This is a genomic window from Streptomyces uncialis (assembly GCF_001905345.1).
GTDB lineage: Bacteria > Actinomycetota > Actinomycetes > Streptomycetales > Streptomycetaceae > Streptomyces > Streptomyces uncialis.
In genome coordinates this window covers 114481-155014 of sequence record NZ_LFBV01000013.1, presented here as the reverse complement: position 1 = coordinate 155014, position 40534 = coordinate 114481, and the positions used below count along the sequence as shown (strand labels likewise).

Genomic DNA, 40534 nt, shown 5'->3' with positions numbered 1-40534 from the left:
TCGGGTGGTCGTGGTGTGGGGGGTGCGGAGGGCTTCGGGGTGGTGGAGGCTCTGGCGGATGCGTTGGGTGGTGCGGTGGGGGCGTCGCGGGCGGCGGTGGACGCGGGCTGGTATCCGCATGCGGGTCAGGTGGGTCAGACGGGGAAGAGTGTGTCGCCGCAGTTGTATGTGGCGAACGGGATCTCGGGGGCGATCCAGCACCGGGCGGGGATGCAGACGTCGAAGACGATCGTGGCGGTGAACAAGGACGCGGAGGCGCCGATCTTCGACCTGGTGGACTTCGGTGTGGTGGGTGACCTGTTCAAGGTCCTGCCCCAGCTGACCGACGAGATCAACCACCGCAAGAACTGACCCGCACGGCCTGATCCGACCGGCCTGGAAGGTCCGGCCGGCCCGGACAGCCCGGCCGGCCTGATCCGACCTGACCGGACAGTCCGGCCGGCCCTGGCCGATCCGGCTGCCGGTCACCCACGGCCCCCGCGACCCCCACCGGGCACGGGGGCCCGGCCATACCGCCACACGAACACGTACCCCACGGAGTACGCCCCCAGGGGTTGTTACCGGCCCGCGACCGCTGGGTAGCTTCACCGTCCCGGTACGGGACCGGCGTACGGCGGAACGCGGGAGGTCGTGGCATGCGGCAGCGCGAGCACGTGGCGAGAAGCCTCACGCGGGAGGTCACCGGGCCCGTCTGCGCGGCGCTCGCCCCGGTCGACGTACGACTGGCGCGCACGTACCCGGGGGACCCGGGCACCCGGCAGCCGGTGCACACCGTCTACGTGCCGGGTGATGTGTTCGACGCGGGTACGGTCCGGCGGTGGGGGGATCTGGCGCGGGAACTCCTCGACGAGCACGCGCCGGACGCGTCCGCCCTGGCGGCGGTTCTCGGTCTGCCCGAGGAGTTGGCGGAGCCGGTGCACACCCGGGTACTGGCCAAACTGGAGCGCGAGCCGGTCGAGGATCTGCGGATCGACTTCGAGGACGGCTACGGCACCCGCTCCGACACGGAGGAGGACGAGGCCGCGGCGCGGGCCGCCCGGCTGGTGGCGCGGGCGTACGCGGACGGTACGGCCGCCCCGTACATGGGTGTCCGGACGAAGTGCCTGGAGGCGCCGGTACGGGAGCGGGCCATCCGTACCCTGGACATCTTCCTGACCGGACTCATGGACGCCGGGGGGCTGCCCGCCGGACTCGTGCTGACGCTGCCCAAGGTGACGTATCCGGAGCAGGTGACGGCGATGGTCCGGCTCCTCGACGGGTTCGAGCGGGCCCGGGGGCCGCTGCCCGCGCGGATCGGGTTCGAGATCCAGGTCGAGACCAGCCAGGCCGTGCTCGCGGCCGACGGCACGGCGACCGTCGCCCGCATGATCCAGGCGGGGGAGGGACGCGTCACGGGGCTGCACTACGGCACGTTCGACTACAGCGCCTGTCTGGGGGTCGCCGCCGCGTACCAGTCGAGCGACCATCCCGCCGCGGACCACGCCAAGGCCGTCATGCAGGTCGCGGCGGCCGGGACGGGCGTACGGGTGTCCGACGGATCCACCAACGTCCTGCCGGTGGGCCCCACTCCACGCGTCCACGAGGCCTGGCGGCTGCACCACCGGCTGACCCGGCGGGCCCTGGCCCGCGCGTACCACCAGGGCTGGGACATGCACCCCGGTCATCTCCCGACGCGGTACGCGGCCGTCTTCGCCTTCTACCGGGAGGGGTTCGCGCGGGCGGCGGAACGGCTGCGCGCCTATGTGGAACGCACGGGCGGCGACGTACTGGACGAACCGGCTACGGCGCGTGCCCTCAGCGGCTTCCTGGTCCGGGGTACGGACTGCGGCGCACTGGACGAGGCCGAGGTCACGACGGCGACCGGACTCACCGCCCCGGCCCTGCGAGCGCTCGCGTTCCCGCGCCGGACCGCGCCGACCGGATGAGGGGACGCCGGAGGAGGGGGCGCGGGTCGGCGCGGAGTCAGTCGGCCGGGGGTATCTCGCCGGACCCCCGGGTGATCAGCCGGGTCGGCAGTTCGATGCGTTCCGGGGTCCGTGAGCCCCCGTCGAGCTGACGGAACAGCCGTTCGGCGGCCGTCCGTCCCAACTGCGCGGCGTCCTGGGCGATCACCGTGAGCCCCGGTACCAGCAGGTCCGCCAGTTCCAGGTCGTCGAAGCCGACCAGGGCGACCGGACGGCTCCGTTCGGCCAGCACACGCACCACCGTCACGGTCACCCGGTTGTTCCCCGCGAAGACCGCTGTCACCGCTCCGGGGCCCGACAGCATCGCCTCCGCCGCCACCCGTACCCGCTCGGGGACGGTCGTCCCGAGGGACATCCACGCGTCCTCGACCGGTATCCCGGCGTCGGCCATGGCCGACCGGTACCCCCGCAGCCGCTCGACCGCCGTGTGGATGCGTGGCTGGTCGCCGATGAACCCGATCCGCCGGTGCCCGTGGGCGATCAGATGCGCCACCCCGGCGCGGGCACCGCCGTAACTGTCCGACAGCACGGTGTCCGCCTCGATACGTCCGGCGGGCCGGTCCACGAACACCGTGGCGACCCCGGCCCTGATCTCCGGTTCCAGGTACCGGTGGTCGTCCCCGGCGGGGATCACCACCAGCCCGTCCACCCGCCGCGCGCAGAGCGCGAGCGCCAACTCCTGCTCCCGGCCCGGGTCCTCCGCGCTGGAGCCGTTGATGAGCAGCGCGCCGTGCGCGCGGGCCACCTCCTCGACGGCCCTGCTCAGCGGACCGTAGAAGGGATCGGCCAGATCCTCCAGGACGAGTCCCACACTGGCGGTACGCCCTTTGCGCAGTACCCGCGCGCTGTCGTTGCGCCGGAACCCGAGTGCGTCGATGGCCTCCTGGACGCGTCGCTCCGTGTCCGCCGTGACCCCCGGCTCCGCGTTGACCACGCGTGACACGGTCTTGAGACCGACTCCTGCGCGCGCGGCGACGTCCTTCATGGTCGGACGGTTGCCGTAGCGGTTCTCGGCTCTGCGGGCTATATCGGCCACTATGCGGCGTCCTGTCCTGTCGTACGGGTACGTTTTCCGGGTATGCATGACGATGTGGCGACGAGCATAGAGCCTGGACAACGTTGTCAGACGCGAGGGAGACTGTTCCACGCTTTCTCCGGACGGCCCTTCCACCAGGAGATCCCACACTGATGCTGACCGACCTCGTCGCCGCGCTCGACATCGGCGGGACAAAGATCGCCGCCGCACTCGTGGACGACCGGGGCCGTGTCCACACGCGGGCGCAGCGGCCGACGCCCGCGCACGAGGACGGCGACACGGTGATGCGGGCCGTCACGGAGGTCGTCGCACAGCTGACGGTGTCGCCGTTGTGGTCGTCGGTGCGGGCCGTCGGGATCGGCAGCGCGGGACCGGTGGACGCGGTGGCGGGCACGGTCAGTCCGGTGAACGTCCCCGGGTGGCGCCGGTATCCGCTGGTGGAGCGGGTCGCCTCGGCGACCGGGGGGCTGCCCGTGGAGCTGATCGGCGACGGTGTCGCGATCACGGCCGCGGAGCACTGGCAGGGTGCCGCACGGGGCCATGACAACGCGCTCTGCATGGTGGTGTCGACCGGTGTGGGCGGCGGGCTGGTCCTCGGCGGCCGACTGCATCCGGGGCCCACGGGGAACGCCGGGCACATCGGGCACATCAGCGTCGACCTCGACGGCGATCCGTGTCCGTGCGGTGCGCGCGGCTGTGTGGAGCGCATCGCCAGCGGCCCCAACATCGCCCGCCGCGCGCTGGAGGGCGGCTGGCGCCCCGGCGCGGACGGGGACGCCTCCGCCGAGGCCGTCGCCGTCGCCGCGCGCGCGGGTGACCCGGTCGCCCTCGCGTCGTACCGGCGGGCCGCGCAGGCGCTCGCCGCCGGGATCGCGGCGACCGCGACCCTGGTGGAGATCGACATCGCGGTGATCGGCGGCGGTGTGGCCAACGCGGGCGAGGTGCTGTTCGCCCCGCTGCGCAGGTCGTTGCGTGACTACGCGGCCCTGTCCTTCGTCCAGCGCCTCACGGTGACACCCGCTCAGATGGGGGCGGACGCGGGACTGGTGGGCGCCGCGGCGGCCGCGCTGAGCCGGGGTGCGGGGGCCGCGGCGGCGGGCGTCTGAGCCCTGGCCCGCTCGTGAGCCTGGCCCCCCTCGTGAGTCTTGAGGTCCTTGTGCGTCCTGAGCGCTCGTGAGTCCTGAGGCCCTGAGGCGGCGGGTCCCCGAGGTGGCGGGTCCGGAGGCCCTGGGTGCTGCCGGGTCCTCGTCCTCGACCTCGTGCGCGGGAGGGCGGTGTGCGCCGCCTCCTTTAAATAGTCAACTTGACCAAAAAGAGGGAACCCTTTAATGTCATGGAGACGAAAAGGGGTCCCTCATGGCCGACATCACCAGGCGTCTCGGCTGGCGCCATCTGCGCTCCGCCCCCACCTCCCATATCCGGCACCACCGGGACGGCGGACTCGTCCACGACGGTCCGGGCATCGGATTCTGGTACCGCGCCCTCACCGCGGCCCTCTCGGAGATACCGGTCGACGACCGTGAGGAGTCGATGGCGTTCCACGCCCGTACCGCCGACTTCCAGGACGTGACCGTGCAGGCGACCGTCACGTACCGGATCGGTGATCCGGCCGTCGCCGCCGAACGGCTGGACTTCTCCATCGACCCGGACACCGGCGCCTGGCGCGGTTCGCCGCTGGAGCAGCTCTCCACGCTGCTCTCGGAGACGGCCCAGCAGCACGCGCTCGACGTCCTCGCCCGGACCCCGCTCGCCGGGGCCCTGGTCGACGGTGTGGCCGCGGTACGGGAGCGGGTGACGGACGGGCTCGGCGCGGAGCCCCGGCTCGCCGCGACCGGGCTCACCGTGGTCGGGGTGCGCGTGGTGGCGATCCGTCCCGAGCCCGAGGTCGAACGCGCCTTGCGCACCCCCGCGCGTGAACGTATCCAGCAGGAGGCCGACCGGGCCACCTACGAGCGCCGGGCCGTGGCGGTGGAGCGGGAGCGCACGATCGCCGAGAACGAACTGGGCAGCAAGATCGAGCTGGCCCGCCAGGAGGAACGGCTGGTGGAGCAGCGGGGCGCCAACGCCCGCCGGGAGGCCGAGGAGCAGGCCGCCGCCGACGCGATCCGGGCGGAGGCCGAGGCGGCCCGTACGGTCCGGCTCGCCAGGGCGCAGGCCGAGGCGGCCCGGGAGGCCGGGGAGGCGCGGGCGGGGGCCGAGGCGTCCTGGCTGCGGGTGCACGGCGACGCCTCCCCCGAGACCCTGCACGCGCTGACGGCCGCCCGGCTCGCCGAGAACCTGCCGCGCATCGACAGTCTGACCGTCTCGCCGGACGTGCTGACCGGGCTGCTGGAACGCCTCGGCCGCCCCGGCGCGCGACGGGAGCCGGGGGCGTGAGTCTCGCGCCGAGGGCGGTGCTGGTCCACCGCACGACGGAGTACGAGGAACTGCTCGCCCGGCACGGCACCGCGGGGCAGGCCGGTTTCTTCCTCTCCTCCCGGGGCCGGAGCCTCGCCGGGGTGGCGGCGCGGCACGCGCTGGCCCGGCGGACGCTCGCCGAGACGGCGGCGGCCGTTCCGCTGAGCTGGCGTCAGGCCCGGGTGGAGCGCGGCGATCTGGACCGGTTCCTGTTCGGCCCGGAGGACGTGGTCGTGGTGGTCGGCGCGGACGGACTGGTCGCCAACACCGCGAAGTACCTGACCGGACAGCCCGTGGTCGGGGTGGACCCCGAGCCGGGCCGGGGTCTCGGCGTACTGGTGCGTCACCGGTCCGCGGACACGGCCCGGCTGCTGGCCGCCGCCGTCTCGCCCGGCGCGCTGTGCGACGAGCTGACGATGGTGGAGGCGGTGGCCGACGACACCCAGGTGCTCCGCGCGCTCAACGAGATCTATCTGGGTGCGCCGGGGCACCAGACGGCGCGCTACCGGCTCGGTACGACGGCCCACGGCGGCGCGGGGCGGCGCGGGGACGCGGGCGGGGACACGGAGGAGGCCCAGGCGTCCTCCGGGGTGCTGGTCGGCACCGGCACCGGGTCGACGGGCTGGCTGGGGTCCCTCTGGCGGGAGCGGGGCAGCGGGCTGACGCTGCCGGCGCCTGCCGCCCCCGGCCTGGTCTGGTTCGTCCGGGAGGCCTGGCCGTCGCCCGCCACCGGCACCTCGCTCGTGGAGGGCACGCTCGGCGGGAACGAACAACTGCGGCTCGTGGTGGAGTCGGACCGGCTGGTGGTCTTCGGGGACGGGGTGGAGAGCGACGCGCTGGAGCTCACCTGGGGCCAGACGGTCCGGGTGGGGCTCGCGGATCTCCGGCTGCGGCTGGTGATCTGACGCCGCGCCGGACGGCTCGGGCGCGACGACCGGCGTCACGGAGCCCGGCGCGCGTCGGCGGAGCGGGTGTCCCGTACCCGTACCCGTACCCGTACCCGTACCTGTGACCGTCGCCGTGTGAGGTCCGTCAGGTGTCAGCCGTTCTCGCCGTCCGGACCTCCGGCGTGTCCCGGCTCGGGGGCGTCCTCGCCCGGTGCGGAGAACTCGGCGGTGAACACCTCGTCGCCCAGGGCCGCGAGGACGCGGGCGGTGACGCGGTCCACGTCGCCCCGCTCGGCCTCCGGGAGCGGGGCGCCGGACCGTTCGCGGGCACGGGCCGCCAGGCCCAGGAGGCGGGCCGCCCGCGCGGGTCGATCCGCGAGGGAATGGGCACCGGCCAGGCCCTCGTGGGCGAGGGCGACGGCCCGGGGGTCGCCGCCCTCGCGGGCGACCGCGAGACCCTGCTGGTGGAGGGACAGGGCCAGGGCGGCATCGCCGCGCTGTTCGGCGAGGAAGCCGAGTTCGGCGAGCAGGAGCGCGGGGCCGGGGCCGAACTCGACCTCGCGGTGCCAGGCGAGGGTCTTGCGCAGATACCGCTCCGCGAGGTCGAGGTCGCCCTCGCGGCGGGCCCCGAGGGCCAGGCCGATCTCGGCGTGGACCTCACCGGCCGCGTATCCGTGCTCGGCGGCGCGCGCCCTGGCGTCCCGGTGGAGTGCGGCGGCCCGCCGGAAGTCACCGGTCAGCAGGGCGACCCGGCCCAGGCCGGTGAGCCGGTCGGCGGCGTCCGCCCAGAACCCCAGCTCCTCCGCGAGCCGCAGACCCTGCTCGTGCAACGCCGAGGCATGGGCGTGGTCACCGGTGATCGAGGCCAGCGCCGCCAGCGGGTACGAGCTCTGAAGACGGCCCCAGGGGTCCCCGAGCTCGTCGAAGAGCGCGTGGGCGTCCGTCGCGTCGCTCCGCAGCGCGGCGAGGTCGCCCCGCAGCAGTCTCTGGACGGCCCTGGTGCTCAGCGCCGCGGCGATCCCCCAGCGGTCGCCGTCCGCGCGGAAGGACGTCAGGGCCCGGTCCACCAGGACCTCGCTGCGGGCCAGGTCCTCGCCCGCCCTGAGCGAGGAGTGGCCGAGGAACCACACGGCCCGCGCGTCCCCGCCCCACCCGCCTGCGCCGCGTCCGGCCTTCGGAACCGGACCCTGCCGGGCCTCCCCGGCCAGCAGGGCGAAACCCTCGTGCCACAGGGCGATACGGGAGCGCTGCCCGGACCGGTCCGCGCCGGTGACGCGCAGGGTCTCGCCGAGCGACCGGCGGGCCTCGCTGAGCCGGCCGCGCAGGAACCAGTACCAGGTGGAGGCGAGCGCCATCCGCGCTGCCGCAGCCGGCTCCCCGTGCCGCAGGGCCCGTTCCAGCGCCGTACGCAGATTGGCGCTCTCCTGGTCCAGCCGGTTCACCCACTGCCGCTGCCCGGGGCCGTGGAGCAGGGGCGCGGCCCGCCCGACCAGTCCGGCGTAGTAGGAGTGGTGGCGCTGTCCGACGGTCCCGGACTCGTCCGCCTCCGCGAGACGTTCCGAGGCGTACGCGGCCACGGACTCCGGCAGCCGGTAGCGGGGACCGTCCGTCACCGTGACGAGCGAGCGGTCCACCAGCCGGATCAGCGGCCCCAGGACATCCGTGTCGCCGCCGCACACCGACTCAGCCGCCTCAAGGGCGCAGCCGTCGGCGAAGACCGACAGCCTGCGCAGCACCGTCCGCTCGTCGTCGCCGAGCAGCTCCCAGCTCCAGTCGATCACCGCCCGCAGGGTCCGCTGCCGGGCGGGCGTCCCGCGGTGGCCCCCGTCGAGCAGCCGGAACCGGTCGTCGAGGCGGGCGGACAGCTCACGCACGCCCAGCGCGCGGACCCGGGTCGCGGCCAGTTCCAGCGCGAGCGGTATCCGGTCGAGGCGGCGGCATATCTCCGCGACGGCCTCCGCGTTGTCCCCGGTCACGGTGAATCCGGGCGCGGCGGCCGCGGCGCGCTGGGCGAACAGCAGCTCGGCGTCGGCCTGCGCCAGCGGCGGCACCGTCCACACCGCCTCCCCGGCCAGCCCGATCGGCTCCTGGCTGGTGGCCAGGACACGCAGGCCGGGGGCGGCGCCCAGGACGCGGCGGATGACGTCGGCCGCCGAGTCGATGACGTGCTCGCAGTTGTCCAGCAGGAGCAGGAGCCGCCGGGAGCGCAGCGCGTCCTCCAGCCCCGCCGGGCCCTCCTCGCGGATGCCCAGGGCCGCGCTCAACTGCTCGGCCACGTCGAGCGATCCGGCGAGACCGACCATCCTGACGCCGTCGGGGTAGTCACCGGCCACCCGGCCCGCCACCTCCTCCGCCAGCCGGGTCTTGCCGACCCCGCCGGGCCCCGTCAGCGTCACCAGCCGGTGCGCGAGCAGCAGTTCGGCTGCCGCGGCCACCGCTCGCGTCCTCCCGATCAGTCCGGCGAGCGGGGCCGACAACCCGGTGGGCGGGGTCGGTGATCCAGGCAACCCGGCGGACGGCGCCGGCGATCCGGCGAAGGGGGCCGACGGGGCGCCGGTGCCGCGTCTGCGGGTGGCGGGAGCCGTCCCCAGTGCCGCGTCGTGCGCGAGGACCGCCTGGTGGAGGGCGACCAGCTCCGGGCCGGGGTCCACCCCCAGTTCATCGGCCAGCAGCTTCCGCAGCGCGGTGTAGGCGGCCAGGGCCTCGGACTGCCGCCCGGCCCGGTACAGCGCCCGGATGTGCGCGGCCCGCAACCGCTCCCGCAGCGGGTGACGAGCCGCCAGCTCGCCCAGCTCGTCCGTCAGCGCGTGGTGCTCGTCCAGTTCAAGCCGGGCCTCGGCGCGTGCCTCCAGCGCGGTCAGCCGCTGCTCCTCCAGGCGTTCGGCCGCGGAGTGCAGGAAAGCGACCTCCCGCAGATCGGCGAACGCGTCCCCCTTCCACAGCGCCAGGGCGTCGGTGAGCAGGTCCGACCTGGTCCGGGGGTCCCCGATGTCATAGGCCGAGGTGGTCAGTTCGGTGAACCGGTGGGAGTCCACGTCACCGGCTCCGGTCCGCAGCAGATACCCCGGGGCCCTCGACTCCACCAGCTCCGCGGCCCCCGACTCGCCCCGCTCCAGGGCGCCGCGCAGCCGGGACACCTTCGTCTGGAGGGCGCCCGCCGGATTACGGGGCACCCGGTCGCCCCACAGATGGTCCACCAGCAGGTCCGACGACACGGTCCGGCCCGCGTGGACCAGCAGGGCGGCCAGCAGTGCGCGGACCTTGGCCTCGGGGACGTCGACCGGGTCACCGGCCGCCGTGGAGACGGTGAGCGGGCCGAGCACGGAGAAACGCATGCCCGCACGGTATCCGGGCGTCCCGGCGGTCGGCGTCCGTGGACCGTCCAGACCCCTGACCCCTGACCCCGAGCCGCGGAACCGCCCACCGCCCGACCATGACCGACAGCCATGACCGACAGCACTCCGACAGAGTCCCGACAGCGCGCGCGGCCACAGTGAGGTCAGTCGAACGAACCGGCCCGGCGCAGCGGACCGGACGGACCACCGGACACACAGGAGTGACCATGCTGGAGCACACGAACGACGGGCAGTCGGCGGTGTCGGTGATCGGCCTGGGGCAGCTGGGGACCCGGATCGCCCAGGCGTTCCTCGCCGCCGGCCACCCCACGACCGTATGGAACCGCACCGCCGCGAAGGCCGACGCCCTGGTGGCCCAGGGAGCACTCCGGGCCACCACCCTGGAAGCCGCGGTCACCGCGAGTCCGCTCGTCGTGGTGGTCCTCCCGGACTACCCGACCGTGGAGAAGCTGCTCGGGCCGGTGGCGGACGGGCTGCGCGGCCGGGTACTGGTGAACCTCACCTCCGGCACCCCCGAGGACGCCACCAGGACGGCCGGGTGGGCGGCGGAACACGGCGTCGGCTACCTCGACGGCGCCGCCATGAGCGGCACCCGGCTGGTCGGGCGCCCCGAGGCGCTGTTCGTCCTCAGCGGCTCCCAGGACGCCTTCGACGCCCACCGGGAGGAACTGGCGAGCCTCGGCAACGCCGTGCACCTCGGCACCGACCCGGCGCTGGCCCCGGTGTACGACACCGCGCTGTTCGGCCAGGTCTGGGGCGCGCTGGCGGGCTTCTACCACTCCGTGGCCCTGGTCGGCGCCGCGGGCGTCGACCCCACGGCCTTCGCGGCGGTGGTGAAGGGGCACATGCCCTTCGTCACCTCGCTGATGGTGGACCACGCCCGGCAGATCGAGGACGGCCGGTTCCCGGACGACGACGGCACGGTGGAGGTGCACGGGGCGGCGATGGACCATCTCCTGCACACCAGCGCGGACCAGGGCATCGGCACCCGGGTGCCGGAACTGTTCAGGACCCTGCTGGAGCGGACGGCGGCCGACGGCCACGGCAGGAGCGGCATCGCCAGCGTGGCGCGGACGATCTCGAAGGGCGACACGGCGGTCGACGCGACGGCCGCCCCGAAGGGTGACACGAAGGCCGACGAGAAGGCCGACTCGAACAGCGACGAGAAGGGTGAGCGGAATGTCTGAGCGTACGAAGTCTCCCGTGACGGTCCTCGGGCTGGGCCGGATGGGCACCCCGATCGCCGACGCGTTCCTCGCCGCCGGCCACCCCGTGACCGTATGGAACCGCACCGCGGCGAAGGCCGGTCCGCTCGTGGCGCGAGGCGCCGCCGGCGCGGCCACCGCCGCCGAGGCCGTGACGGCGGGCCCGCTGGTGATCGCTCCGCTCCTCGACCACGAAGCGGTACGCGAGGCCCTCGGCCCGGCCACCGCCGAGCTCCGTGGCCGCACCCTGGTCAACCTCGCCAACAGCAGCCCCGACCAGGCCCGGGAGCTCGCCGCCTGGGCCGCCGGGCACGGCGCCGACTACCTCGACGGCGCGATGATGGCCCTGCCGCAGACGGTCGCCACCCCGTCGGGCTTCTTCCTCTACAGCGGCTCCCAGGACGCCTTCACCACCTATCGGCCCGAGCTGGAAGTGATGGCACCGGCCCACTACTTCGGCACGGACCCCGGCGCGGCGGAGATCCACGACCTCGCCGTGCTGGGCACCGGGTACGCGGCCCTCGCCGGGTTCCTGCACGCGGCGGCCCTGCTCGACACGGTGGGCACCCCTCCCGAGGTGCTGGCCCCGCTCGCGGCCCGCTGGCTGGGCGGCATGGCCGACTTCCTGCCCGAGCTGGCGCGGGAGGCGGGATCGGGATCGTACTCGGACGGGGTCTCCACGATCGACCTGAACCGGGCCGCGGTCGGCAGCCTCGTCGGCCTCAGCCGCACCCACGGTGTCGCCACCGACGTGCACGACCCGCTGAAGGCCCTGCTCGACAGGAGAGCGGCCGACGGCCATGGCCAGGACAGCTTCTCCAGCGTGTTCGAGCTGCTGCGCACCCGGAACCCTTCGAAGGGGTGAGCGCACGGCCGGGGAGGCGGGGGCGAGCCGGGCCGACGTTCGGGGCCGCCCGTCGACCGGCCGACGCCCCCGGCAGCCCACGTCGACCGGCAGACGTCCCCCCGCCCCCCAGACCCCCGGCCCCGCCGACCGGCCCCCGCCGACCGGCGGGGCCGTCGCCGATCCCGGCCCGCGCCGAACCCCGCCGACCGGCGAAACCCGTTACCGGCGGAGGCTGTCGAGGCGTCACAATGAGCGTGTCCCCCGAGCGCCAGGGCGTCCACGAGGCCGACGAGGTCACCGATCACGTCACGCCGCACCCGACCCGCTCGCGGACCCGCCAGGACGCGCGCCCCTCGCGGCACGGACCGGGCGCAGATCACACCGATCGCCGTACAACCCTCCGGGGGTGTCGTCGGTCTTGCCATTGATCACGCCGTGATCGCATCCACGAGGAGAAACGTCATCACCGCCATACGCAAGACCCTCACCGCCACCGCTGTCGTCGCTCTCGTCGTGTCGGTTTCCGCCGCCTGCGGCACGGTGGAGAACCTGACCGCGGGGCAGAAGATCGACCGCGCGTTCGAGAAGCTCGGGAAGGAGAACTCGGTCGGGTTCGAGCTGGACCTCGACACGGATGTCGCGACCCTGAAGTCGATCGACCCCGCCGCCTCGCCCGACGACCAGATCCCCGACGAGTTCGCCGAGCTGATCACCGCGGGGAAGATCTCCGTTTCCGTGGAGTCGAAGAAGCCGTTCGCCGAGTCCGGCCAGAAGGACTTCGTCGGCATGGCGGCCAAGGTCAGCGGTGCCGACGGCGAGCTCATCGAGTACCGGACCGTCGGTGATTTCACCTACGCCCGGTTCGACCTGGCGGCGTTCGCGAAGCTGTCGGGCAGCCCCGCGCCGTCCGTGGACGACATGCTCCCGCCCGGTGAGCTCGCCGAGAGCCGTGCGGCGATCGAGAAGGCGCTCAAGGGCGAATGGGTCAAGGTCTCCAACAAGAAGCTGGAGGAGATCCAGAAAGAGGTGATGGCGGAAGCGCCCAAGGAGGCCGCGGAGCCCACCCTCGACGCCAAGACGCAGAAGAAGCTGCTCGACGCGGTGACCGGCGTCCTCTCCAGCAAGGTCGAGTTCAAGACCGCCGAGGGCAAGGACGGCGCCGAGCGCGTCACGGCCACCGCCTCCCTGCGTGCCCTCGTCACGGCGATGGTCGAGGAGATCCGCCCGCTGGCGAAGGACCTGCCGCCGGGTGTCGAGCTGCCCACGGCCAAGGAACTGAAGGAGCTCCCCACCAAGAAGGGCTCCGCCGACTTCACCCTGAAGAACGGTGAGCTGAAGGAGGTCTCCATCGACCTCAGCCAGCTCGACAAGAAGCTCAAGGGCAAGAAGATCGACCTGGTCCTGCGGCTGACCGACGCCGAGAAGCCCGAGGCCCCGGCCGGTGCCACGGAGCTGAAGCTGGACGAGATCATGGACAGCATGTTCGGCGGCGGCGCGGCGGGCTTCCCGTCCGAGGAGTTCTCCGGCTGAGCCGTCGGCGGAGCCTGGTCCGGCCCGCACCTTCATGGCGGGAGTGCGCCACCGGCCCGCTTCCCGATCGCCCCCGGGGCCCCGCGCCCCGGGGGCGATCGGCTGCCCCGCCGCCGGTGCCCCCGCCGTCGGCGCCACGCCCGGCCGGGTCCGGGCACGCCCCCCACCGGGCACGACACGGTCCCCGGCCCGCCCCGCGGAGGTGGGCCGGCCCCCCGCCGCCGCGCCCGGCGGCCACGCGGGGGCGGGCCGGCCGGGGCCGGACAGCGGCGGGGAGCCGAGCGGAGCGGGAATCGCGCGCCTGCCACGGCGGAAGCGCGGGTAGGTCCACCTACGGGGCCCTGGTTTTCGCGGCGGGGCCTTCCGGGCAGTCCTTCAGGGTTTACCAGCAGAGGGGGAACCGTGATCGTCTGGGTGAACGGTGCGTCGGGTGCGGGCAAGACGACCACCGCACGGGAACTGATCGAGCTGATCCCGAACAGCACACTCTTCGACCCCGGGGTCATCAGCGGCGCGCTGCCTCGGCTGCTGCCGCCCAAGTACCTCGACGAGATAGCCGACCACCAGGAACTGCCGATCTGGCGGCGACTGGTCATCGACACCACGGCGGCCGTCCTCGCGGAGGTCGGCGGTGTCCTCGTCGTCCCGATGACCCTGCTGCGCCAGGACCACCGCGACGAGATCTTCGGCGCGCTGGCCTCCCGCCGGATTCCCGTACGCCATGTCGTGCTCGCCCCGGCGGAAACGATCCTGCGCGCCCGTACCGCCCAGCACCCGGCCCCTGCGGACCGCCCCGACGGCGCGGTCCGGGTCCGTCCGCGCGAGGACGACCCGGTGGCGGCCTACCGCGCCGCGCTCGGCTCCTGGCTCGCCGCCGACGCCCACCTCATCGACAACGGACGGCTCACCCCGCACGCCACCGCCGTCCGGATCGCGGAAGCCGTCCGCACCGGGACCGCTCCCGTCAGCGACATCGTCCAGACCCCGCAGCCCGGCGCCGAGACCGTCGCCGCCGGGGTGCTCCTCTTCGACGCCGAGGACCGTGTCCTGCTCGTCGATCCCACGTACAAGGCGGGCTGGGAGTTCCCCGGCGGCATCGTGGAACCCGGCGAGGCGCCCGCCCGCGCGGGCGTCCGCGAGGTCGCCGAGGAGACCGGGCTGCGGCTCGACCAGGTGCCCCGGCTGCTCCTCCTGGACTGGGAACCGCCCGCGCCTCCCGCCTACGGAGGACTGCGGCTGCTCTTCGACGGCGGCCACCTCGACGCCGACCGCGCCGGACAGTTGCTGCTGCCAGGCCCCGAACTGCGTGACTGCCGCTTCGTCGCCGAGGACGAGGCCCGCCGGCTGCTGCCCCCCGAGCGGTACGCCCGCCTCCGCTGGGCGCTGCGCGCCCGGGAACAGGGCGCCGTCGTCTATCTGGAGGCCGGACTGCCCGTGTAGCCGGGCGCCGCGCGGCCGGTGACCCCTGCCGGTCGGTGCGGCGGGCACCGACCGGCACGGCCCGCCCACCCGTCAGCCCCGATCCGGACGGAAGCCCCTGGCCGACGCCCGGGATCGCGGCTGGACGGGCCCGCCACCGAGCGGACGGGCCCCGCGTCGAGCGGACGGGCCCCACGCCGACCGGATGTGGACCTGCACCGACCGGACACGCCCCCGCAACGGCGGTACAGGGCCCCGGCACCGACCGGACAGGGCCCCGGCACCGACCGGACAGGGACCCCGCACCAGCCGGGACAGACCCCCGCACCGACCGGACAGGCCCCGGAAGCACGGCAGCGGGCGCGGCCGGGGCGCGGGGCGGATACTGGGGTGGTGCGGCCCGGTAGGGCGGTCTGCCCCGGGTGCGCTCCGTGCGACCTGGAGGTGCGGCGCCATGGCGCGAGGCAGCGGGAAGCCCGGCGGACGGGTGATGGTGGGCGGCGCCCGCCATCTGACCCCCCGGGAACGCGCGGAGCGCGGAAAGGCGGCCCGCAAACGGACCCCGAGGTCCGCGCACGCCGGGTTCGAACCGGCGCCGGGGCGGCCCGACCCGGTCGCCGTCGTCGAGGAGCAGTCGGCCGCCCGGGTCCAGGAGCTGATCCCCATCCGCTACGGACGGATGACGGAGACCCCGTTCCGCTTCTACCGGGGAGCCGCGGCCGTGATGGCCCAGGACCTGGCCACCACCCCGGACTCCGGGCTCACCGTCCAGCTCTGCGGTGACGCCCATATGCTCAACTTCCGGCTGCTCGGCTCCCCCGAACGGCGCCTGGTCTTCGACATCAACGACTTCGACGAGACCCTGCGGGGCCCCTGGGAATGGGACCTCCAGCGACTCGCGGCGAGCCTGGTCATCGCCGCACGGGAGAACGGCTGGCCCCGGTCGGTGCGCGCCCGGATCGTCCAGGACACCGTACGGTCCTACCGCGAACGCATGCGGGCCTACGCGGGGATGGGCAACCTCGACGTCTGGTACGACCACGGCGACATGGAACGGGTGCGGCTACTGGCCGACGAACGGCTCGGCGCCCGGGGCCGCGGCCGGCTGACCAAGGCCCTCGGCAAGGCACGGACCCGCGACAGCCTCCAGGCGTTCGAGAAGCTCACCGCGGTCCACGACGGGCGACGCCGCTTCACCCCCGACCCGCCGCTGATCGTGCCGGTCGACGACCTGCTGAGCGGCGCCGAACTGGACCGGCTGGTGAAGGGGCTGCGCCAGCTCGTGGAGCGGTACGTACGCAGCCTGGCCATGGAACGCCGGCATCTGCTGCGCCAGTACCGGGTCGTGGACATCGCCCGCAAGGTCGTCGGGGTCGGCAGCGTCGGCACCCGCTGCTGGATCCTGCTTCTCCTCGGCAAGGACGACCAGGACCCGCTGATCCTCCAGGCCAAGGAGGCCGACCGGTCGGTCCTCGCCGAGCATCTCGGCGAGAGCCCCTACGACAACCAGGGCAAACGCGTGGTCGCCGGACAGCGGCTGATGCAGGCGGTCGGGGACGTGTTCCTCGGCTGGGACCGGGTGACCGATGTCGATGTCCCACAACGCGACTTCTACGTACGCCAGTTGCACGACTGGAAGGGCATCGTGGAGCCGCAGGACATGGTGCCCAAGGGGATGCGGGTGTTCGGCGAGCTGTGCGGGGCGACCCTGGCGCGCGCCCACGCCCGGTCCGGCGACCGGATCGCCATCGCCGCCTATCTGGGCGGCGGCGATGTCCTCGACCGCGCGCTGGCCGTGTTCGCGGAGGACTACGCCGACCAGAACGAACGCGACCACCGGGCCCTGGTCACCGCCGTCCGCAAGGGCCGGGTGACGGCCGCGGGCGCCTGACCGCCACCGGCCGCAAGCACCGGATCAGCACCGGTCACGGGCCCTGACCACCACCCGCCCCCGGGCCCCTGACGGTCACCCGCCCGGGCATGCGACCGTTGCCCACCCGTCCCGGTCAGCTCCCCGCGTAGGCGCGCAGGAACAGGGCCTCCGTCAGGGACAGCCGCTCCAACTCCTGCGGCGACACGCTCTCGTTCGCCGCGTGGATACGGGCCTCCGGCTCGCTCAGCCCGATCAGCAGGATCTCCGCCGCGGGATACAGCGCGGCCAGCGTGCCGCACAGCGGGATCGACCCGCCCTGACCCGCGTACTGCATCCGCTCACCGGGGTACGCGGTGCTCATCGCCCCGGCCATCGCCGTGTACGCGGGACTCGTCGTGTCGGCGCGGAACGGCTGGCCCTCACCCGTCTGCTCGACGCGTACCCGGGCACCCCACGGGGTCCGGGAGGTGAGGTGGGCGGTGAGGAGCTTCGTCGCCTCGGCCGCGTCCACGCCCGGCGGCACCCGCAGACTGACCAGGGCCCGCGCACGGGACTGCACCGAAGGCGGGGCGCCCACCACCGGCGGGCAGTCGATGCCCAGCACCGTGACGGCGGGCCGCGCCCAGATCCGGTCCGCGACCGTGCCCGACCCGATCAGCTCCACCCCGTCCAGCACATGCGCGTCCGCGCGGAACGCCTCCGGGTCGTACTGGAGCCCGTCCCACACCCCGTCACCGGACAGCCCGTCCACGGTGGTCGAACCGTCCTCGGCGCGCAGCGAGTCGAGGACACGGATCAGCGCGGCCAGCGCGTCCGGCGCGGCGCCGCCGAACTGCCCGGAGTGCAGATTGCCCTCCAGGGTCTCCATCTCGACCCGCACCATCGTCATCCCGCGCAGGGTCGTCGTCACCGTCGGCAGGCCCACCCGGAAGTTGCCCGCGTCACCGATCACGATGGTGTCGGCGCGCAGCAGTTCGGGGTGCTGCTCCGCGTACCGTTCCAGGCCGCCGGTGCCCTGTTCCTCGGAGCCCTCCACGATGACCTTGACGTGGACCGGGACGCCGCCGTGGGCCTTCAGCGCGCGCAGCGCCACCAGATGCATCACCAGACCGCCCTTGCAGTCGGCGGATCCGCGTCCGTACCAGCGGCCTTCCCGCTCGGTCAGCTCGAACGGCGGGCTGTCCCAGGCGGCCTCGTCCAGCGGCGGCTGTACGTCGTAGTGCGCGTACAGCAGTACGGTCGGCGCGCCCTCGGGGCCGGGCAGGTAGCCGTACACCGACTGGGTGCCGTCGGGTGTGTCGAGCGTGGCGACGTCCTGGAAGCCCTCGGCGCGCAGCGCGCCCACGATCCAGTCCGCCGCGGCCTCGCTCTCGCTCCTGGGGAACTGCGCGAAGTCCGCCACCGACCGGAAGGCGACCAGCTCGGCCAGCTCGGTACGGGCCCTCGGCATCAGCGACGCGACGGTCTCGGCGAGAGGATTCGGCGACATGGGCACGCTCCTGACGGGTGCGACGTTGTACACGGTGATGTGTCGGTGCCTTCGCGGGTGCCGGGGTGTGCACGGCGCGGACGCTGGTGATCCTCCCACAGCGGGAAGCGGCGGCCACCGCCGTAGGATGCCTGATGGAAGCGCGGCAAGCTGTGGGATCGGAGCGGTAGACCAACGTGAGCAGCGAGAACTCTTCGGACGAGGCCCGTCATGTGTGGGACGTCGTCGTGGTCGGGGCGGGACCGGGGGGAGCCTCCGCCGCCTACGCGGCGGCCGTGGCGGGGCGCAGCGTCCTGTTGCTGGAGAAGGCCGATCTGCCGCGTTACAAGACATGCGGCGGTGGCATCATCGGTCCCTCCCGTGAGGCGCTGCCGCCCGGATTCGAGTTGCCGCTCCAGGACCGGGTGCACGCGGTGACGTTCACCCTCGACGGCAGGTTCGCCCGGACCCGCAGGTCCAAGCAGACCCTGTTCGGGCTGGTCAACCGCCCCGAGTTCGACCAGCGGCTGGTGGAGCACGCGCAGAAGGCGGGCGCCGAACTGCGCACGGGGGCCACGGTCACACGGGTGGAGCAGCACGGCCCGGCCGTCCCCGACCGGCGCACGGTGGCCGTCGTCCTCCAGGGCGGCGAGACGCTGCTGGCGCGGGCCGTGGTCGGCGCCGACGGCAGCGCGAGCCGGATAGGGGCGCATGTGGGGGTGAAGCTCGGCCAGGTCGATCTGGGTCTTGAGGCCGAGATCCCCGTTCCGCCGACGGTCGCGGAGGACTGGAAGGGCCGGGTCCTCATCGACTGGGGCCCGCTGCCCGGCAGTTACGGCTGGGTGTTCCCCAAGGGCGACACCCTGACGGTCGGGGTGATCTCCGCGCGCGGCGAGGGCGCCGCGACCAAGCGGTACCTGGAGGACTTCATCGCCCGGCTGGGGCTGGCCGGTTTCGAGCCGGGCATCTCCTCGGGGCATCTGACCCGCTGCCGCGCCGACGACTCCCCGCTGTCCCGGGGCCGGGTGCTGGTCTGCGGTGACGCGGCCGGGCTGCTGGAGCCGTGGACGCGGGAGGGTATCTCCTTCGCGCTGCGGTCGGGGCGGCTCGCGGGGGAGTGGGCGGTGCGTATCGCGGAGTCGCACGACGCCGTCGACGCCCGCCGCCAGGCCCTCAACTACGCCTTCGCGGTGAAGGCGGGGCTGGGGGTGGAGATGAGCGTCGGCAAGCGGATGATGGCGGTCTTCGAGCGCAGGCCCGGAATGCTGCACGCCGCGCTGACGGGCTTCCGTCCCGCGTGGAAGGCGTTCACCCGGATCACCCGGGGCACCACCACGCTCGGCGAGGTCGTCCGTACCCATCCGGTGGCGGGCCGGCTGCTCTCGTCCATCAACCGCTGACGGTTCCGCTCTCGCGACCGCCCTGCCCCGGGTGCCGCGTACGGGTCCCGCCCGCCCTTGGACACCCGGGGCCGCGGTGTCTCAGCCGTGGGCCGGGGCGGTCCGGGTGTCGCGGATCGCCCAGGCGATCACCGAGGCCACCGCGGCGAGGAGTGCCACGCTGGTCAGGGCGGTGGGCAGGGAGTACCAGTCGGCCATGAAGCCGATCGCGGGCGGAGCCAGCAGCAGGCCGCCGTAGCCCAGGGTGGAGGCGGCGGCTATGCCGTTCGGTCCGGCGAGGGCTCCGGCGCGTTCCACGGCCACCGGGAAGATATTGGCGAGCCCGAGGCCGGTGACGGCGAAGCCGGCCAGCGCCAGCCACAGCGTCGGGGCGAGTGCGGCGACGAGCATGCCGACCGCGGCGGTCGCGCCACCGGCGACCAGGGTGCGGGTGCGGCCCAGCCGCTCCAGCAGGGTCGTCCCCGAGAACCGGCCGATCGTCATGGTCAGGGCGAAACACGAGTAACCCGCCGCCGCGACACCGGGATGGGCGGCCAGGGTCTCCTCCAGATGCAGCGCGCCCCAGTCGGCGAGCGCGCCCTCGCCGTACGCCGTGCACAGCGCGATCACACCGAACACCAAGACCAGCCGCCGGGTACGGGGCTCCATCCGGTGCGCCGCCTTCCGCGCGGGCGCGTCGGCCGGGGTGGCGGGGCCCGCCGGTACGGGATCGGGGATGCCGTGGCGCAGCAGGGGGCGGGCGGCGACGGCGGTCACCACGAGTCCGATGACGGCGAGTCCGAGCAGGTGCCGGGTGGGCGACAGCTGCCCCGCGACCAGTCCGCCGAGTCCGGCGCCGAGCATCCCGCCCAGGCTGTACGCGGCGTGGAAGGCGGGCATGACGGGACGCCGGATCGCGTTGACCACGTTCACCGCCGCGCTGTTGAGGGCCACGCTCATCGAGCCGTAGGCGGCGCCGAACAGCAGCAGCACCAGGCCCAGGGACAGGGCCGACCGGGTCAGCGGGGGCAGGATCACGCTCAGGGACATCAGCGCGGCGCAGGCGATGGAGACCCGGAGGCTGCCGAAGCGGCGGCACAGCCGGCCGGTGAGCATCATGGTGATCACCGCCCCGGCCGACACACCCAGCAGGGCGAGGCCCAGGGTGCTGGCCGTGGTGCCGGTCTGCTCCTTGATCGCGGGGATACGGACGATCCAGCCCGCGAAGATGAATCCGTCGAGGGCGAAAAAGACGGTGAGGGGGCCGCGAGGGTAGGCGGACGTGCTGGTCGTCCCGGGGGTCGCGAGTTTGTTTATTATCGGCACAAAGTGAGGGTAGGGGCCGTGCCGGGGTGCGGGCAAGGGGGTTCGCGGTGGTCTGCGCGGTGACGGGCGGGGTGCCCTTCGCCGTCCCTTGGGAGTGGATTGCGAGGTGCGGTGAGGGGGTCGACCCGGCCCGGATGTCTTCCCGTCGATGCCGGATGCCCGGTGCTCGGTGCCCGACGGTGTCCAGGCGACCCACTGCCCGGTGACGGCCCGCTGCCCGGTGGCGGCCCGGCATCCCGGCGCCCGATGACGTTCCGGTGCCCGGTGATGTCCCGTCGTACCCGGGGCCGTCCGGTCAGACGGTCATGACCCTGATGCCCGCGTCCTCGAAGCGTGCCAGTGCCGCCGGGTCGGCGGCCGTGTCCGTGACCAGGGTGTGGACGCCCTCGGCGGGGCGGATGCGGGCGAAGGCGCGGCGGCCCAGCTTGCTGGAGTCCGCGGCCACGACGATCCGCTCGGCGCGCTCGCACAGCAGCCGGTTCGTGGCGGCCTCGGCCTCGTCATGGGCGGCGGCGCCGTGGACGGCGTCGAACGCGACGACACCGAGGACGGCCACGTCGAGGGTGATCTGCGCGAGGACCGTGTCGGCCAGCGGGCCGGTCAGCTCGTACGACTGGGGGCGGGCGACACCGCCGGTCAGCACGATCTTGAACTGGGGGCGGATCGCCAGCTCGTTGGCGATGTTGAGCGCGTTGGTGACCACCGTCAGGGCGGGGGTGCCGGACGCCAGGTCGGTGCGTACGGCGAGGGCCCGCGCCACCTCGGTCGTCGTCGTCCCGCCCGTCAGCCCGACGGCCTCGCCCGGTGCGACGAGAGCGGCCACGGCGGCGGCGATCCGCTGCTTCTCCGAGGCGTGCCGCGCGGACTTGTAGCGCAGCGGGAGTTCGTACGAGACGCCGTGCACCACCGCGCCGCCCCGGGTGCGCACCAGCATCTGCTGTTCGGCCAGTTGGTCGAAATCGCGACGGATCGTCGCCGATGAAACCCCGAGGGTGGAAGCGGCCTCTTCCACATCGAGGCGTCCGCGTTCCACCAGCAGTTCCAGCAGCGACTTCCACCGGGCGTCGCGGGACATCGGCGTGCTCCCTTCCAGATCTTCCGTGACCCTAGCGCAGCTTCCTGAGACCCGAGAATGCTTGAAGATGCTCGAAAGTCCACTGTATCTTGCAGAAAAACGCATCACCTGACGCGTGTGACAGTGGGGAGAGGGAAACCGGCATGAGTCATGTCGAGAACGAACTGAACAGCCAGCCCGAGTGCTGGACCCGCGCCGCCGCGCTGGCCGCCGACCATCGCGCGGCCCTGCCCGCGCCCGGCGAACGCGTGGCCGTCGTGGGCTGCGGCACCTCGCTGTTCATGGCGCAGTCCGCCGCGGCCCTGCGCGAGGACGCGGGCCAGGGCGAGACCGACGCCTTCGCCGCCTCCGAGTTCCCCGGCCACCGCGCCTACGACCGGGTGGTCGCCCTCACCCGCTCCGGCACCACCACCGAGGTACTGGAGCTGCTGGCGTCCCTGCGCGGCCGGGTCCGGACCACCGCGGTCACCGCCGACCCCGCCACCCCGGTGATGGACCTCGCGGACGATGTCGTGGTCCTCGACTTCGCCGACGAGAAGTCCGTCGTGCAGACCCGCTTCGCCACCACCGCCCTCACCCTGCTGCGCGCCCATGTGGGACGCCACACCGAGGACGCGGTCACCGACGCCCGCACCGCGCTCGCCGACCCGCTGCCCGAAGGGCTCGTCGACCGCACCCAGTTCACGTTCCTCGGCCGCGGCTGGACCGTCGGCCTCGCGAACGAGGCCGGACTCAAGATGCGTGAGGCGGCCCTCGCCTGGACCGAGGCGTACCCGGCGATGGAGTACCGCCACGGCCCCATCAGCATCAGCACCACCTCCACCGTCACCTGGATGTTCGGCGAGGCGCCCGACGGGCTCGCCGAACAGGTCCGCGCGACCGGCGGACGCTGGATCGCCGGGGGCCTCGACCCGCTCGCCGAACTCGTCCGTGCCCAGCGCCTCGCCGTCGCCGTCGCCGCCGCCCGCGGCCTCGACCCCGACAGCCCCCGCCACCTCACCCGCTCGGTGATCCTCGACTCGCCCTGACCACCCGCGCTCCCCGCTCCGGGCGCCGCACCCCTCCCGCGGCGCCCGGAGCGGGGTACCCCCGGCCGCCCGTCCGGGGACAGGAACCACAGAGGAAGGAGGGGCCCGTGCCCCTCGCAGCAACCGGAGACCTCGTCGCGCAGGCCGCGGCCGCCCGCGGTGCCGTCGCCGCGTTCAACATCATCACGCTGGAGCACGTCGAGGCGGTCATCACCGGCGCCGAGGCCGTGGGCGCCCCCGTCGTCCTCCAGATCAGCGAGAACGCCGTCAAGTTCCGATACGGACGGCTGCTCCCGCTCGCCCGCGCCGCCGTCGCCGCAGCCGAACGCGCCGAGATCCCCGTCGCCCTCCATCTGGACCATGTCCAGAGCGACGACCTGCTGCGGCAGGCCCCCGACGCCGGATTCAGCTCGGTGATGTACGACGCGGCCCGGCTGCCGTACGCCGAGAACCTCGCCACCACCCGCGCCGCCGCCGAGTGGGGCCACCAGCAGGGCCTGTGGATCGAGGCCGAACTCGGCGAGGTCGGCGGCAAGAACGGACAGCCGCCGCTCGACGCCCACGCGCCCGGCGCCCGTACCGACCCGGACCAGGCACGGGAGTTCGTCGCCGCCACCGGGGTCGACGCGCTCGCCGTCGCCGTCGGCAGCTCGCACGCCATGACCACCCGCACCGCCGCCCTCGACCACACCCTGCTCACGGACCTGTCGGCCGCACTCACCGTCCCGCTCGTGCTGCACGGCTCGTCCGGCGTGCCCGACGGCGAACTGCGCCGGGCCGTCGCCGGAGGGATCGCCAAGGTCAACGTCGGCACGGCGCTCAACGCCGCGATGACTCGTGCCATCCGGGGGTTCCTCGCGGCGAACCCCGAGGCCGTCGACTCCCGCAAGTACCTCAGCGTCGGACGCGAGGCCATGGCGGCCACCGTCCAGGACCTGATCACCGTGCTGCGCTCCGCGTCCCCGGCCGCCGCCTGACCCGGACGCCGCGGCCCCCCGGAGCCGGTGCACCGCACCGGCTCCTTCCGGCCGGGATCGTGGCGGATCTGACACGCTCTGTATCCCCGCAGTCGCTCCAGGCATATGCTGAGTGGCCCCAAGCGAGGGGAATGCGGCATGCCGTCGGACGCCAAGATCCTCATCGTCGCCGACCATGAGGACACGCTCTACGCGCTGGAGAGCGCGCTGTCCCCGCTCACGCACGAGGTCGTCTGCGCCACGAGCGGTGACGCGGCACTGAAGGAAGTCCTGCGCGGGAACATCGGTCTGCTGCTGCTCGACGTACGGGTCCCGGACGTCGGCGGCCTGGAGGTCGTGCGCTATATGCGGCGGGTCGAACAGACCCAGTACATACCCATCGTCCTGCTCACCGGCTTCGGACCGGACGCGGCCCTCTCCTCGGCCGCGCTCCGGCTCGGGGTCGCGGACCTGATCCCCAAGCCCGTCGATCCCTGGGCCCTGCGCACCAAGGTGAGTTATCTGTTCCGCACCCATCAGCGGCTGCGGGCGATGGAATACGAACTGCGCGAGCTGCGGACCAGACCCCCGTCCCGGACCCTGTCCGGCCGGGGACGGGCCGTCGGCCGCACCCGCGGGGTCGACCCGCGGAGCCCGGTCCCGCTGGAGCTGCCGCTCCAGCCCGACTCGGCACCGCAGGGCGGCTGACCCCGCCCCCCGACCACCTCTCCCCGTACCCGCGCCCCGGCCCCCGCGCCGCGACCGGGTACGGGGACCGTCCGCACCACAGCCACCACTGGCACCACAGCCGCCACAGCCGCCGCGTCGTCGGGTACCGGACAGCGGTGCCGCCGCCATGGGCCGACGCCCCGTCCCGGGGCCCGGCCGGACCGCGCGGTGCGCCGATCATGGGAGACTCGCCCTCATGAACGGCAAGGCGGCACCGAGGACGGTGGGGGACGGGTCCACGCGTACCCGGCTGGAACGCGGACGCGGCGCGCTGGGGCCCGCGTTGGCACTGGTGCACACGGGACGGGCACCCACCCGGGCCGTCCTCACCGCGGAACTGGGCGTCACCCGGGCCACCGCCGGGGCGGTCGCCGCCGAGCTGGAGGCCCTCGGACTCATCCGGGTCGACTCCCACCCCAGCGCCGCCACCGGTTCCCAGGGCCGCCCCTCGCACCGGCTGCACCTCGCCGAGGACGGCCCCGTCGTGCTCGCCGGACAGATCCACGCCGACGGACTGCGGGTCGCACTCGTCGGCCTCGGCGGCCGGATCGTCGCCACCGCGTCCCGGCGCGCGGCCGTCGACGCCGACCCGGCCGGTGCCCTCGGGACCGTCGTCGCCGCCGGCGCGGAACTCCTGGCCGCCACCCCGCGCCGCTGTGTGGGCGCGGGACTCGCCGTCCCGTCCGCCATGACCGAACCCGAGGGCGCCGCCCTCAACCCGCTGCATCTGGCCTGGCCACCGGGCTCCCCGGTCCGCGAGGTGTTCGCCGACCAGGTGCGCGCCGCCGGGATCACGGGCCCCGCGCGCGCGGGCAACGACGTCAACCTCACCGCCCTCGCCGAGCACCGGCACGGCGCGGGCCGGGGCGCCCGCGACCTGCTGTGCGTGGCCACCGGACACACGGGTGTCGGCGGCGCGCTCGTGCTGGACGGGAAGCTGCACACCGGGAGTTCCGGGCTCGCCCTGGAGGTCGGTCATCTCCCGGTCCGCCCGGAAGGCGGGCACCGGTGCTATTGCGGCGGCCGGGGCTGCCTGGACGTCGAGACCGACCCCCACGCCTTCCTCACCGCGGCGGGCCGCGACCCGGGCCCCGGGACGTCCGTCCTCCAGCAGGCCCGGGACCTCATCCGCGACGCGTACGACGAGCCCGCGATCCGGATCGCCACCGAACTGCTCATCGACCGGCTCGGGCTGGGGCTCGCCCAGCTGGTCAACATCCTCAACCCGGACCGGATCATCCTCGGCGGGCTCCACAAGGCGCTCCTCGAAGCGGACCCCGAACGGCTGCGGGCCGTGGTCGCGGACCGTAGTCTGTGGGGCCGCAGCGGGGGTGTGCCGATCCTGCCGTGCGTCCTGGACCACAACAGCCTTGTCGGCGCGGCCGAGCTGGCGTGGCAGCCGGTCCTGGACGACCCGCTGCGCATCGCCCCCTGACCGTCCGCCTTCCCGCACGCCCCGAGGTCCGCCCGTCCGTGGATGCGCGGTTCCCCGCGCCCCTGGGTACGCGGTCTGACCGCACCTGTTCTCTGCGGGTCGCTCGTGGGTGCGCAGTTCCTCGCGCCCCTGGGTACTCGCAGCTGGGCCCACTTGTTCCTGTGCGGGTTCGACGGGGGTGCGCAGTTCCCCGCGCCCCTTTGGGGCGTCGACTCCTGCCGGTTCCCCGGGTGCGGGTGCTCCCGGCCGCAGCCGACGAGATACCCCAGGCGGCACCCTCCAGGGGCGCGGGGAACGGCGCACCCCACGAGCGACCCGCACGCGAACAAGTCCGGTCCGCACCGCGTACCCAGGGGCGCGAGGAACCGCGCACCCACGAACGACCCGTACAGAAACAGGTGCGGTCCGCACCGCGTACCCAGGTGCGCGGGGAACCGCGCACCCCACGAGCCACCCGCACGGGACAAGCGTTCGTGGGAACCCGGGGCGCGAGGTACCGGCGACCCGGCCCGCGGCACCGCGTCACGCCGTGAGACTCCACAACGCCGCGACCAGCGGCCTGCGCAGATCGGGCCGCCGCACGCACAGCCCGATCGTCAGCGGATCGGGCCCCCGCTCCACCGCCACGACCGCCAACCGCTCCCGCACCGCGCTGTGATCGAGCACCAACCGCGGCACCACCCCCGTACCGCAGCCCAGCGCGACCAGGGTCAGCAACGCCTCATGGCCGTCCGGTTCGGCGCCGATCACCGGGGCACGCCCGTGCGCACGCAGCCAGCGCTGCGCGGCCTCCCGCACCAGCCCCCGGCGCGGCAGCACGAACGGACCCCGCACCCCCGGGTCCGGCCGCTCCCGCGCGGTCACGAACACCAGGTCGGTGACCGCCACGGTCCGGGTGACCAGCGCGTCCGGGACCCGGTGCGGCACACCGGCCACCGCGACCTCGACCTCCCCCTCGTCCAGCCGGGCCAGCGCGGTCGCCGCGTCCCCGGTCCGCAGATCGAGACGGACGCGCGGATGCGCCGCCAGGAAGGGGGCGAGGAGCGAGGGCAGCAGCGTCTGGCAGGCCGTCACCGTCGCGAACACCCCGAGCGTGCCGCTCAGCTCCACCGGGTCCTGATACCCCGCCCGGTACGTGTGCCACAGCTCCAGCGCCCGCGTCGCGTACTCCCGGAAGCGATGGCCCTCCGTCGTCAAAGACACCCCGCGCGGACCCCGGTCGAACAGCCGGTGCCCCACCCGGGACTCCAGCCGCTGGACGGTCCGGGTCAGGGTCGCCGCACTGACATGGCACTCCAGACTCGTCCGCCCGAAGTTCAGCGTCCCCGCCAGATGCAGGAAGACCCGCAGCTCCTCGTACTGATCCGACACGTCCCACCTGCGTCTTTCATCTCACGCAACGCCCCGCTGCGGAAGTTGCGCTTGCCGCAACGGTGCGCCGGAGCCTACAACCACCCCATGACATCGAGGAACCAGAACCTTCCGGAACCGGCCGTCGGCAACACCTTCTCCTCCGCCGTCTTCCCGCTGGAGACCATGGACGTGCCAGGCGGCACCGAGACCGTCCTGCGCGGCGGACGCCATCTCTTCCCGCTGCTGCCGACGGCCTTCGCCGGGGTCCGCAGCATCGGCGTGATCGGCTGGGGGCCGCAGGGCCGCGCGCAGGCCCGCAATCTGCGGGACTCCCTCGCGGGCACCGGCATCCGCGTCACCGTCGGTCTGCGCCCCGGCTCGGCGTCCGCCGCCGACGCCCGCGCCCACGGCTTCACCGAGGCCGACGGCACCCTCGGCGACTGGCTCGACGTGACCGCGGCGAGCGACCTCGTCATCCTGCTCATCGCGGACGCCGCGCTCGCCGCCCACCACGAGCGGGTCTTCGCCGCGCTGAAGCCCGGCGCCACCATCGGACTCTCGCACGGCTTCCTGCTCGGACATCTGCGCTCCCTCGGCGGTGGCTTCCCCGGGCACGCCGTCATCGCGGTGTGCCCCAAGGGCATGGGCGACTCGGTGCGCCGCCTCTACGAACAGGGCGCCGAGGTCAACGGCGCCGGGATCAACAGCAGCTTCGCCGTCCACGCCGACCCCGACGGGCACGCCGTCGACCGCGCGCTGGCCTGGTCCGTCGCGCTCGGCTCCCCGTACACCTTCCGCACCACCCTCGGCAGCGAGTACCTGTCCGACATCGTCGGCGAGCGCGCGATCCTCCTCGGCGCGGTCCACGGTCTGGTCGAGACCCTGTACCAGCACCACCGGATCGCGGGCGCCGACCCGGTGACCGCGTACGAGCGTTCCTGCGAGAGCATCACCGGACCGCTGGCCCGCATCATCTCCCGTGACGGTCTGCGGGCCGTCCGCGACGGACTCGACCCCGCCGGACGGGACGCCTTCGACCGCGCGTACACCGCCGCCTACCGCCCGGCGCGCGATCTCGTCGCGGAGATCTACGACGAGGTCGCCGACGGCACCGAACTGCGCAGTGTGATCCTCGCGGAGGCCCGGCTCACCGCCCGTCCCATGACCCGGATCGGCGGTTCCCCGATGTGGGCGGCCGGAGCCGAGGTGCGGGCCCGCCGGGCCGGCCGGGGCACGGCCGTGGACCCCGTCACCGCCGGGATGTTCGTCGCGACGATGACCGCGCAGATCGACGAGTTCGCCGAACGCGGCCACCCCTGGTCGGAGATCGTCAACGAGTCCGTCATCGAGGCCGTGGACTCCCTGCTGCCGTACATGCACGCCCGCGACATCGCCCATATGGTCGACAACTGCTCCCGGACCGCGCGGCTCGGCGCCCGCCGCTGGGGCCCCCGCTTCCAGGCGGCGTACCAGCAGATCGCGCTCCCGGCGGCGGACGCTCCCGCGGACCCCGCGCTCGTCGCCGCCTTCACCGCGCACCCGGTGCACGAGGCGCTGAGCGCGGCGGCGAAGCTGCGGCCGTCGGTCGACATCGCGGTGGGCTGACCGCCACGGGTGACCGCGCGGGGCCCGGCCCGTCAGCCGACGACCGCGGGGCCCACCGGGACCTGGCCGGGCCGGGGCCCGTCCGCCGCCGGACCGACGGGCACGAGCCCGGGGACGGCGGCGACGGCCACCAGGACGTCCAGCCCGGTCGTCGTCGATCCGTAGACGGCGTGTCCGGTCACGGCCACCACGGGCGACGGGGCAGCGGCCGGAAGGGTGAACCACACCACCTTGCCGGAGTCCCCGAACGGCCGGGCCCCCCAGCTCTCGCTGACGGCGGCCACCATCGCGAGGCCCCGGCCACAGGTGGCGAGGGCGTCGGCGACATTGAGGTCGGGCAACCGGGGATCACGGTCGCGCACCGACACCGTCAGCCGGCCGAGCAGCAGCTCGATGTCGACGGTGCAGGTCTTGTCGGGCTGGGCGTGCCGGTGGACGTTCGTCAGCAGTTCGGTCACCCCGAGCGCCGCGTGGTCTATGAGGCCGTCCACATGCCAGTAGCGCAGTTGCGCGGAGATGATTCTGCGGATCTGTCCGATCCGCGACGGCAGGGCTTGCAGCTCCACCGTGCAGTGCCTGCTTGGCTCGCTGGTCACGGCTACGACTCCCCGAATTGAGGTCCGGAAGAGGACGCGGTTACCGAAGTCAGCAGGTCGGCCCCACCGAGCCGCCGCCTGCTGCGTGTCCGGCGAGCTGGTTCGCAGCGTGATCGCCGGTAAACCCAGAGTAAAGTGAGACCAGAGTGACTCACGGGTCACCACCCCGCAACTCGCGCCCCGCATCCGGTGCCCCGTCCGTCCGCAGCGCTCCCCCCTCGGGGCCCGTTCGGAGCCGTCCGCTCGGACCCGGACGCTTCCGTCCCCTGCGGCCGTTCCTCGCAGCCGCCCGGCTCAGCCGTTCCGTTCGCCCCGGCCTGGGCGCTCGCCCGCGCGGCGTACCGCCTCCACGAAGCGACGGGCCGCCGAGAGACCCGGGGCGCCCGGCGGGGTCTCGCCGGGGTCAAGGGTGAGGTTGTAACGCGTGCCGTTGACGTCCGCGTGCGCGCGGCCGTCCGGCGCGAACCATGATGTGCCCGCGCGGACCGAGCCCACCGGCGCGCTGTCGATCTCGCTGCCGTAGCTGGTGAGCAACTCCAGCCTGCCGTCCGCGATACGGATCTGACCGGCCCGGGTCAGCGAACGCAGCCGTCTGCCGATCCGCACCCCGCTGGCCGCGAACTCCGGTTCCCCCATCGTCCGCCCCTCCTTCGTCGCCTCGAACCCACGCCCGGCCGCCGCCGGGACGGGCCCTTCGGCCCCCGTACGGTCAGGGTGGCAGTGTGCCCCGGTGCGGCGGCGGGCGCCAGAGCGCCGTCCGCCCGGTCCCCCCGTTCCCCTTTGAGCTGCCCAAAGCAGTGTTTATGCAGGTGAGGTGAGGTGCGGTGGCGCCTATGATCGAAGGCATACGGCCCGATCGACCGGTGCGTCCGGATGGTGCCCCGGCACCGCGGTGACGCCGAGGAGACGCGATGAGCACCCCCCGAGCGGCACATCAGCCCGACCCGTCAGGCGCCCGTGGTCCGGTCGGCGGCGGTGAACCGATGCCCACCCTCGACACCGACCGCACCGATCCCGGCTACCGCGACTGGCTCAAGGAAGCCGTACGGAAGGTGCAGGCCGACGCCAACCGGTCCGCCGACACCCATCTGCTCCGTTTCCCGCTCCCCGAGGCATGGGGCATCGACCTCTACCTCAAGGACGAGTCGACGCACCCCACCGGCAGCCTCAAGCACCGGCTCGCCCGCTCGTTGTTCCTCTACGGCCTGTGCAACGGCTGGATTCGTCCGGACCGCCCGGTCATCGAGGCGTCCAGCGGCTCGACGGCCGTCTCGGAGGCGTACTTCGCCAAGCTGATCGGCGTCCCGTTCATCGCGGTGATGCCCCGTACGACGAGCGCCGAGAAGGGCCGACTGATCGAGTTCCACGGCGGCCGGTGCCACTTCGTGGACGACCCCCGCACGATGTACGAGGAGTCCGCGGCCCTCGCCGCCGCGACGGGCGGCCACTACATGGACCAGTTCACCTACGCCGAGCGGGCCACCGACTGGCGCGGCAACAACAACATCGCTGAGTCCATCTACCGTCAGCTGGAGCTGGAGCGCTATCCGGAACCGGCGTGGATCGTCGCCACGGCCGGTACCGGCGGCACCTCGGCGACCCTCGCCCGGTACGTCCACTACATGCAGTACGACACCCTGATCTGTGTCGCCGACCCCGAGAACTCCTGTTTCTACGAAGGCTGGACGACCGGTGACCCCGATGTCACCACCGACCGGAGTTCCCGTATCGAGGGCATCGGCCGCCCCCGGATGGAACCCAGCTTCGTACCGGGCGCCGTCGACCGGATGATGAAGGTGCCCGACGCGGCGTCGGTCGCCACGGTCCGCGCCCTGGAGGACGCCATAGGCCGCCGGGCGGGTGGCTCCACCGGGACCGGGCTGTGGAGCGCGCTGAAGATCGTCTCCGAGATGGTCGCGGCGGGCCGTACCGGCAGTGTCGTGACCCTGCTGTGCGACCCCGGCGACCGCTACCTCGACAAGTACTACTCCGACGACTGGCTGGCCGCCCAGAACCTCGACATCACCCCGTACCGGACGGCACTCGACACGTTGTTCCGCACGGGGGAGTGGGTGGGCCAGGACTCCGTCCCGCCTGCCTGAGCCCCCCTCGGGCTGCCTGAGTCCCCGGGCTGCCTGAGGCCCTCCGGATGCCGACCCCGGATATCGCTCCGTGGGCGTCGTCCCCCGGTCGCCGTCACCGGTCGCCGTCGCCGGGTGCCGGTCACGCCCCCGCGCCCGGTCAGCTCTCCGTCGGCTCCAGCCGCTCCGCCAGCGACTCCATCGCTTCACGGAACGAGCTGCCGAGCCCCGAACGGGCCCGCCGTAACGCGAACCGGAACACCGCCGTGCCGTCCGCCGCGAAGGTCCACTGCACCCGGGTACCGTCCGGGGTCGGCGTCAGCAGCCACTCCTCCAACAGCCCCCGCGCGCCAGGGACGTTGGTGCGGTCGACCCGGTAGGCGTACTGCGCGGGCGCGTCCACCGCGATCACCGTCTCCTCGAACCGGCCCCCGCCCCGCAGCCGCACCACCCGCCGCTTGCCGCCGTCCGCCGACCGGGCCTCGGTCACGGCCCCGAACCACAGCGGCCAGTCCTCCACCTGTCTCGCGAGAGCCTGGAACACCGCGTCCGGAGCGGCCGGGATCTCCCGGGCGAACACCAGCCGCACCGGGGCGGTACTGGCGAAGTCGAGCCCCACCGGGCTCAGACTGTGTGTCATACGAGGCCCCCCTCACAGAGTCCGGCGCCGGAACACGGCGCCCGCTTCAGCGATGAGCAGGGTCACCCTAATGGGCCGCCTCGCGGATGTCTGCACCGCCCTCGGCGTCCTCGCCCGCCACTATCAGCCGCCGCAGCCGCTCGGTCACCTCAGCCCGCGCGTCGGCGGGCAGCCCGGTGTCCGTGACGAGAGTGTCCACCTGGTCCAGTGAGGCGAAGGAACTCAGGCCCACCGTGCCCCACTTGGTGTGGTCCGCGACCACGACCACCCGCCGTGCGGAACGCACCAGCCGGCGGTTCGTCTCCGCCTCCGCGAGGTTCGGGGTCGAGAGCCCCGCCTCGGCCGATATCCCGTGCACCCCGAGGAACAGCACATCGAAGTGGAGCGCCGCGATCGCCTGGTCGGCCACCGGGCCCACCAGGGAGTCCGACGGCGTACGCACCCCGCCGGTGAGCACCACCGTGGACGAACCGGTACGACCAGCGCCGCGCTGCGCCACATGGAACACGTCCGCCACCCGCACGGAGTTGGTCACCACCGTCAGCTCCGGGACGGCGAGGAGGCGCTGGGCGAGCGCGTACGTGGTGGTGCCGCCCGACATCGCGATCGCCGTGCCTGGTACGACCAGCGCCGCCGCGGCCCGCGCGATGTCCTCCTTGGCGGTCAGCTCCAGCGCGGACTTCGCCTCGAACCCCGGCTCGTGCGTACTCGCCTCGACCACCGGGACCGCGCCGCCGTGCACCTTCTCCAGCACGCCCTGCCGGGCGAGGGCGTCCAGATCGCGGCGCACCGTCATGTCCGACACCCCGAGCTTGCGCGTGAGTTCGTTGACCCGGACACCACCGCGGCGGCGCACCTCGTCCACGATCAGGGCGCGGCGCTGCTCCGCGAGGAGGTTCTGGTTCTCACTCACGTCCGTCACGCCCCTGCCCGTCGGACGCGGCCGACCACGTCGCCCGGCTCCCCGCGCCGTGCTCCCCTCGCGCCACGCGTCGTCTCCTCTCCCGGGGGGACCCGAGATCCCCGAGGACCCCCCATCCTCGCACGAGGCACTGACACGCCCGACGGCACGGGGGCGCGCCGGACACCCACAAGCTCACCTCATTCGGGGAGATTCCGTCATGACCGGTGCACCCGCTCCCGGTACGCGCGATTCTGGCTGCCTCACACGATTTACCCGCCTCGGGGGAAGCGTCATGCAGCCTGCGGAACGCGCGTCCTCACCACCCACGGCACCACTCGCGGCACCTCGTCCGGCGCCGGGCGCGGCCCTGGAACTCCTGGTCCACGGGGTCGGCGGGGCCACGGCCACGGGCATGCTCGACGACCCGCACACGGTCCGGGTCACCGGCGACGGCATCGCGGCCGTCCACCGCCGCTTCGTCGACCTCGACGCCGAACTGCGCTCGTGCGCGCCGGACGGCCGGCCGGTCCCGGAGGCGTACGTCTGGTCCAATCTGACCTCCGGCAGCGGCAGCCGCGCCCTGTGGCTCCTGCTGCTGCCGTTCATGGTCGTCAACCTCGCCCACTGGATGCGGCCGCCGTCCCACGGGCGCGACCGGACGGCCAGCGGGTACGGGCTGCTGGTGCGACTCGTCGCGCTGAGCCTCACGGTGCTGCTCGTCGCCGCCGTCTGCCAGGTCGCGCTCGACCTGGTCGCCTGGCAGTGCGCGGGCACACGCGCGTGTGCCACGCGGTACTCCTGGCTCCGCTTCCTGTCGCCCGACCTCGACCCGGGCGGCTGGTGGTCCGGGCCCGGCCGCCGGCTCGCGCTCGCCGCGCTGGTCCCGGCCGCCGTCACCGGCCTGCTCTGGTACCTGTCGCACCGCACCTGGAGCGTCTACGAGTCCGCGGAACCCCCACCCCCGGGCCCACCCCTCACCGACCCGCCGGACGACGGCACCTCACCGCCCGACGGCACCCGGCCGCACGACGGCACCCCGCACGCGACCGCTTCCGCCGACGGACCCGCCTCCGCCCCGCGTGCCGCGTCTGCCGCCCGCGTTCCCGGCCCGGCGCACGGCGCGAACCGATCCACCGACCGCCGCCCGGACCACGGCACCGACCCCGCCGACCACCCCACCGAACCCACGGACCGCGCGGACCCCACCGAGCGCCCCACCGCCCGCGCCGAACACCACCCGGATCACCCCACCGACCACGCGCACCCCGCCCCCGGGGCACCCGACGCCGGCACCACCCCCCTGGCCCGGCCCGGGTTCTGGTACGGGCGGCGGCTGGTGGCCCGGCTCCGGGCCGCGCACACGGCCGCCGCGTTCCTCACCGTCGCCGCCGCCGTCGCCACCCCCGTCGGCCGTTTCGACCTCCGCTCCGGAGGCCCGTCCTGGCTCGGCGCGGCCGGGCTCCTGCTGCTCGTCGTGATCGTGGCCGGGGCGGCCGTCGCCGTCGCCGTGATCTGCCGCCGGGGCCGCAGCGAACGCCACCTCGACCGGCACCCGGACGGTCCCCTCGTACGGTTCCTGCCGTCGGCGGCCCTCGCCGTGCTCGTCCTCGCCGCCGGATACGCCCTGTGGCCCCGGCCCGGCTGGCGGTCCGGTGGAAGGCTTCCCGGGGACACGGCCTTCGGCGCCCTGATGCTGCTCCAGGGCGTCCTCGTCCTCGCGCTCGCCGTGACCGCCCGTCTGCTGTACCGCGCGGGACCCGCGCCGCGCACCGCGCTGCGAGGCTTCGGCGGCCCCGCCGTCGCGGTGCTGGCCTGCGCCCTCGGCGGGGTGATGACCGGTGGTGTCGCCCAGCGGGTCGCGGACTGGCTCGACGGCTCCGGCACCCCCGGCGGGGCGGGTCCCCTGCCCGGCCCGCCGGTCCTGCTCACCTGGCAGGCGTCGGTGATCCCCCCGCTGCTGCTGGTCATAGCCCTGGTCCTGGTACGGCTGTCCGTCGCCACGCTGCGCCGGGCCCGCGCCGAGGCCCCCCGGGTACCCGCGGACTACCCGGACGAGCACCCGGCCGACCCCGGCGACCCGTACGCCCCGCCCGCCGGGGACACCGCACGGGCCCGCCGGATCGCCCTGACCCGTGCGGGGGCCGCGCTCACCGACCGGGCCCCGGTGGCCGTCGGGGCGCTGGCCGTGACGACGCTGCTGTTCGGCGCGTTCGCCCTCGCCGGGGCCTGGGGGACCGGTGAGGTGCCCGGGGACGCGGCCCAGGGCACCCCCGATCTCGTGGCGGGCGCCGCCGACACGGCCCAGGCCGCCGGATCGTGGCTCATAGGAGCCGGGTTCCTGCTGCTCGTCGCCTGGGGCCGACGTGCCTACCGGGACCCACGGGCCCGCCGTACGATCGGCATCCTCTGGGACGTCGGCACCTTCTGGCCCCGCGCGGCGCACCCCTTCGCACCGCCCTGCTACGCGGAACGCGCCGTGCCCGACCTCACCTGGCGGGTCGACACCTGGACCCGCTCCACCCGGGGCCGGCTCGTGATCTCCGGACACTCCCAGGGCAGTGTCCTCGCCGCCGCGGCGGCCTGGCAGCTCGCCCCCGACGTCCGGGCCCGGGTCGCCCTGCTCACCTACGGCTCGCCCCTGGAGCGGTTGTACGGGCGCTGGTTCCCGTCCTGCTTCGGCCCGGCCGCGCTGGACGCGCTGCACCGCGAGGTGGACTGCTGGCGCAATCTGTACCGGGACACCGACCCCATCGGCGGTCCGGTCCGGCTGACCGGCTCCTGCGGACCCGCCGTCGACCGCCCCGCGCTGCGCGACCCGCTGGCCTTCGGCCGTACTCCCGAGCACCCGCTGCCCGCACCCGTCCTCGGGCACTCCGACTACCAGGCCGACCCGGCGTTCGAGGAGGAACGCGCACGGCTGCTGCGCCGCCTCCGGCCGGGCGCGCTGCCCTTGCCCCGGCCCGCCGAGCGGCCGTACGAGCCGCGGGAGGCGCCGGAGCCGCCCGTCGGAGCCGGATGACCGGACGGCCGGGACCATACGGTCCGTACGGTGCCGTCGGGGCGGGTCACGGCAGGTCGGGCAGATCCTCCGGGTAGAGCAGGGTCAGCTCGTCCGTGCTGGGCTCGGCGAGCTGGGCGACCCGGCCCGCGTGCCGCTCGACCATCGCCTCGAACGTCTGCCGCGCGGTGCGGCCGTTGCCGAAGGCGGGGCCCTTGGGCAGGACCGTGAAGTACTTCAGCAACGCCTCCGGCGCCGCCTCGCCGAGCCGGTACTCGTGCTCCTCGGCCTGCTGCTCCACGATTCTCAGCAGCTCGTCGGGCATGTAGTCGTTGAAGGTGATGGTCCGGGAGAAACGCGACGCCACACCCGGGTTGGTCGCCAGGAACCGCTCCATCTCGGCGGTGTACCCCGCGACGATGACGACCACGGCCTCCCGGTGGTCCTCCATCAGCTTCACCAGGGTGTCGATCGCCTCCCGGCCGAAGTCCCGGCCCGAGTCCTCCGGTGACAGCGCGTACGCCTCGTCGATGAACAGCACTCCGCCGCGCGCCCGGTCGAACGCCTCCTGGGTGCGGATCGCGGTCGACCCGATGTGCTCACCGACCAGGTCCACCCGGGACACCTCCACGAGATGCCCCTGTTCCAGCACCCCGAGGGAGGCGAGGATCTCGCCGTACAGCCGGGCCACGGTCGTCTTGCCGGTACCGGGGGAGCCCGTGAAGACCAGGTGCCGTCGTGCGGAGGCGGCCTTGAGGCCCGCCTGCTGCCGGCGCCGGCCGACCTCGATCATGTCGGTGAGCGCCCGTACCTCGCGCTTGACGCTCTCCAGGCCGACCAGGGTGTCGAGTTCACCGAGTACGGCGTCCGAGGACCGCGCGGGCTCGGCGTGCGGTTCCGCGACCGCCGGGACCGCGCGTGGCGCCGGGCCGGCCGACAGGAGCCCCACCGAACCGGAGACCGTGGCCGTCGCCGCGGCCCTGGGCAGCGGATCGGGCGTGCTGGTCCTGTGTATCCCGCCGCTCTCGTCGCTGGTGCAGTCCTCGGCGACGGGCCCGTCCTCGGAGAACTCGTACCCGCCGCGCGCGCAGCGCTCCGTACGGCACTTGCGCAGGGTCGTACGGCAGCCGTCTATGACATGGAAGCCGTAGCCGCCGCTGCCGGTGACCTTGCATCCGACGAGGGTGCCCCGGCCGCCCGCGGAGACATAGAAGCCCGCCTCGGCGGGGGAGGTGACGGTGCAGCGTTCGATGGTCGGGTCGGCGCCCTTGGTCACGATGACCCCGGTCTGCACGGTGTCCACCGTGCAGTTCGCGAGGGTGCCGCCGCTGCCGTGGTCGCGGAACCACGCGCCGGTCGCGGCCTCCCGGATGCGGCAGTCGTCGAGCTGGGCCGTCGCCCCGTCGCTCACCGACACCGCGGTGTTGCGCACCTGGGTGAGATCCGTGTCGACGACATCCGCGCGGGACCCGCGGTCCAGTACGAACAGCGCGTCGGGCACGTCCCGGACCCGGCACGAGTCGAGGACGACCGCGGCGCCGTCGCTGACCCACACCGCCGGGTAGTCGCCGGTGCTGTCGTGGATCTCGCACTGATGGGCGTCCACCCGGGTGCCCGGGTCCCACACCGACAGACCGTTGCGGCCGAACCGGCTCACCGTGGACCGGGTCAGGGTCAGCACCGAACGCGACCTCAGATCGACCGCGTTCTCCGGGATGTCGTGGATACGGCAGTCCGCGAGGGTCAGCACCGCGTCCGTGTCGAGGGTGATCCCGTCGGCGGTCGTGCGGTGCACGTCGCAATCCGTCAGATGGGCCGTGGCCCGCGCGGTGACCTGCACACCGGAGCCCTTGACCTCGTACACCTCGCAGCCGAAGCCCTCCAGCGTCGAGCCCTCACCGGTCACCGAGATGCCGGGACCCGACGCGTGGTGCACCCGGCAGCGCTCCAGCCGGGGGCGCCCGCCGTCGCGGACGGCTATCCCGGACTGTCCCGCCGCGACGACCTCGCACTCCTCGAAGACACCGCCCCCGCCGTCCAGGACCGCGATACCTATCCCGGCCGGGTTGTCCACGGTGCAGCGCCGTACCGTCGGCCGCGCGCCCCCGCGCACCTCTATGCCCACCGCGGACCGGGTCACGATCCGCAGATCGGACAGCTCGGGCGCGCTGTCCTCCACGAGCAGCGCCGGGGAGGCGGAGTCCTGGCCCTCCAGCAGCAGGTCCTGGACGGCGGCCGGGGCGCGCACGGTGAGCGGCACCCCGTCGACCGGCGCGATCCGCACCGAACCCGCCGACCCCTCGGGGCCGCGCAGCGTCACCGCGCGCTGGATCACCAGGTTCTCCCGGTAGGTCCCGGGCGCGACGGTGAGTACGTCGCCGTCCCCCGCGGCTTCCAGCGCCGCGGCGAGGGAGGGGTACTCACCCGTGCGGCGCCGCCACCGTGATGTACCGCTGTGCGTCACCTGGACCGTGCCCTGTGCCATGGCGCTGTTCTGTCCCCACCTCGTCGTACGCGGGTGTCGCGAGTGCTGCCGAAGACCTCGGCCGGTCCACCGTAGCGTGTACGGGGGAGCCGAGTTGACCGGAGCGGAAGGCCGGTCAGCGGCCCGTGCCCGTCCGGCCCCAGTCGGGACCGGCCCGCTCCCACGCCTGGTCGAGACGCCGGTACCGGCGGCGCACCAACTCACCGACGGCCAGCCGCCGCACGACGTCGACCAGCGCGGCCAGCACCGCCACGGTCCACCCGCCCGCGAGGACCGCGTGCACGGTGACCGCGTCCGGGGCCATCGGCGGGGCGGTGATCCGGCCCCGTGGATCGGTCCATACCGGGAACCGGCTCCCCGCGCGCGGGGCATCGAGGCCGGAGGCGACCGGGCCGGTCCGGGGCGTGCCGTCCGGACCCGTCCAGCGGGCCGTGACCCTGCCGTCCTCGTCGTCCTCCGGGAGCGCCGCGCGGCCGGGCGTCACCCGGAGCACGGTCGCCGTCGTCCGGTACCGCTCCCGGTGCTGCTCGCGCACCGACTGTGTCAGGCTCCGCTCGGCCGCCGCTCCGGCGAGGACACCCGCCACCGGTGCCGCGCACAGTGTCAGCAGCAGGGCCCCGAGCGCCAGCCACGCCTCGACGGCGTCCGTACGGCGGCGCAACGGGTTGTGCCGCCAGCGCCACACTCCGACCATCGCTCGCACCCCGCGCCCCTCCCTCTCCCTGTCCGTGATAGCCCGTCATGGCGCCGTCCGCGCCGGGGAATCACGAAGAGAGAGCGAAATCACCAGCCCCGGCGGGGCCGTACCGCGCGGGACGTCACCCCAGGACGGTGACGGGGTCGCCCACCCGCAGGGTGCCGGTGTTCTCCGGTACGAGGTTCTGCCCGAAGACGAGCTGATCGCCGAAGCGGCGGTGCCGGGCGAGGGTCCGCAAGGGTTCCCGGCCGCGTTCGGCGGTGCGCTGGTCGGTCGTCGTCACCACACAGCGCCCGCACTTCTTGGCGACGCGGAAGGTGACCTCACCGATCGCGATCCGCCGCCAGTCGTCCTCGGCCCACGCGTCCGTCCCGTCGACCACGGCGTTCGGCCGGAACCGGTCCATCGGCAGCGGGCCCTCCGAGGCGTGCGTGCCCCGCGCCACCAGGTCGTTCAGCGCGTCGAGCGAGGCGCGGGTGGTGAGCAGCAGCGGGAATCCGTCGGCGAAGGACACGGTCTCCCCCTCGCGGGCGTACCCCGGGTCGATCGAGCGGCGGACCGCCGGATCGTCCATGTGCACCAGCCGGACCGGGATCCCGAGGAACTCGCTGAACCACGTGTGCGCGGCGTCGTCGGCGGACACCGCCTCGACCTTGTCGCGCCAGATCTGCACCGGGGTCGTCGCGCCGGGTTCCGGCACGGGCACCGTGACGGGCGCGAGGCCGGGTGCGGACAGCCGGACGGCTCCACCGGACAGCGAGCGCGCGCGCACCAGCGCGAGCCGGGCCTGCTGGCGCTGGGTGACGACCTTCGCCCCCTCGTCGACGAGCATCCAGCGGCGGTCGCCCGCGAGTCCCCACGGTTCCACGACGGCCTCGTCGGGCGTCTCGCCCTGAACCGCCTTCACCGGGTGGACACGCAGGGACACAAGCACTGGTTTCGCCATGCACCCATCCTGCCAGCAGGGTCGGACGAACCCCCGCCCGCGCCCGTCAGTAACCGCGGTACTGGCGGTTGTACGGGTCCTCGTACGGGGTCGGACCCGGAGCGGGCCGCGGGGCCGCGGGCCGCATGGCCTCGTAACCGGTGCCCTGCGGCGGCCGGGGCTGCTGCTGCGGGCCGGGGTAGCCGCGCGGGCCGCCCGGCTGCTGCGGGATGTACTGGCCCGGGTGCTGCATCGGCGCGGGCTGCGCGGCCGGCGCGTATCCGTACTGCTGCGGGTACTGCTGCGGAGAAGGGGCCGCCGGCAGCGCGGGAAGCGCGGA

General features: G+C 74.0%; 32 protein-coding genes (1 of these 32 cut by a window edge). 18 read left to right on the top strand and 14 right to left on the bottom strand.

Going from position 1 to position 40534, the window contains the following annotated elements:
• Together AB852_RS36965 and AB852_RS36960 are read left to right on the top strand one after the other, a co-directional pair.
• A partial coding sequence (locus AB852_RS36965) for an electron transfer flavoprotein subunit alpha/FixB family protein (protein WP_073785713.1) occupies positions 1 to 351 on the top strand: 351 nt, incomplete at its 5' end.
• Between the two features lie 284 nt (positions 352 to 635).
• The gene (locus AB852_RS36960) at positions 636 to 1925 is read left to right on the top strand and encodes a DUF6986 family protein (RefSeq protein WP_073795896.1); all 1290 of its coding nucleotides are present in this window, start codon (positions 636 to 638) and stop codon (positions 1923 to 1925) included.
• Between the two features lie 37 nt (positions 1926 to 1962).
• Here the strand turns inward: AB852_RS36960 and AB852_RS36955 are convergent, their stop codons facing one another.
• On the bottom strand, positions 1963 to 3048 hold the full coding sequence (locus AB852_RS36955) for a LacI family DNA-binding transcriptional regulator (RefSeq protein WP_073795894.1): 1086 nt from the start codon (positions 3046 to 3048) through the stop codon (positions 1963 to 1965).
• 104 nt (positions 3049 to 3152) lie between these two features.
• Here AB852_RS36955 and AB852_RS36950 point away from each other — a divergent pair, with 104 nt between their 5' ends.
• The 3 genes from AB852_RS36950 (at position 3153) to AB852_RS36940 (ending at position 6302) form a co-directional block, all read left to right on the top strand.
• On the top strand, positions 3153 to 4106 hold the full coding sequence (locus AB852_RS36950; protein WP_073795892.1) for an ROK family protein: 954 nt from the start codon (positions 3153 to 3155) through the stop codon (positions 4104 to 4106).
• A 250-nt stretch (positions 4107 to 4356) separates the two neighbouring features.
• The gene (locus AB852_RS36945; protein ID WP_073795890.1) at positions 4357 to 5376 is read left to right on the top strand and encodes an SPFH domain-containing protein; all 1020 of its coding nucleotides are present in this window, start codon (positions 4357 to 4359) and stop codon (positions 5374 to 5376) included.
• Positions 5373 to 6302 (top strand): hypothetical protein, encoded by a 930-nt coding sequence (locus tag AB852_RS36940; protein ID WP_073795888.1) that lies wholly within the window; start codon positions 5373 to 5375, stop codon positions 6300 to 6302. The genes AB852_RS36945 and AB852_RS36940 overlap by 4 nt, the downstream gene beginning before the upstream one ends.
• Before the next feature lie 134 nt (positions 6303 to 6436).
• Here the strand turns inward: AB852_RS36940 and AB852_RS36935 are convergent, their stop codons facing one another.
• Complete coding sequence (locus AB852_RS36935) at positions 6437 to 9619, bottom strand: AfsR/SARP family transcriptional regulator (protein ID WP_073795885.1); 3183 nt, start codon at positions 9617 to 9619, stop codon at positions 6437 to 6439.
• Positions 9620 to 9717: 98 nt separating this feature from the next.
• Between AB852_RS36935 and AB852_RS36930 the strand changes: the two genes are divergently transcribed.
• The 5 genes from AB852_RS36930 (at position 9718) to AB852_RS36910 (ending at position 16532) form a co-directional block, all read left to right on the top strand.
• Complete coding sequence (locus AB852_RS36930) at positions 9718 to 10827, top strand: NAD(P)-dependent oxidoreductase (RefSeq protein WP_079185204.1); 1110 nt, start codon at positions 9718 to 9720, stop codon at positions 10825 to 10827.
• On the top strand, positions 10820 to 11710 hold the full coding sequence (locus AB852_RS36925; protein WP_073795883.1) for an NAD(P)-dependent oxidoreductase: 891 nt from the start codon (positions 10820 to 10822) through the stop codon (positions 11708 to 11710). Before AB852_RS36930 ends, AB852_RS36925 begins: the two co-directional genes overlap by 8 nt.
• Positions 11711 to 12127: 417 nt before the next feature.
• Positions 12128 to 13222, top strand: a complete 1095-nt coding sequence (locus AB852_RS36920; RefSeq protein WP_245877067.1) for a hypothetical protein — start codon at positions 12128 to 12130, stop codon at positions 13220 to 13222.
• A 402-nt stretch (positions 13223 to 13624) separates the two neighbouring features.
• Complete coding sequence (locus AB852_RS36915; protein WP_073795881.1) at positions 13625 to 14662, top strand: NUDIX hydrolase; 1038 nt, start codon at positions 13625 to 13627, stop codon at positions 14660 to 14662.
• 433 nt (positions 14663 to 15095) lie between these two features.
• Positions 15096 to 16532, top strand: coding sequence for a DUF2252 domain-containing protein (locus tag AB852_RS36910; protein ID WP_073795879.1), 1437 nt, complete (start codon positions 15096 to 15098; stop codon positions 16530 to 16532).
• A 115-nt stretch (positions 16533 to 16647) separates the two neighbouring features.
• Here the strand turns inward: AB852_RS36910 and AB852_RS36905 are convergent, their stop codons facing one another.
• Positions 16648 to 18003, bottom strand: a complete 1356-nt coding sequence (locus AB852_RS36905; protein WP_073795876.1) for a dipeptidase — start codon at positions 18001 to 18003, stop codon at positions 16648 to 16650.
• Positions 18004 to 18179: 176 nt separating this feature from the next.
• Here AB852_RS36905 and AB852_RS36900 point away from each other — a divergent pair, with 176 nt between their 5' ends.
• Positions 18180 to 19382, top strand: coding sequence for a geranylgeranyl reductase family protein (locus AB852_RS36900; RefSeq protein ID WP_073795874.1), 1203 nt, complete (start codon positions 18180 to 18182; stop codon positions 19380 to 19382).
• A gap of 81 nt (positions 19383 to 19463) precedes the next feature.
• Here the strand turns inward: AB852_RS36900 and AB852_RS36895 are convergent, their stop codons facing one another.
• Together AB852_RS36895 and AB852_RS36890 are read right to left on the bottom strand one after the other, a co-directional pair.
• Positions 19464 to 20687 carry an MFS transporter gene (locus AB852_RS36895; protein ID WP_079185203.1) on the bottom strand — a complete coding sequence of 408 codons (1224 nt, stop codon included), beginning with the start codon at positions 20685 to 20687 and terminating at the stop codon, positions 19464 to 19466.
• Between the two features lie 295 nt (positions 20688 to 20982).
• Entirely contained in the window at positions 20983 to 21762 is a 780-nt protein-coding gene (locus AB852_RS36890; RefSeq protein WP_073795872.1) for a DeoR/GlpR family DNA-binding transcription regulator, read from the bottom strand.
• Positions 21763 to 21905: 143 nt separating this feature from the next.
• Here AB852_RS36890 and AB852_RS36885 point away from each other — a divergent pair, with 143 nt between their 5' ends.
• From AB852_RS36885 to AB852_RS36870, 4 genes are all read left to right on the top strand, one after another.
• Positions 21906 to 22790: an SIS domain-containing protein gene (locus tag AB852_RS36885; RefSeq protein WP_073795870.1), complete on the top strand. Its 885-nt coding sequence runs from the start codon at positions 21906 to 21908 to the stop codon at positions 22788 to 22790.
• A 107-nt stretch (positions 22791 to 22897) separates the two neighbouring features.
• A complete protein-coding gene (locus AB852_RS36880) occupies positions 22898 to 23767 on the top strand; it encodes a class II fructose-bisphosphate aldolase (RefSeq protein WP_073795869.1) in 870 nt (289 codons plus the stop codon).
• Positions 23768 to 23905: 138 nt separating this feature from the next.
• Positions 23906 to 24454, top strand: a complete 549-nt coding sequence (locus AB852_RS36875; RefSeq protein WP_073795866.1) for a response regulator — start codon at positions 23906 to 23908, stop codon at positions 24452 to 24454.
• A gap of 217 nt (positions 24455 to 24671) precedes the next feature.
• Complete coding sequence (locus AB852_RS36870) at positions 24672 to 25910, top strand: ROK family transcriptional regulator (protein ID WP_073795864.1); 1239 nt, start codon at positions 24672 to 24674, stop codon at positions 25908 to 25910.
• Positions 25911 to 26432: 522 nt separating this feature from the next.
• Here the strand turns inward: AB852_RS36870 and ilvY are convergent.
• Positions 26433 to 27281, bottom strand: coding sequence for an HTH-type transcriptional activator IlvY (ilvY, locus tag AB852_RS36865; RefSeq protein WP_073795862.1), 849 nt, complete (start codon positions 27279 to 27281; stop codon positions 26433 to 26435).
• Between the two features lie 87 nt (positions 27282 to 27368).
• On the opposite strand from ilvY, the gene AB852_RS36860 reads away from it, so the two are divergent.
• Positions 27369 to 28868, top strand: coding sequence for a ketol-acid reductoisomerase (locus tag AB852_RS36860; protein WP_073795859.1), 1500 nt, complete (start codon positions 27369 to 27371; stop codon positions 28866 to 28868).
• Positions 28869 to 28900: 32 nt separating this feature from the next.
• On the opposite strand, the gene AB852_RS36855 is transcribed toward AB852_RS36860, so the two are convergent.
• On the bottom strand, positions 28901 to 29464 hold the full coding sequence (locus tag AB852_RS36855; protein WP_073795857.1) for an ATP-binding protein: 564 nt from the start codon (positions 29462 to 29464) through the stop codon (positions 28901 to 28903).
• Positions 29465 to 29758: 294 nt separating this feature from the next.
• Positions 29759 to 30100: a hypothetical protein gene (locus tag AB852_RS36850; RefSeq protein WP_073795854.1), complete on the bottom strand. Its 342-nt coding sequence runs from the start codon at positions 30098 to 30100 to the stop codon at positions 29759 to 29761.
• A gap of 347 nt (positions 30101 to 30447) precedes the next feature.
• Here AB852_RS36850 and cds1 point away from each other — a divergent pair, with 347 nt between their 5' ends.
• Entirely contained in the window at positions 30448 to 31566 is a 1119-nt protein-coding gene (gene cds1, locus AB852_RS36845) for an L-cysteine desulfhydrase Cds1 (protein WP_073795964.1), read from the top strand.
• A 139-nt stretch (positions 31567 to 31705) separates the two neighbouring features.
• On the opposite strand, the gene AB852_RS36840 is transcribed toward cds1, so the two are convergent.
• Together AB852_RS36840 and AB852_RS36835 are read right to left on the bottom strand one after the other, a co-directional pair.
• Complete coding sequence (locus AB852_RS36840; protein WP_073795852.1) at positions 31706 to 32185, bottom strand: SRPBCC family protein; 480 nt, start codon at positions 32183 to 32185, stop codon at positions 31706 to 31708.
• Between the two features lie 67 nt (positions 32186 to 32252).
• A complete protein-coding gene (locus AB852_RS36835) occupies positions 32253 to 33098 on the bottom strand; it encodes a DeoR/GlpR family DNA-binding transcription regulator (protein WP_073795850.1) in 846 nt (281 codons plus the stop codon).
• A gap of 283 nt (positions 33099 to 33381) precedes the next feature.
• Here AB852_RS36835 and AB852_RS36830 point away from each other — a divergent pair, with 283 nt between their 5' ends.
• Positions 33382 to 36108 carry a hypothetical protein gene (locus AB852_RS36830; RefSeq protein ID WP_107499462.1) on the top strand — a complete coding sequence of 909 codons (2727 nt, stop codon included), beginning with the start codon at positions 33382 to 33384 and terminating at the stop codon, positions 36106 to 36108.
• A gap of 46 nt (positions 36109 to 36154) precedes the next feature.
• Here the strand turns inward: AB852_RS36830 and AB852_RS36825 are convergent, their stop codons facing one another.
• The 4 genes from AB852_RS36825 to AB852_RS36810 form a co-directional block, all read right to left on the bottom strand.
• Entirely contained in the window at positions 36155 to 38572 is a 2418-nt protein-coding gene (locus AB852_RS36825; protein WP_073795848.1) for a right-handed parallel beta-helix repeat-containing protein, read from the bottom strand.
• Positions 38573 to 38687: 115 nt separating this feature from the next.
• On the bottom strand, positions 38688 to 39275 hold the full coding sequence (locus AB852_RS36820) for an Rv1733c family protein (protein ID WP_073795845.1): 588 nt from the start codon (positions 39273 to 39275) through the stop codon (positions 38688 to 38690).
• A gap of 115 nt (positions 39276 to 39390) precedes the next feature.
• Entirely contained in the window at positions 39391 to 40215 is an 825-nt protein-coding gene (locus AB852_RS36815) for an MOSC domain-containing protein (RefSeq protein WP_073795843.1), read from the bottom strand.
• Between the two features lie 46 nt (positions 40216 to 40261).
• A protein-coding gene (locus tag AB852_RS36810) for a DUF6643 family protein (protein ID WP_073795840.1) crosses the window boundary here: on the bottom strand, positions 40262 to 40534 show its 3' portion. 168 nt of this gene lie beyond the right edge of the window; the window shows 273 of its 441 coding nt (coding positions 169-441); the start codon falls outside the window, past its right edge — the gene reads right to left on this strand; the stop codon is at positions 40262 to 40264.

Excerpts from the sequence above, each read along its gene's own strand:
- AB852_RS36960 (WP_073795896.1), top strand. The coding sequence starts at position 636 with ATGCGGCAGCGCGAGCACGTGGCGAGAAGCCTCACGCGGGAGGTCACC.
- AB852_RS36955 (WP_073795894.1), bottom strand. The coding sequence starts at position 3,048 with ATGCATACCCGGAAAACGTACCCGTACGACAGGACAGGACGCCGCATA.
- AB852_RS36950 (WP_073795892.1), top strand. The coding sequence starts at position 3,153 with ATGCTGACCGACCTCGTCGCCGCGCTCGACATCGGCGGGACAAAGATC.
- AB852_RS36945 (WP_073795890.1), top strand. The coding sequence starts at position 4,357 with ATGGCCGACATCACCAGGCGTCTCGGCTGGCGCCATCTGCGCTCCGCC.
- AB852_RS36935 (WP_073795885.1), bottom strand. The coding sequence starts at position 9,619 with ATGCGTTTCTCCGTGCTCGGCCCGCTCACCGTCTCCACGGCGGCCGGT.
- AB852_RS36930 (WP_079185204.1), top strand. The coding sequence starts at position 9,718 with ATGACCGACAGCCATGACCGACAGCACTCCGACAGAGTCCCGACAGCG.
- AB852_RS36925 (WP_073795883.1), top strand. The coding sequence starts at position 10,820 with ATGTCTGAGCGTACGAAGTCTCCCGTGACGGTCCTCGGGCTGGGCCGG.
- AB852_RS36910 (WP_073795879.1), top strand. The coding sequence starts at position 15,096 with ATGGCGCGAGGCAGCGGGAAGCCCGGCGGACGGGTGATGGTGGGCGGC.
- AB852_RS36905 (WP_073795876.1), bottom strand. The coding sequence starts at position 18,003 with ATGTCGCCGAATCCTCTCGCCGAGACCGTCGCGTCGCTGATGCCGAGG.
- AB852_RS36890 (WP_073795872.1), bottom strand. The coding sequence starts at position 21,762 with ATGTCCCGCGACGCCCGGTGGAAGTCGCTGCTGGAACTGCTGGTGGAA.
- AB852_RS36885 (WP_073795870.1), top strand. The coding sequence starts at position 21,906 with ATGAGTCATGTCGAGAACGAACTGAACAGCCAGCCCGAGTGCTGGACC.
- AB852_RS36875 (WP_073795866.1), top strand. The coding sequence starts at position 23,906 with ATGCCGTCGGACGCCAAGATCCTCATCGTCGCCGACCATGAGGACACG.
- AB852_RS36870 (WP_073795864.1), top strand. The coding sequence starts at position 24,672 with ATGAACGGCAAGGCGGCACCGAGGACGGTGGGGGACGGGTCCACGCGT.
- AB852_RS36860 (WP_073795859.1), top strand. The coding sequence starts at position 27,369 with ATGACATCGAGGAACCAGAACCTTCCGGAACCGGCCGTCGGCAACACC.
- AB852_RS36850 (WP_073795854.1), bottom strand. The coding sequence starts at position 30,100 with ATGGGGGAACCGGAGTTCGCGGCCAGCGGGGTGCGGATCGGCAGACGG.
- cds1 (WP_073795964.1), top strand. The coding sequence starts at position 30,448 with ATGCCCACCCTCGACACCGACCGCACCGATCCCGGCTACCGCGACTGG.
- AB852_RS36840 (WP_073795852.1), bottom strand. The coding sequence starts at position 32,185 with ATGACACACAGTCTGAGCCCGGTGGGGCTCGACTTCGCCAGTACCGCC.
- AB852_RS36830 (WP_107499462.1), top strand. The coding sequence starts at position 33,382 with ATGCAGCCTGCGGAACGCGCGTCCTCACCACCCACGGCACCACTCGCG.
- AB852_RS36825 (WP_073795848.1), bottom strand. The coding sequence starts at position 38,572 with ATGGCACAGGGCACGGTCCAGGTGACGCACAGCGGTACATCACGGTGG.
- AB852_RS36815 (WP_073795843.1), bottom strand. The coding sequence starts at position 40,215 with ATGGCGAAACCAGTGCTTGTGTCCCTGCGTGTCCACCCGGTGAAGGCG.